Source organism: Devosia sp. Leaf64, from assembly GCF_001421945.1.
Classification (GTDB): Bacteria; Pseudomonadota; Alphaproteobacteria; order Rhizobiales; family Devosiaceae; genus Devosia.
Map to the genome: position 1 here is coordinate 55,332 of NZ_LMLO01000006.1, position 55,788 is coordinate 111,119.

At 61.1% G+C, this 55,788-nt stretch carries 56 protein-coding genes, 1 tRNA gene and 1 riboswitch (2 of these 58 running past the window's edge); of the genes, 38 read left to right on the plus strand and 19 right to left on the minus strand.

Features of this window, described 5'->3' with window-relative positions:
- From ASE94_RS04015 to ASE94_RS04050, 8 genes are all read left to right on the plus strand, one after another.
- Window positions 1-199 carry the 3' portion of a hypothetical protein gene (locus tag ASE94_RS04015; protein WP_062629306.1) on the plus strand. Its footprint begins 554 nt before the window's first position, so the window shows 199 of its 753 coding nt (coding positions 555-753); its start codon lies beyond the left edge, outside the window; its stop codon occupies window positions 197-199.
- A 70-nt stretch (window positions 200-269) separates the two neighbouring features.
- Window positions 270-923 carry an exopolysaccharide biosynthesis protein gene (locus tag ASE94_RS04020; protein ID WP_062629307.1) on the plus strand — a complete coding sequence of 218 codons (654 nt, stop codon included), beginning with the start codon at window positions 270-272 and terminating at the stop codon, window positions 921-923.
- Window positions 924-932: 9 nt separating this feature from the next.
- The gene (locus tag ASE94_RS04025) at window positions 933-2,294 is read left to right on the plus strand and encodes a hemolysin family protein (protein ID WP_062629308.1); all 1,362 of its coding nucleotides are present in this window, start codon (window positions 933-935) and stop codon (window positions 2,292-2,294) included.
- Window positions 2,295-2,298: 4 nt separating this feature from the next.
- Window positions 2,299-3,318: a hemolysin family protein gene (locus tag ASE94_RS04030; RefSeq protein ID WP_062629309.1), complete on the plus strand. Its 1,020-nt coding sequence runs from the start codon at window positions 2,299-2,301 to the stop codon at window positions 3,316-3,318.
- A gap of 488 nt (window positions 3,319-3,806) precedes the next feature.
- Window positions 3,807-4,100, plus strand: a complete 294-nt coding sequence (locus ASE94_RS04035; RefSeq protein ID WP_061907611.1) for a hypothetical protein — start codon at window positions 3,807-3,809, stop codon at window positions 4,098-4,100.
- Window positions 4,101-4,165: 65 nt separating this feature from the next.
- Entirely contained in the window at window positions 4,166-5,875 is a 1,710-nt protein-coding gene (locus ASE94_RS04040) for a type I secretion system permease/ATPase (RefSeq protein WP_082460880.1), read from the plus strand.
- Entirely contained in the window at window positions 5,872-7,185 is a 1,314-nt protein-coding gene (locus ASE94_RS04045) for an HlyD family type I secretion periplasmic adaptor subunit (protein WP_082460882.1), read from the plus strand. The genes ASE94_RS04040 and ASE94_RS04045 overlap by 4 nt, the downstream gene beginning before the upstream one ends.
- 10 nt (window positions 7,186-7,195) lie before the next feature.
- Window positions 7,196-8,104, plus strand: coding sequence for a hypothetical protein (locus tag ASE94_RS04050; RefSeq protein ID WP_061907613.1), 909 nt, complete (start codon window positions 7,196-7,198; stop codon window positions 8,102-8,104).
- Window positions 8,105-8,169: 65 nt separating this feature from the next.
- On the opposite strand, the gene ASE94_RS04055 is transcribed toward ASE94_RS04050, so the two are convergent.
- Window positions 8,170-8,243: transfer RNA gene (locus tag ASE94_RS04055), tRNA-Gly, on the minus strand.
- A 52-nt stretch (window positions 8,244-8,295) separates the two neighbouring features.
- Entirely contained in the window at window positions 8,296-9,399 is a 1,104-nt protein-coding gene (locus tag ASE94_RS04060; protein ID WP_082460884.1) for a 2'-deoxycytidine 5'-triphosphate deaminase, read from the minus strand.
- Window positions 9,400-9,477: 78 nt separating this feature from the next.
- A riboswitch (SAM riboswitch) is annotated at window positions 9,478-9,553 on the plus strand.
- A gap of 40 nt (window positions 9,554-9,593) precedes the next feature.
- Between ASE94_RS04060 and metZ the strand changes: the two genes are divergently transcribed.
- On the plus strand, window positions 9,594-10,802 hold the full coding sequence (gene metZ / locus ASE94_RS04065) for an O-succinylhomoserine sulfhydrylase (RefSeq protein WP_062629311.1): 1,209 nt from the start codon (window positions 9,594-9,596) through the stop codon (window positions 10,800-10,802).
- Between the two features lie 134 nt (window positions 10,803-10,936).
- The gene (locus ASE94_RS04070; RefSeq protein ID WP_061907615.1) at window positions 10,937-11,743 is read left to right on the plus strand and encodes a transporter substrate-binding domain-containing protein; all 807 of its coding nucleotides are present in this window, start codon (window positions 10,937-10,939) and stop codon (window positions 11,741-11,743) included.
- Here ASE94_RS04070 and ASE94_RS04075 read toward each other — a convergent pair.
- On the minus strand, window positions 11,737-12,153 hold the full coding sequence (locus ASE94_RS04075; RefSeq protein WP_062629312.1) for a tellurite resistance TerB family protein: 417 nt from the start codon (window positions 12,151-12,153) through the stop codon (window positions 11,737-11,739). The genes ASE94_RS04070 and ASE94_RS04075 overlap by 7 nt on opposite strands.
- Window positions 12,154-12,301: 148 nt before the next feature.
- Between ASE94_RS04075 and ASE94_RS04080 the strand changes: the two genes are divergently transcribed.
- Window positions 12,302-13,945, plus strand: a complete 1,644-nt coding sequence (locus tag ASE94_RS04080; RefSeq protein ID WP_061908066.1) for a lysine--tRNA ligase — start codon at window positions 12,302-12,304, stop codon at window positions 13,943-13,945.
- 65 nt (window positions 13,946-14,010) lie between these two features.
- On the opposite strand, the gene aac(6') is transcribed toward ASE94_RS04080, so the two are convergent.
- Together aac(6') and ASE94_RS04090 are read right to left on the minus strand one after the other, a co-directional pair.
- Window positions 14,011-14,487, minus strand: coding sequence for an aminoglycoside 6'-N-acetyltransferase (gene aac(6') / locus ASE94_RS04085; RefSeq protein ID WP_082460888.1), 477 nt, complete (start codon window positions 14,485-14,487; stop codon window positions 14,011-14,013).
- The gene (locus ASE94_RS04090; RefSeq protein WP_062629313.1) at window positions 14,454-15,089 is read right to left on the minus strand and encodes a helix-turn-helix transcriptional regulator; all 636 of its coding nucleotides are present in this window, start codon (window positions 15,087-15,089) and stop codon (window positions 14,454-14,456) included. The genes aac(6') and ASE94_RS04090 overlap by 34 nt, the downstream gene beginning before the upstream one ends.
- 125 nt (window positions 15,090-15,214) lie before the next feature.
- Between ASE94_RS04090 and ASE94_RS04095 the strand changes: the two genes are divergently transcribed.
- The gene (locus tag ASE94_RS04095; RefSeq protein ID WP_062629314.1) at window positions 15,215-15,571 is read left to right on the plus strand and encodes a DUF952 domain-containing protein; all 357 of its coding nucleotides are present in this window, start codon (window positions 15,215-15,217) and stop codon (window positions 15,569-15,571) included.
- Window positions 15,568-16,671, plus strand: coding sequence for a quinone-dependent dihydroorotate dehydrogenase (locus tag ASE94_RS04100; protein ID WP_082460890.1), 1,104 nt, complete (start codon window positions 15,568-15,570; stop codon window positions 16,669-16,671). The genes ASE94_RS04095 and ASE94_RS04100 overlap by 4 nt, the downstream gene beginning before the upstream one ends.
- Here the strand turns inward: ASE94_RS04100 and ASE94_RS04105 are convergent.
- From ASE94_RS04105 to ASE94_RS04115, 3 genes are read right to left on the minus strand one after another with little or no spacing between them, the layout of a single operon-like run.
- Window positions 16,668-16,868 (minus strand): hypothetical protein, encoded by a 201-nt coding sequence (locus ASE94_RS04105; RefSeq protein ID WP_062629315.1) that lies wholly within the window; start codon window positions 16,866-16,868, stop codon window positions 16,668-16,670. The genes ASE94_RS04100 and ASE94_RS04105 overlap by 4 nt on opposite strands.
- Window positions 16,865-17,539, minus strand: a complete 675-nt coding sequence (locus ASE94_RS04110) for a hypothetical protein (protein WP_082460892.1) — start codon at window positions 17,537-17,539, stop codon at window positions 16,865-16,867. Before ASE94_RS04110 ends, ASE94_RS04105 begins: the two co-directional genes overlap by 4 nt.
- Window positions 17,539-17,826, minus strand: a complete 288-nt coding sequence (locus ASE94_RS04115; RefSeq protein WP_156351836.1) for a DUF6460 domain-containing protein — start codon at window positions 17,824-17,826, stop codon at window positions 17,539-17,541. Before ASE94_RS04115 ends, ASE94_RS04110 begins: the two co-directional genes overlap by 1 nt.
- A 65-nt stretch (window positions 17,827-17,891) precedes the next feature.
- Here ASE94_RS04115 and ASE94_RS04120 point away from each other — a divergent pair, with 65 nt between their 5' ends.
- Both ASE94_RS04120 and pdeM read left to right on the plus strand, forming a co-directional pair.
- A complete protein-coding gene (locus ASE94_RS04120; protein ID WP_062629317.1) occupies window positions 17,892-20,393 on the plus strand; it encodes a ligase-associated DNA damage response DEXH box helicase in 2,502 nt (833 codons plus the stop codon).
- A gap of 53 nt (window positions 20,394-20,446) precedes the next feature.
- On the plus strand, window positions 20,447-21,154 hold the full coding sequence (gene pdeM, locus ASE94_RS04125) for a ligase-associated DNA damage response endonuclease PdeM (RefSeq protein WP_062629318.1): 708 nt from the start codon (window positions 20,447-20,449) through the stop codon (window positions 21,152-21,154).
- 149 nt (window positions 21,155-21,303) lie between these two features.
- Here the strand turns inward: pdeM and ASE94_RS04130 are convergent, their stop codons facing one another.
- The 4 genes from ASE94_RS04130 to ASE94_RS04145 form a co-directional block, all read right to left on the minus strand.
- A complete protein-coding gene (locus tag ASE94_RS04130) occupies window positions 21,304-22,065 on the minus strand; it encodes a TIGR02186 family protein (protein WP_062629319.1) in 762 nt (253 codons plus the stop codon).
- The gene (locus ASE94_RS04135; RefSeq protein WP_061907625.1) at window positions 22,062-22,979 is read right to left on the minus strand and encodes a sulfite exporter TauE/SafE family protein; all 918 of its coding nucleotides are present in this window, start codon (window positions 22,977-22,979) and stop codon (window positions 22,062-22,064) included. The genes ASE94_RS04130 and ASE94_RS04135 overlap by 4 nt, the downstream gene beginning before the upstream one ends.
- A 132-nt stretch (window positions 22,980-23,111) precedes the next feature.
- Window positions 23,112-23,510 carry a VOC family protein gene (locus tag ASE94_RS04140; protein WP_062629320.1) on the minus strand — a complete coding sequence of 133 codons (399 nt, stop codon included), beginning with the start codon at window positions 23,508-23,510 and terminating at the stop codon, window positions 23,112-23,114.
- Between the two features lie 29 nt (window positions 23,511-23,539).
- Window positions 23,540-24,211: a response regulator transcription factor gene (locus tag ASE94_RS04145; RefSeq protein WP_061907627.1), complete on the minus strand. Its 672-nt coding sequence runs from the start codon at window positions 24,209-24,211 to the stop codon at window positions 23,540-23,542.
- A gap of 174 nt (window positions 24,212-24,385) precedes the next feature.
- Here ASE94_RS04145 and ASE94_RS04150 point away from each other — a divergent pair, with 174 nt between their 5' ends.
- A complete protein-coding gene (locus tag ASE94_RS04150; protein WP_062629321.1) occupies window positions 24,386-27,874 on the plus strand; it encodes a peptidoglycan-binding protein in 3,489 nt (1,162 codons plus the stop codon).
- Between the two features lie 54 nt (window positions 27,875-27,928).
- Here the strand turns inward: ASE94_RS04150 and ASE94_RS04155 are convergent, their stop codons facing one another.
- Genes ASE94_RS04155 through ASE94_RS04165 form a run of 3 tightly spaced genes read right to left on the minus strand, consistent with a single transcriptional unit; the run spans window position 27,929 to window position 31,664 of the window.
- Window positions 27,929-29,473, minus strand: coding sequence for a hypothetical protein (locus tag ASE94_RS04155; RefSeq protein ID WP_156351839.1), 1,545 nt, complete (start codon window positions 29,471-29,473; stop codon window positions 27,929-27,931).
- 4 nt (window positions 29,474-29,477) lie between these two features.
- Entirely contained in the window at window positions 29,478-30,416 is a 939-nt protein-coding gene (locus tag ASE94_RS04160) for a DUF6384 family protein (RefSeq protein WP_061907630.1), read from the minus strand.
- Between the two features lie 30 nt (window positions 30,417-30,446).
- On the minus strand, window positions 30,447-31,664 hold the full coding sequence (locus ASE94_RS04165) for a hypothetical protein (protein ID WP_062629323.1): 1,218 nt from the start codon (window positions 31,662-31,664) through the stop codon (window positions 30,447-30,449).
- A gap of 246 nt (window positions 31,665-31,910) precedes the next feature.
- Between ASE94_RS04165 and ASE94_RS04170 the strand changes: the two genes are divergently transcribed.
- From ASE94_RS04170 to ASE94_RS04230, 14 genes are all read left to right on the plus strand, one after another.
- A complete protein-coding gene (locus ASE94_RS04170) occupies window positions 31,911-32,351 on the plus strand; it encodes a carbon monoxide dehydrogenase subunit G (protein ID WP_162236041.1) in 441 nt (146 codons plus the stop codon).
- Window positions 32,352-32,460: 109 nt separating this feature from the next.
- The gene (locus ASE94_RS21570; protein ID WP_280137162.1) at window positions 32,461-32,583 is read left to right on the plus strand and encodes a hypothetical protein; all 123 of its coding nucleotides are present in this window, start codon (window positions 32,461-32,463) and stop codon (window positions 32,581-32,583) included.
- 181 nt (window positions 32,584-32,764) lie between these two features.
- Entirely contained in the window at window positions 32,765-33,769 is a 1,005-nt protein-coding gene (locus ASE94_RS04175; protein WP_061907633.1) for a BMP family ABC transporter substrate-binding protein, read from the plus strand.
- Between the two features lie 24 nt (window positions 33,770-33,793).
- Window positions 33,794-35,401, plus strand: coding sequence for an ABC transporter ATP-binding protein (locus ASE94_RS04180; protein ID WP_061907634.1), 1,608 nt, complete (start codon window positions 33,794-33,796; stop codon window positions 35,399-35,401).
- Window positions 35,398-36,528 carry an ABC transporter permease gene (locus tag ASE94_RS04185; protein WP_062629325.1) on the plus strand — a complete coding sequence of 377 codons (1,131 nt, stop codon included), beginning with the start codon at window positions 35,398-35,400 and terminating at the stop codon, window positions 36,526-36,528. The genes ASE94_RS04180 and ASE94_RS04185 overlap by 4 nt, the downstream gene beginning before the upstream one ends.
- A 1-nt stretch (window position 36,529) precedes the next feature.
- Window positions 36,530-37,498, plus strand: coding sequence for an ABC transporter permease (locus ASE94_RS04190; RefSeq protein ID WP_062629326.1), 969 nt, complete (start codon window positions 36,530-36,532; stop codon window positions 37,496-37,498).
- Between the two features lie 170 nt (window positions 37,499-37,668).
- Complete coding sequence (locus tag ASE94_RS04195) at window positions 37,669-38,106, plus strand: cytidine deaminase (RefSeq protein ID WP_062629327.1); 438 nt, start codon at window positions 37,669-37,671, stop codon at window positions 38,104-38,106.
- Between the two features lie 82 nt (window positions 38,107-38,188).
- The gene (locus ASE94_RS04200) at window positions 38,189-38,983 is read left to right on the plus strand and encodes a purine-nucleoside phosphorylase (protein WP_062629328.1); all 795 of its coding nucleotides are present in this window, start codon (window positions 38,189-38,191) and stop codon (window positions 38,981-38,983) included.
- On the plus strand, window positions 38,980-39,975 hold the full coding sequence (deoC, locus tag ASE94_RS04205; RefSeq protein WP_062629329.1) for a deoxyribose-phosphate aldolase: 996 nt from the start codon (window positions 38,980-38,982) through the stop codon (window positions 39,973-39,975). The genes ASE94_RS04200 and deoC overlap by 4 nt, the downstream gene beginning before the upstream one ends.
- A gap of 8 nt (window positions 39,976-39,983) precedes the next feature.
- The gene (locus ASE94_RS04210; protein WP_062629330.1) at window positions 39,984-42,350 is read left to right on the plus strand and encodes an aldehyde dehydrogenase family protein; all 2,367 of its coding nucleotides are present in this window, start codon (window positions 39,984-39,986) and stop codon (window positions 42,348-42,350) included.
- A gap of 146 nt (window positions 42,351-42,496) precedes the next feature.
- Window positions 42,497-43,819 (plus strand): thymidine phosphorylase, encoded by a 1,323-nt coding sequence (gene deoA, locus ASE94_RS04215; RefSeq protein WP_062629331.1) that lies wholly within the window; start codon window positions 42,497-42,499, stop codon window positions 43,817-43,819.
- A 4-nt stretch (window positions 43,820-43,823) separates the two neighbouring features.
- Window positions 43,824-45,041 carry a phosphopentomutase gene (locus ASE94_RS04220; protein WP_061907642.1) on the plus strand — a complete coding sequence of 406 codons (1,218 nt, stop codon included), beginning with the start codon at window positions 43,824-43,826 and terminating at the stop codon, window positions 45,039-45,041.
- 18 nt (window positions 45,042-45,059) lie between these two features.
- Complete coding sequence (gene upp, locus ASE94_RS04225) at window positions 45,060-45,701, plus strand: uracil phosphoribosyltransferase (RefSeq protein ID WP_061908069.1); 642 nt, start codon at window positions 45,060-45,062, stop codon at window positions 45,699-45,701.
- A 3-nt stretch (window positions 45,702-45,704) separates the two neighbouring features.
- Complete coding sequence (locus ASE94_RS04230) at window positions 45,705-46,100, plus strand: VOC family protein (protein WP_062629332.1); 396 nt, start codon at window positions 45,705-45,707, stop codon at window positions 46,098-46,100.
- A gap of 42 nt (window positions 46,101-46,142) precedes the next feature.
- Here ASE94_RS04230 and ASE94_RS04235 read toward each other — a convergent pair whose 3' ends face one another.
- The 4 genes from ASE94_RS04235 to ASE94_RS04250 all read right to left on the minus strand — a co-directional run bounded on the left by ASE94_RS04235 (window position 46,143) and on the right by ASE94_RS04250 (window position 48,510).
- The gene (locus ASE94_RS04235) at window positions 46,143-46,763 is read right to left on the minus strand and encodes an HAD family phosphatase (RefSeq protein WP_062629333.1); all 621 of its coding nucleotides are present in this window, start codon (window positions 46,761-46,763) and stop codon (window positions 46,143-46,145) included.
- An 81-nt stretch (window positions 46,764-46,844) separates the two neighbouring features.
- A complete protein-coding gene (locus tag ASE94_RS04240; RefSeq protein ID WP_062629334.1) occupies window positions 46,845-47,411 on the minus strand; it encodes a TadE/TadG family type IV pilus assembly protein in 567 nt (188 codons plus the stop codon).
- Window positions 47,411-47,938, minus strand: coding sequence for a TadE/TadG family type IV pilus assembly protein (locus ASE94_RS04245; RefSeq protein WP_062629335.1), 528 nt, complete (start codon window positions 47,936-47,938; stop codon window positions 47,411-47,413). Before ASE94_RS04245 ends, ASE94_RS04240 begins: the two co-directional genes overlap by 1 nt.
- A gap of 128 nt (window positions 47,939-48,066) precedes the next feature.
- Window positions 48,067-48,510 carry a pilus assembly protein N-terminal domain-containing protein gene (locus ASE94_RS04250; RefSeq protein WP_062629336.1) on the minus strand — a complete coding sequence of 148 codons (444 nt, stop codon included), beginning with the start codon at window positions 48,508-48,510 and terminating at the stop codon, window positions 48,067-48,069.
- 337 nt (window positions 48,511-48,847) lie between these two features.
- Between ASE94_RS04250 and ASE94_RS04255 the strand changes: the two genes are divergently transcribed.
- From ASE94_RS04255 to ASE94_RS04290, 8 genes are all read left to right on the plus strand, one after another.
- Window positions 48,848-49,027 carry a Flp family type IVb pilin gene (locus tag ASE94_RS04255; protein ID WP_062629337.1) on the plus strand — a complete coding sequence of 60 codons (180 nt, stop codon included), beginning with the start codon at window positions 48,848-48,850 and terminating at the stop codon, window positions 49,025-49,027.
- A 98-nt stretch (window positions 49,028-49,125) separates the two neighbouring features.
- Window positions 49,126-49,314 carry a Flp family type IVb pilin gene (locus tag ASE94_RS04260; protein ID WP_156351842.1) on the plus strand — a complete coding sequence of 63 codons (189 nt, stop codon included), beginning with the start codon at window positions 49,126-49,128 and terminating at the stop codon, window positions 49,312-49,314.
- 7 nt (window positions 49,315-49,321) lie between these two features.
- On the plus strand, window positions 49,322-49,822 hold the full coding sequence (locus ASE94_RS04265; RefSeq protein WP_062629339.1) for a prepilin peptidase: 501 nt from the start codon (window positions 49,322-49,324) through the stop codon (window positions 49,820-49,822).
- Window positions 49,823-49,987: 165 nt separating this feature from the next.
- Window positions 49,988-50,923, plus strand: a complete 936-nt coding sequence (gene cpaB, locus ASE94_RS04270) for a Flp pilus assembly protein CpaB (RefSeq protein ID WP_062629340.1) — start codon at window positions 49,988-49,990, stop codon at window positions 50,921-50,923.
- A 13-nt stretch (window positions 50,924-50,936) separates the two neighbouring features.
- A complete protein-coding gene (locus tag ASE94_RS04275; protein WP_162236042.1) occupies window positions 50,937-52,331 on the plus strand; it encodes a type II and III secretion system protein family protein in 1,395 nt (464 codons plus the stop codon).
- A 22-nt stretch (window positions 52,332-52,353) separates the two neighbouring features.
- Window positions 52,354-53,631, plus strand: a complete 1,278-nt coding sequence (locus tag ASE94_RS04280) for an AAA family ATPase (RefSeq protein ID WP_062629342.1) — start codon at window positions 52,354-52,356, stop codon at window positions 53,629-53,631.
- Between the two features lie 38 nt (window positions 53,632-53,669).
- Window positions 53,670-55,163 (plus strand): CpaF family protein, encoded by a 1,494-nt coding sequence (locus tag ASE94_RS04285; RefSeq protein ID WP_062629343.1) that lies wholly within the window; start codon window positions 53,670-53,672, stop codon window positions 55,161-55,163.
- Window positions 55,164-55,165: 2 nt separating this feature from the next.
- Window positions 55,166-55,788: the 5' portion of a type II secretion system F family protein gene (locus tag ASE94_RS04290; protein WP_062629344.1), read on the plus strand. 355 nt of this gene lie beyond the right edge of the window; only the first 623 of its 978 coding nucleotides appear in the window; its start codon is at window positions 55,166-55,168; its stop codon lies beyond the right edge, outside the window.

The window sequence follows — 55,788 nt, forward strand, 5'->3', positions numbered from 1 at the left end:
TGCCGGTGGGCTCGGGCGGGCGTCGATCTTTGCCGCGCGACCGGGCGATTTCGTCACGATCGAGCCAACGACAGCCCCAAACGGCGATGCGACCCTGGCGCATTGGCAGATCGACGAGGTGGCCTATGTCCTCGTCAGCAAGGCCAAGCCGGACGCCATTATTGCGGCAGCAAACGGGCTTGCCGCGACCCTTGATTGAACGGAGACGATCCATGACGTGTTGTTTCGGTCGGCGCGGCGGCTGCGCCGCCATGGAGTTTTAGGCGAACATGCCCGACCCCAGTCGAAGTCTCGCCGAGGGTGATGTGCCGTCTCAAGACGATCATCGCCTCTCGGCCACCCTGCTGCGCATCGCCTCCGAACCGGGCCGCGAGCGCATCTTCATTCGCGATCTCCTTAGGGAACTGGACCATCGCGCCCTTGCGGCGCTGCTGTTCATTTTCGCGGTGCCCAACACCATCCCAGTGCCGCCGGGCGTTTCAGGTGTCCTTGGGGCGCCGCTGATTTTCCTTGGCGCCCAACTGATGCTTGGGCGGTCGCCATGGTTGCCGCGTATCATCGCCGATCGCTCTTTTGCCCGCACCGATTTCGAAAAGGTGGTGATCAAGGTCGGGCCCTGGCTGGGCAAGGCGGAAAAGCTGATGCGCCCGCGGCTCGAGATATTGGCGCGGCCGCCAGCCGAATATCTCGTCGGCGCCATGGTGCTGCTGCTCGCCATCATCCTCTTCCTGCCCATACCGCTCGGCAACATGCTGCCGGCGATCGCGATCTCCATTCTCGCGCTGGGGCTGATCGAGCGGGACGGGATCTGGATTCTCGTCGGGACGCTGACCGCCATCGTCTCGGTCATCATCGTATCCGGCGTCGTCGCAGCCTTTGCCTATGCCGCCTGGCTCGCCACAGCCGCCATCTTCTCCTTGTAAGAAACAGTCATGCTCGAGCCCATTCTGACGCTTCTGCTGGGAATCCTCGTGATCCTCGCCATCATCGCGGCCAATGGCTATTTCGTCGCCCAGGAATTCGCCTATATGGCGGTCGATCGCACCCGCCTGGCGGCGCAGGCGGCAAAGGGCGATGTCTCGGCCAAGCGCGCCCTGTCGGTTACGAGCCGCACGAGCTTCATGCTTTCCGGAGCGCAGCTCGGGATCACCTTGACGGGTCTTCTGGTCGGCTATGTCGCTGAGCCACTCGTCGGGTCGTCCCTCGGCACGCTGCTGGGCGGCGTCGGTGTGCCGACCGAAGTCGGTATCGCCACCGGCACCGTGCTGGCTCTGGTGTTCGCGACAGTCGTCCAGATGATCTTTGGCGAACTTTATCCAAAGAACCTCGCTATCGCGAGCCCAGAGCCGCTGGCCCGGGCCCTCGCGGGATCGACCCTTATTTATCTCGGCGTCATGGGCTGGCTGATCAGCTTTTTCGACAAGGCGGCAAATCTCTTTTTGCGCCTCTTGCGCATTGAGCCGGTGCACGATCTCGACGTCTCGGCCTCCATCGAAGATCTGCCGCGCATCATCGCGGATTCGCGTGACAGCGGCGATCTGCCGGTCGAACTCTCGCACATGATGGAGCGCATCATCGACTTCCAGGAGCAAGATGTTGCCCATGCCATGGTGCCGCGCTCGCAGGTCGACTGGATCGGACCGGACGCGACGATCGGTGAGGTTCGTCAACTGATGGCGCATGGCCATACGCGCTATCCCGTCATCGACGATGAGGAAGCGCCATTGGGCGTCGTTCACCTTGCCGACCTGCTGACCCAACTCGACGAGGCTTCGGGCGATAAGCTCGTCAGCTCCGTCATGCGGCCGGCCGAAGTGCTATCGAGCCTCATGAGCCTTCCCGCGGCGCTGCAGCAGCTTCTCGAACGCGGCGAACAATTGGCCTGTGTGGTCGATGAATATGGTGGCTTTGCCGGCATGCTGACCCTTGAAGATATCGCCATGGAGATCGTGGGCGAGATCAAGGACGAACATGACGCCGAGATCGATGCCGTCGTCAGGCAAGAGGCCGACGGCGTGTGGGTCATGGATGGGGACGCGCCACTTGACGAAGTCGAGCGCCTGCTGGACCGGACATTGCCGCGCGGCGAGGTCGAAACCCTCGCGGGCCTCCTGATCGTCGGAGCCGGGGCCTTACCCGTTGTCGGCGACACGGTGTCGATCGTGCTGCCCAGCGATCCCGAAGAGATTGTCGATGATCATCCGATCGAGCGACGTCTGGAGCTCGAGGTTCTTGAGATCGAGCGGCATGTGCCGACGCGGGTGCGCGTCAAGCTGATCGAGAGTGCGGAGTAAGATCATGAGCGGCACATTGTTCGTAACACTCATCACGACGCTCCTGATCGTTCTGAGCGCCTTCTTCGTCATCATCGAATTTGCCCTGCTCGGCGCGCGCCGGCATCGGCTGGAAGAGCAGGCGGGCCATAGTGCTTCGGCGCGTGCCGCCCTGCGCGGCATGAACGATTTGACACTCATGCTCGCCGGCGCCCAGCTTGGCATTACGGTCTGTACCTTTGCGCTTGGCGCCATCACCAAGCCCGCGGTCGATCACTGGCTTGGGCCTAATCTTGCCGCGCTCGGCCTGCCCACTATCGTTGCGGACAGCGCTTCTTTCGCGCTCTCCATGTTCTTCGTCACCTTTCTCCATCTCGTCGTGGGCGAAATGGCGCCCAAATCCTGGGCCATCGCGCATCCCGAGCGATCCGCGATGTCGATTGGTTTGTTGGCACGCGCCTACATCTGGCCGCTGCGGCCCATTCTTGGCTGGATCAATTTCGTCGCCAATCGCCTGGTCGCTGCGAGCGGTGTCACCCCGGTCGAAAGCGCAGCGGTGGGCGGCCGGGATATGGCAACGATCCGGCAACTGGTGGAGCATTCCGCCAAAGTCGGAACGCTCGAGCCGCAGATCCAGCGGCAGATCTCAGGGCTTGTCGAGCTTGGTACCATGCCGGTGCGCGAGATCGTCCCAATCGCCCATCGCCTCGCCGCGGTGTCACCGCAGGCAACGATAGGCGAGGTTCGGCGCGTCGCGCGCGAGTCAGGCCATATGCGCATCATCATGCTGACGGAAGACCCGGCGCAGTTAAAGGTCGTCCACGTGCGCGACACCCTTTTGCGCGGTGACGACGAGCCGGCGCTCGATACAGCAAGGCCAGCGGTGACGCTCGAAGCAAAGACGCCCGTCTATGAGGCCCTGGCGAAAATGCGCGAAAACAGCGTCCAACTCGCCGTCGTTCTCGCCGAAGGCAAGGTTGGGGGGCTTGTCACTTTGGCCGACATCACTAAGCGCCTGCTGCCGGCTGGCGACGTCAGCGTATAGCAAAGTCGCTTCCGTCGCGGTTGCTCAGCCAAGATGCCGTCAGGGATCGGGGATGGCGAGAGCTATTGTCGAGATCAATGGCCCTTTGCCACCTGACCATCGCGGTAAGGCAAGTTGGGATTGAAAACAGCAGATAGCGCGGAAAAGAGAGCGTCGTAGACCGATGTGCCGCTCCAAAAAAGCGAGCAGCCTCAGTGCTATCCAACCTCTGAACGGCACCCGTTCAATGCCTATTCCCGTCGGCTGTCACGTTTCAATTGTGGCCCTGAGCGGGCAGTTTCGCGCACAGAAACGTGAATCTGCATTTTAACTATAGATATCCAAGGCTTTGAAACCGATCACTTTTTTCGCGCCGAAATTGCCGGAACAGCGAAGACAGAAAGCGGTTATCCTCCCCGACGCCGCAACTGCGGGTCACTTACGAGCGACACTCTCAAGGGTGTAACTCCTCGCCCGACGAACGGGCAAACAGAAGAAGGAACAATCAAATGTCGATTCTTGATCAGCTTCTTGGTGGTGGTGATAACGCTTCCGTCTCGAACAATTCGGACACCTCCAGCAATGAAGTCGGGGCTAGCCCAGTGCTTGGGTTCAGCCTTGATGACGTGCTCCACTCTTCGAGCACCGATGATGACGGCGACTCCTCTTCATTCACCGGTATTGGTGGCCTGAGCCTTGGCCTGGGCGCCCCGATCTATCTCGGTTCGAGCTCGTCGAGCGAAAGCTCCGACCAGCAGGTTTCGGACAGCGATAGCGGTGGTCTGCTTGGTGGCCTGCTCTAATCCAGCAACCATCACGAATTGGCGGGGTTCTTCGGAACCCCGCCTTTTCTTACCCGGAACACCTCATGGCAGCAGAAAACAAGACAAATAATGAGCTGAGCCAGGCGGTTCGCTCCCAACTGCCGCATTTTGCGGTGGCGGGCGTCTTCAGCGGCGTCATCAATCTGCTGTACCTGAGCTCGCCGCTTTATCTGATGCAGATTTATAATCGCGTCCTGGTGTCCGAAAACGTCACGACACTGATCCTGCTTACCCTGATCCTCGTCTGCGCCCTTCTGACCATGGGCGCGCTTGACGCCTTGCGCGCGCAATTGCTGGTGCGTGCGGGCATGCGGCTCGATCGCTCGCTCGCGGGGCGCGTCTTTGATGCTCTGGTGCGCAAGTCGGCGCGGCTTGGCTTTTCCAAAGGCAGCCAGACATTGCGGCAACTGGACCAGTTCCGCACCTTCATTACCGGCCCGGGCATCTATTTCGCGTTCGATCTACCCTGGATCCCGCTCTATCTGCTGCTGCTGTTTTTCATCCATCCCGTCTTGGGCGTGGTGTCGACAGTTGGCGCTGTCATCCTCTTGCTTCTGGCTCTCGTCAACGAGCGCACGACCCGGCCCTCCTTGCGCGTCGCGGAGACCGAGGGCAACCGGGCCTATGCCTTTAGCGAAAATATTCTTCGCCATTCCGATGTCGTCGTGGCCATGGGCATGCAGCCAGCCATCGAAGGCCATTGGCAGCGCAGTCGCGACACGATGTTGGCGAGCCAAGGCATGGCCAGTGATCGCAACGCTGTCGTGTCGTCCGGCATCCGCTTTGCGCGGCTCTTGCTCCAGGCCTTGATGCTGGGCGCAGGCGCGTGGCTTGCCATCGGACAATATATCCAGCCGGCAACGATCTTCGCCGCTTCCATCATCATGGGCCGCGCTTTGGTTCCCGTTGAGCAGGGCGTTGCGACGTGGAAGCAGTTTACTGAAGCGCGGACGGCCTATCGCGAAGTTTCAAAACTGCTCGATGAGGTTCCGGGCCGGGAAGACAAGACCATCGTGCCTGCCAATCAGAACGGACTGACCGCCGAGCGCGTGTCCTTTGCTATTCCGACGCGGCCCGAACCCATCCTGCGCGATATCAGTTTTGCGATTAAGCCGGGCGAAGCAGTCGGCATTGTCGGCCCGAGCGGCTCGGGAAAATCCACCCTCGCGCGCCTCCTGATCGGCGCCATTCCAACGACGGCAGGGACGCTCTCCTTCGGCGATCTCAGCTATCGGAGCTGGGACCCGACGGTGTTCGGGCGTCAGATCGGCTACCTGCCGCAAGATGTCGGTCTTTTTGCCGGCACTGTGCGGGAAAACATCGCGCGCTTCGGCGATGCAGAGATCGAAGATATCGTCATTGCCGCCGAGAAGGCCGGCATTCATGACATGATCTTGGGGCTGCCCAAGCAATATGACACCGAACTCGGGCCCGAGGGCGTCGGCCTTTCGGGCGGTCAGCGGCAGCGGCTGGGTCTCGCGCGGGCGCTCCTCGGCCAACCCGCTTTGCTGGTGCTCGACGAGCCCAATGCCAATCTCGACACGGCGGGCGAAACCGGCCTTCGCCATGCGCTCGAGGCTTTGAAAGCGGCAGGGACCACCATCGTCCTCGTGACCCATCGCACGACCGTGCTCGAAATGGTCGATCGCATGATGTTCGTGCGCAATGGCAGGCTCGAGGTTTTTGCCAAGCCCGACGACGTTTACCGGCACATCAAGGAGAACGTCGTCCCTGAAATGCAGGCGGCAGAATGATGAACCCTGGCGAAACCCTCAACAGCAAATTCCTTAATCCCGGCACGCCGGCCCGCTTGGGCTTTCTCGTCATCGTGGTCTTCGCCATGGTGATGATCGGCTGGGGTGCGCTGGCGCCGCTCTCGGGAGCAGTGGTAGCCAATGGGGTTTTGCAGGCAGAAGGCGGCCGCCAGGCGGTCCAGCACCCCTATGGCGGGGTTGTCACCGAACTGCTTGTCGCCGAAGGCGATAGCGTGCGCGAAGGCGAGGTGCTGATGCGGCTTTCCGATGCCGAACCGCGCGCGCAAGTCGATGTGCTCTCGGCAGAGCGAGATACCTTGCTCGCGGCAGAGGGACGGCTAGAGGCAGAACTGGCCGGCGCGACAGAGCCGGCTTTCCCCGATGATCTCCTGTCGCGCCGGACCGAACCAACTGTCCAGCAGGCAATGAACAACGAAATCGCGCTTATGGGGGCGCGGGCCGAACAATTCGAGACGCGAAAAAATGTGCTTTTGCAGCAAAAGGCGCAACTCGACGAACGCGTCAACTCCGCTCAAGCCCAGATTGCCGGGCTCGATCAAAGGCGGGCCTCCATCGCGGGCGAGCTTGAGGACGCGCAGGCCTTGTTGGCCCAGCAATTGATCGAACGCAGCCGGGTTTTGGAGCTTGAGCGCTCGCTCAACGACATCGATGCCCAGGCGTCCGTGCTCCGCGCCGATATCGCGACGGCCAACAAGGCGATGGCCGAGGCGGATTTTGAGATTTCTGGTCTCGACCGCGAACGCCAATCGGCCGCGAGCGAGGACCTGCGCGCCAATCAGGCGGCGCTTGCCGCTCTCAACCCAAAACTTGCGGCGGCAGAGGACGCACTGATGCGGACGGACGTGACGGCAACGGCCAGCGGCCGGGTTGTCGGCCTCTCCGTCATCACGGTGGGCGGTGTCGTCTCGCCCGGCCAGGAACTGCTCTCGATCATCGCTTCGGATGGGCCGATGATTGTCGAAGCACAGATGCGGCTCGCCGATGTGACGGATGTAACCCCCGGCGAGGTGGCCGATATCCGACTTCTCGCGGTGCCTGCCTCGATAAGGCCATCCCTGAGCGGTACGGTCGAGACTGTTTCGGCCGACCGCGTGATCGACGATCGGAGCGGCCAGTCGTTTTATGCGCTGCGGGTTTCGCTCGATGCGCAGCAAGTCGCCGATGCCGGGATCGACATGACGGCCGGCATGCCCGTTCAGGTGGTCATTCCCACCAAGGGACGCACGTTGATCGATTACCTCACCAGCCCGCTCCTCGATGAGGTGAGCGGCGCCTTCCGGGAACGCTAGGAGATTTGAAATGACCACTCCGCAAAAGCAACGGCGTCAGGACGACAACCGCCAGCCCGCCCAAACCCCGCTCGCCGACGCGATCGTCCTGGGAACGGCAGCCGGCGGCCTGGTCCTGGGCACGATGCAGGCGCAAGCGGCGACGGCAGAGGCGTCGGACGTGCATACGCCGGTGCCCGGTTTGGATGTCGGCGACCACCCGGCGACAACAGGACCGGCAGCGGAATTGGACAGCGCGCAGCAGGCCGATCAGGAGCCGGCTTTGGCCCCAACCGGCATGGATGATCCAGCGCAACTAGCAGTGATGCCGGTTGAGGCAGCGCTTCCAAGCCCGATGGTCACATCGGTGGAAGATCAATTGGTCCATGAGCTGTCGCAACAGATGGCGGGTACCATCTCCAAGGTGATGGAAGGCGCAGAGCCTGGGATGAGTGCGGAAGCGTTCAGCCAGGCGATCTCCAGCGACATCGTCCAATCTGCCCAGGAAATTGTCGCGCGCCTCGATATAGGCTCGCTGCTGACCAGTAGTGATAACCTCGGCGAGACCACTCTCGCTGAGATCGATCCTGTTTCGATGGTGGACGGCATCTTGGGTGCCACCGCAAACCTGGCCGATACGATATTGACCGATGTCGGCGCCCTGCCATCCGAAATTTTGGGCGGGACCATTGGCGATCTCGCCGACCTGCCATCGGCCCTTTTGGGCAATGAGGGCCCAGACGGCTCGGATGGATTGCTCTCGGACTTGTTCTATGCCGATGGAGGCAGCGATAGCTTGGCTATACCTGACCTCAGTGATGCAGCGTCGTCGCTCGTGGCAGACGTCGGCAGTTCGGTGGGCGGACTTTTGGGCTTGAGCTACACCGATGTTCCGGACCTCGCCGGCTCCCACGGCTTGAACGCCCTGAGCCTTCTTTAAGGCTGGATTTCAATGCGAGACGGCAAACCCGAGCGATATTCCGACATCGGGTAAGGCCTGAGGACTGGAGCGGGTGAAGGGAATCGAACCCTCGTCATCAGCTTGGGAAGCTGCTTCTCTACCATTGAGATACACCCGCATTCCGGTGTTGACCCTAGATGCTGGAAATCGGGGTCAGCGTCAAGACGGTCTCAGGGGAACGGTTTGAAGTGTTTTGAAAGCTTGAGTGTCTGGGCTTGATAGTTCGAGCCGAGCGCCGAGCCATAGAGACGGTCGGGCGTTTCCGCGAGGCTCTCGTAGATCAGGCGGCCGATGATCTGCTTGTGGCCGAGAAGAAACGGCACTTCACGGCTGCGCACTTCGAGGACGGCGCGGCTGCCTGTGCCGCCGGCGAGGGAATGGCCAAAGCCGGGATCGAAAAAGCCGGCATAATGCACGCGAAATTCGCCGACGAGCGGGTCGAACGGAACCATTTCGGCGGCATGGCTCGGCGGCACATGCACCGCTTCATGGCTGACGAGGATATAGAATTCATCAGGATCGAGCGTCAGCTCCGGGCGGCCGCGGCTATAAAGCGGCTCCCAGAAATCGAGGACGTCGAGCGCGCTTTTCCTGTCGACATCGATCACGGCGGTATGGCGCTTGGAGCGGAAGCCGATGAGGCCATCGCGGCCTTCGCCCAAAAGATCGATCGAAAGCGCAACGCCGCCATCGACCGGCAGATCGCCGCCGATAACCAGCGTGTCGCTGGCATGCAGCGCCTGATGCTCGGATGACGAGAGACGCGTATCGCCGGAGCGGAACCGCATCTGGCTCAGGCGAGACCCTGTCCGCACCAGGACGGGAAAGGTGCGCGGGCTGACTTCGAGATAGAGCGGCCCGTTATAGCCTTTTGGCATCTGATCGAAGCCACGCGCGCGATCGCCGATGACGCGGGTAAAGACATCGAGCCGGCCTGTCGAGCTCTTGGGATTGGCCGAGGCGCTGACGTCAGGCGGAAGAGCGAGACTTTCCTGCAGCGGCACAAGATAGACGCAGCCGCGCTCGAGCACCGCGCCTCTGGTCAGGTCGATCTCGTGGAGCGTCAGCGCTTCGATGCGCTCGGCCATCGAGTGGGCTGGGCCGGGCAAAAAGCTCGAGCGCACGCGATAGGCGACATCGCCGAGCCTAAGATCAAGGCTTGCCGGCTGCACCTGGTCGGCGTCGAATTCGCGTGTCGCTGTGATCGCGCCTTGCGCGTGAAGCTTTTCGATCAGGCGCGCGGGAAAGACGCCTTGGGGCCAAGCCTCTTGCATGCTGCGCGCTCCGTCAAATCAGGGGTCGCTCTCCCTAGCAAAGCGCGGAGATTGACGCCACCGGCCAATTGCGGTTTAGTCCCAAGCAGTGGTGATTTGGCCGGTCGCTTGCAGCCACTTTAAATAAGTCGCTAAAGACCGTTATTGGAACCGGCCGCCATTCGCGCGCCGGTTTTTTGTTTGAAGGCAGAGCCATGTCCAAAGAGAAAAATCCCCTCCTTGATCCAGCCAAGCATTCTGCGGCGACGCAAATGGTGCATGGCGGGGGGATGCGCTCGCCGTTCAACGAGACCAGCGAAGCCATTTTCCTTAATTCGGGCTATTCCTACCCCAGTTCGGAACATGCTGAATTGCTGTTCCAGGGCAAAATCCCGGGCGGCCACAACTATTCCCGCTTTGCCAACCCGACCGTCGACATGTTTCAAGAGCGCATGGCGCTGCTCGAAGGCGCGGAAGCCAGCCGGGCTTTTGCCTCGGGCATGGCCGCGGTCACCAATGCGGTGATGAGCCAGGTGCGCGCGGGCGATCATATTGTTGCCGCGCAAGCGCTGTTCGGCGGCTGCCGCTATGTCGTCGAGGATTATGCACCGCGCTTTGGCGTCGAATCGACGCTTGTCGATGGCCGCGACCCCGCCAATTTTGAAGCGGCTATGCGCCCCAATACCAAGGTCGTCTTTATCGAGACCCCGACCAATCCGACGCTGGAACTGGTCGATATCGCTGCCGTCGCCAAAATCGCGCATGCCCATGGCGCCAAGCTGATCGTCGATAATGTCTTTTCCACCGCGCTCTATCAAAAGCCGCTCCAGCTCGGAGCCGATCTCGTCACCTATTCGGCGACGAAACATATCGACGGGCAGGGCAGGGTGCTCGGCGGCGTAGTGCTCGGCTCGAAAGCGCTGATCGAGGGCGATGTCCACACCTTCCTCCGCCAGACCGGCGCGACGCTGAGCGCCTTCAATGCCTGGGTGCTGCTCAAGGGCCTTGAAACCTATACGCTGCGCGTCGAGCAGATGACCAATAGCGCCGAAAAGGTCGCCGAGGCGCTGGGCTCGCATCCCAAAATCGCGCGCGTCATCTACCCGCACCACAAGAGCCACCCGCAATATGAACTGGCCAAACGCCAGATGACGCGGGGGTCGACGCTGCTGGCGCTCGAGGCCAGGGGTGGTCAGGAGGCTGCGTTCGCCTTATCCGACGCGCTCGCGGTGATCCTGATTTCCAACAATCTCGGTGACGCCAAGTCGCTGATCACTCATCCACGCACGACGACGCATGCGCGGTTGACCGAAGAGGTCCGGCTCGAAACGGGCGTGACGCCGGGTCTGCTGAGATTGTCGGTTGGTCTCGAAGATCCAAATGATCTGATTGCCGACCTGATGTATGCGCTGGATCAGGTGTGATGACCTCTACGTCCGGTCACCCCCACCTAGCCTCCCCCTCGAAGGGGGAGGGACAGTTTCGTGGTCGGGACACGATCAAGCTACACGCGCAGAAGTATTCCTCCCCCTTGCAGGGGGAGGCTAGGTGGGGGTCTTTGCGCGCATTCCTCGCGCTGGCGTTCTTCGCCCTCAGTGCCCCCGCCGTCGCCCAACCCCTCCCCAATCACGCCGATCCCGATGCCCGCGAAATCCTGCCGATGCAGGGCGCCGTGCCGGCCATTCGGTTCCTGACCACGGCGGATTTCCCGCCGTTCAATTTTCGCGACAGCACCGGGGAACTGATTGGCTTCAATGTCGATCTCGCCAAGCGCATCTGTGCCGAGGTCAATATCGCTTGCACGCTCCAGGCCTGGCCGTGGGATCAAGCCGCTAATGCACTGGGCGATAACCAGGGCGATGCACTGATTGCCGGTCTGGCAGTCAGCGCTGAAAACGGCGAACGCTTCGATTTTTCATCGACCTATCTGGCCTTGCCGGGACGCTTCGTCACGCGCACCGACGACGCCGCGAGCTTTTCGGTAGCGGGTCTTAAAGGCAAGACCGTTGCCCTGCGCGAAGGCAGCGCCCATGCCCAATTCATGGCGCGCTATATGCCGGACGTGACGGTTGCGCCCTTCGCAACCGAGATCGACGCGCTTTCCGCGCTTCGTGATGGCAAGGCGGATGCCTATTTCGGCGATGCCATGCGCACCGCGTTCTGGCTCAATGAAAATCCCGACTGCTGCAGCTTTGCCGGCGAACCCTATTTCCGGCCGGAGCTCTTTGGGGAGGGGCTCACCATCGCCGTTCCCGCTGGAAACGACGCCATCCGGCACACCATCGATTGGGCACTCGTCCGCCTCAAGCAGAACGGCGCCCTCGATGAACTCTATCTGCGCTGGTTCCCTGTCGGCTTTTATTGAGCCGGCAGACGACGGTGGCGGGCGCGGGCCGCGACTTCGATTGCGGCCGTCGTCAACCGATCGATGCTGAGCTTGTCGCGGAGCATTTCGAGAAAGCGCAGCTCTTCCTGTTCGAGATGGAGGTCAACGGCCGTCACCTCGACCGCGAGGGCATAGGCGGTATCTTCGAGCTTCTTGGGCAAGGCGGCCAAGGCATTGTCGAGCACGCGATCGAGGCCATCGGGCTCGTTCAGCATATCCGCGCAATCATTGGCGACCGCCATCAGCCTCGATTTATCAAAGCCTTCGAACACCGGCAGGCGGTCGATCAGGGCCTGGATGCGAAACAATTCGCGCTCCGTCATGGTGCTGTCCGAGGACGCAGCGACAAGCATCACGTGGATCAGAGCGTCATGGGCAGTGGTCGTCATGGTGCTTTCCGGCAAAGAGTAAACAGGCACAAGAACTAGGTCTCCGGCTGCACTTTCGCAACCACCTGCGACATTGACGTCAAAGCGAGGGAATGCGACACCGCATGCCTTGCCTGTTTTCTCGTATTTTCCGAAAGGCCGCCAGCCCGTGTCGTCCGCTGCTTTGCCCGAACTTGACCCCTCCTTCTTTGAGCCTGCGCAGACCGCTCGCGCCTGGCCGTTTGAAGAAGCGCGCAAGATCGTCAAACGGCTCGAAAAGTCGGGCAAGGGCGAAGCCCTGTTTGAAACCGGCTATGGTCCTTCGGGCCTGCCCCATATCGGCACGTTTGGCGAAGTGGCGCGCACCACCATGGTCCGCACGGCCTTCCGCCTGTTGACGCGTGACCAGATCCCGACGCGGCTTCTGTGCTTTTCCGACGATCTCGACGGCATGCGCAAGATCCCGGACACCGTCCCTTCCAAGGAAGCGATGGAGCCGCATCTGCAAAAGCCGTTGACCTCGGTGCCGGACCCGTGGACCAACGAATATGAGAGCTTTGGCCACCACAACAACGCCATGCTGCGCCGCTTCCTCGATACCTTTGGGTTCGATTACGAATTTGCGAGCGCGACGGACTATTACCGCTCCGGCCAGTTCGACCCCGTATTGCGCCTCGCGGCTGAGCGCTATCAGGCCATTATGGACGTCATGCTGCCGACGCTTGGCGCCGAGCGTCAGGCGACCTATTCGCCATTCCTGCCGATCTCGCCGATTTCGGGCCGCGTGCTTTACGTGCCGATGAAGGAAGTGAACGCCAAGGACGGCACGGTGACCTTCGCGGACGAAGACGGCCGCGACACCACGGTTCCGGTCACAGGCGGCCACGTCAAGCTGCAGTGGAAGCCTGACTTCGGCATGCGCTGGGCCGCGCTCGGCGTCGACTTTGAAATGTTCGGCAAGGATCACCAGACAAATCAGCATATCTACGACAAGATCTGCGCGATCCTCGGCGGCACTCCGCCCGAGCACTATGTTTACGAGTTGTTTTTGGATGCCGAAGGGCAAAAGATTTCAAAATCGAAGGGCAATGGCCTGACGATCGACGAATGGCTGACCTATGCGCCGACGGAGAGCCTTGGGCTCTACATGTTCCAGAAGCCGCGCGTCGCCAAGCGTCTGCATTTCGATGTCATCCCGCGCGCGGTCGACGAATATTTCGCCCATGTCGCCTCTTATGAGAAGCAGGAAGCGGCAGCACGGCTCGAAAACCCGGCCTTCCATGTCCACTACGGCAATGTGCCCAAGGTCGACATGCCGATCACCTTCGCGCTGCTGCTTAATCTGGCGACCGCGTCGAACCCGGAAACCCCGGAAGTGATGTGGGGCTATATTTCGGCCTATGCGCCGGGGATTTCGGCCAAGACCCACCCGCATCTCGATGCGTTGGTCGGCTACGCCATGCGCTACTTCCGCGATTTCGTGAAAAAGACCTATCGGGCACCGGACGATGTCGAACGCGCCGCGCTCGAAGGGCTTTCCGCTGCGTTCGCGGCGCTGCCCGCCGATGCTGATAACGAAACGATCCAGAATGCGGCGCTCGATGTCGCGCGCAATATCGAACGCTATCAGGATCACACCAAGAAGGGTCCGACCGGCGGCCCCGGCGTGTCCGGCGAGTTCTTCCAGATGCTCTATCAGGTGCTGATCGGGCAGGAACGCGGCCCGCGCTTCGGGTCCTTTGCTGCGCTTTACGGGATCGAGAACACGCGAAAGCTGATCGACAAAGCGCTGGCCGGCGAGCTGCTGAACTAGCGCGCCATCCCCTCCCTTCCTCCCCCGCGATGGGGAGGGAGTGGGCATGCCTCACAACCCAGCCGCTACCCCAAAACTTTCCTGAAAAACACCACGCGCTGCGTTTCGGCAAAGCCCAGCGCGGCATGCATCGCAAGGCTTGCTGCATTCTCGGGCGCTGCATCTGAAGCAAATTCAGTGCAGCCTTGGGCGCGGCTCCAGCCTTCGACGGCGGCAATGAGCGCCCGCGCCACGCCTTGGCCGCGCGCCTCCGGCACAACGAAAATCCCTTCAAGAAACGCTACCGGCGAAGTCTTGCAGCCGTTGACGTAGTCGCGCCGCAGCGCGGCTTCGGCAAAACCCAGCGCCGCGCCATCCGCACCTCGTGCGATCAGGTTGATCGTCTCGCCAGGATCGTCAAGCAGTTCAGCAATCTCGGCCGCATGCTCGCCATTGCCACCGCTGGGCCACAGCGCCGTGCGCATGGATGTCCAGTCCCCGGCGTCACTCGGGACGGCGGGAGCGATCGTTACTGGCTGGCCCAGATGATCCGCGCGATCCATTCGATATCCTTCATGTTCAATATCCGCGGCCCATAGGCAGGGTTCAGCGAATGAAGTTCGATCTGGTTGGCCGTCTGGCGATAGAGGATTTTGGCCATGACCTCGCCCTCGCGCGTCTTGACGACGACGCGATCGCCGCGCCGCACCTGTTCGGTGGGCGAAACCACGACCCGGTCCCCCTCGCGATAAAGCGGCTCCATGCTGTCGCCCTGGATTTCGAGCGCGTAAATCCCGGGATCGCCCGGCGTGGGCAGGCTGACCTCGTCCCAACCCTGTCCGGCGGGAAAACCCGCGCTATCGAAGAAGCCGCCGGCCCCCGCCTGGGCCAGACCGAGCAGCGGCACCGTGCGATAGCGGGGGGCATCCATATGCAGAAAGGTGCCGCCCGCGAGAAACGAATCCATCGTCTCTCCCGTCGCTTCGAGCACTTTGGCGATGCTTTCCGTCGACGGCCAACGCTCCCGCCCGTCCTTGCTTACGCGCTTCGAGACATTGAATGCCGTGGCGTCGAGCCCCGCCAATTTGGCGAGCGCCGACACCGATAGGCCATTTCTTTGCGCCACAGCGTCGATACCGTCCCAGAGGGCCCGATGTGAAAGCATGTCACAGCCGTAAAAGGAGTTTGATCATAGATAAGGAAATTAGTCCTAAATTAGCCCTCTCAACTGGCCCTGTAAAGAGCCGAAGCGCGCTTGCCGATCCGCTGCGCCTTGTCTAGTTTCGCGCCATGTCGACACCCGAACTGATCTACAAAATCACCACGACCGCTGTTTTTGCCCCGGCCCACGCATCCGGCCATTTCACCGGAATGCCGATCGATGCTGCAGACGGCTACATGCATTTTTCGACGGCGAGCCAACTCTCGGAAACGCTGCGGCTGCATTTTGCCGGCCAGTCGGGTTTGCTGCTCCTTGCGGTCAAAACGGTGGATCTGGGCGATAAGCTCGTCTGGGAGCCCTCGCGCGGTGGCGAACTCTTTCCCCACCTTTATGGCGGACCGCTCGATATCGCCGATATTCTTTGGGAAGAGCAGATCAGCGTTGCTGCGGACGGTTCGTGTCATTTACCGGCCGGTGTGAAATGATCTTCTCCGCCTTCTCGCCACTGCTGCGCAATGCCGGTTTGGCCAATCTGACGCGCGACGCGCTTTTGCGCATGGACCCGGAAACCGCGCATGGCGCGACGATCACGGCTCTTCGCATGGGTCTTGCGCCGACGCAGGAGCGGCCCGATCCGGCAGAGCTCGCGACCAGCCTCTGCGGTCTCGACCTCAAAAACCCGATCGGCATGGCAGCTGGCTTTGACAAGAATGCCGAAGTGCCGCGCCCATTGGCGCTGATGGGTTTCGGCATGGTCGAAATCGGCACGGTCACCCCGCGCCCGCAGGCCGGCAATCCAAAACCGCGCCTGTTCCGCATTCCGGAGGCTGAAGGCGTCGTCAATCGTATGGGCTTTAACAATGAGGGCCATGAAGCCGCGTTCGAGCGCCTGAAAGGCCTTCGTGTTCCGGCAGCGCTCGGGGTCAATATCGGCGCCAACAAGGACAGCGAGGATTTCGTCGCCGACTATGTCGCGGGCGTCAAACGCTTTGCCGATCTCGCCGATTATCTGACGGTCAATATATCCTCGCCCAACACGCCGGGTCTGCGCAATCTCCAGGCCGATGAGGCCCTGACGCGGCTGCTCGATGCCGTGCTCAATGCGCGCGCCAAGGCCAAGACCCGCGTACCCACGCTTCTCAAGATCGCGCCCGACCTCGACGAAGCGGCGATGGATGCCATTGCGCGCGTCATCGGCGCGACCGATCTCGATGGCCTGATCGTCTCCAACACCACCATTTCGCGCGATCCGGTCGCCGGCCTCGAAAATGCCGATGAAATGGGCGGCCTCTCGGGCAAACCGCTCTTCACCCTCTCGACCCAGCGCCTTGCGCAAATGCGCCAGCGCGTGGGGGCGCTACCGATTGTCGGCGTAGGCGGCATCCATTCGCCGCAGACCGCGCTCGCCAAGTTCGAAGCTGGCGCCAATGCCATCCAGCTCTATTCCGCGCTGGTCTTTGGTGGTCTCGATCTCCTGGAGCGCATCAAGGCAGGTCTTGTCACGAGCGTGCGCGCCTCGGGCAAGAAAAACATCACTGATCTTGTTGGCACCAAGACCGATGCCTGGGCCCGCGGCGAGGCTTAAGAACTGACGCCAGAGCAGATCCGCGCCGCTTGTGCTTCCACATCGCGCGGATCGAGCGTCACCGTCAGGTCCTGCCGGAAAATGTCCTCCGAGATGATCCGCACGCATTCGCGAAAGGGGCTCGGCTTGAGCACCACGGCGCTTGCAACGATTGCCGCTCCCGCGACGACGGCGAGCGCAATCGGCCAGGTCTTCACTGCGCCACGTCGAGCGTGATGATCACATCGGCTCGTCCCTGCGTGTCCATGACGCGATCGTAATTGGGCAAGTCGTTCCGCTCGATATGGGCGCGGTTGCGCTCCTCGGTAAACAGCCCTTCTTCGCCGTGCCGCTTCATCAACCGGGCCCGGACGAGATCGCGCTGCACGGAGATGAACGCTGCATAATCAAGCAGCGGCCGCACCGCGGCCCAATCGCCGTCATCGAGAAGCAGATAATTGCCCTCGACCACCAGCACCTTCACCTCCGGGGGAACGGTAAAGGCATCGTCGACTGTATCCTCGATCTTTCGCGAATAACCCGGACCGCTCATGGCCTCCGTCGCCACCTTGAGCCGGCTGAGGAACTGCGCGAAGTCGCTTGCTTCGAAGGTGTGCGGCGCCCCTTTGAAATCCGTCTGGCCCATGGTTTCGAGCTTGGCGTGCTTCATATGGAAGCCATCCATGGGCACCAGCGCCGCAAGCCCCGGCTGCGCCGCATTAAGCGCTCCAACCAGATCCGCCGCCAGCGTCGATTTGCCGACGCCCGGGCCACCCGCGAGACCCAGCACTATGCGCCGGCCTTCTGCCTTATCGGCCGATTGCTGCGCAATGACCGTCAATTCGGTCAGCGCATCGATCGGGGTCAGCGTCAGCTTGCCGGAGAGCATCAGCGTGCCCGCAACAGACGCAGGACAATCCAGACCGGGATCACGATCGCGGCACCCGTTACGATATAGGCGCCAAGCTGACGGAAAACGCCGCCGCCATCGCGCAGCACATCGCGGATTGCATCGGTCGCGCCACGCACGAGATCGGCGGCATCGAAGCCGAAAACGGTCATGAGAAAGCCGACGAAAAGCGAGATCAGCAGCAGTCTGATGGCTAGCGCCATCGGCCGGTCGCCCAAAAACCGGTCGAGCCCGGAACGCGGGTCGGGGCGTAGGTCTTCTGTCATCGGTTCGCTCCGTTTGGCAGGTTCAAGCCCATCATATAGGCTTTAGCCCGATTTGCAGTAGGTGCTTGTTGTCAACTTTCGTGCCCCCGAGCCTTCCACCTGTCATTGCCAACTGGTTTGCCAAGCGCGGTTGGTCGCCGCGTCAGCACCAGCTCGATGTGCTAGGGAGCTATCAATCGGGCGCGAGCCAGTTGCTGATCGCGCCGACCGGCGCGGGCAAGACCATGGCCGGGTTTCTCCCGAGCCTCACCGATCTCGTCGACGGCAAGTTCGAGGGTCTTCACACCCTCTATATCTCCCCGCTTAAGGCTCTCGCCGTCGACGTCCATCGCAACCTCTCCAACCCCATTATCGAAATGGGCCTGCCTATCCGGGTCGAAGCGCGCACCGGCGACACCTCGGCGAGCAAGCGCGCCCGGCAGCGGCTGAAGCCGCCGCACATCCTGCTCACCACGCCCGAGCAATTGGCGCTGCTCATTTCCCATCCCCATGCCGAATTGATGTTTGGCACACTCCGCCGCGTCGTTCTCGACGAACTCCATGCGCTCGTGACCAATAAGCGCGGCGATCTCCTGTCGCTCGGCCTAGCCCGGCTTGCCCGCCTCGCGCCCGAGATGCGGGTAACAGCCCTTTCGGCCACCATTGCCCGCCCCGATCTCCTCCGCGATTGGATCGCCGAACCGGTCCCCAACCGACACACCGATCTCCTCCGCATGACCGGTGGCGCGCCGCCCGAACTCGCCATTCTCGAAACCGAGCAGCGCCTCCCCTGGGCCGGGCATTCGGCGGGCTATGCCCACCACGATCTCTACGAAACCATCAAGGCCCACAAGACGACGCTCCTCTTCGTCAACACGCGCTCCCAGGCCGAGATGCTGTTCCAAGGTCTTTGGGACATCAACGAAGACATGCTGCCCATCGCGCTGCACCACGGTTCGCTCTCGGTCGAGCAGCGCCGCAAAGTCGAAGCGGCCATGTCCGATGGCAAGCTCAAGGCCGTCGTCTGTACCTCGACGCTCGATCTCGGCATCGATTGGGGCGATGTCGATCTCGTCATCCAGATCGGCGCGCCAAAAGGCTCCTCGCGCATGCTGCAACGCATCGGCCGTGCCAATCACCGGCTCGACGATCCCTCGCGCGCGCTTCTCGTGCCGTCCAACCGCTTCGAGGTGCTTGAATGTGAAGCGGCCGTCGAAGCGGTTTCGGAGGGCCATCAGGACAGCGAGGACCCGCATCCCGGCGCCTATGACGTCCTCGCCCAGCACGTTCTCGGCATGGCCTGCGCCGAGCCCTTCTTTGCCGATGATCTCTATGCCGAAGTGATCCGCGCCTGGCCCTATCGCGATCTCGAGCGCAAAAAGTTCGATCGCATCCTCGATTTCGTCGCGACCGGCGGCTATGCCCTCCGCGCCTATGAGCGCTACGCCCGGCTGCGGCAAAACGAGGATGGGCGCTGGCGTCTGTCGCATCCTTCCGTCGCCCAGCAATACCGGCTCAATATCGGTACCATCATCGAAGAGCCCATGGTCCGCGTGCGCCTCATTCGCTCCAAGGAGCAAAAGCGCGGGCGGACGACGGGCCCGATCGGTTCAGGCGGTCGCGTGCTCGGGGAAATGGAAGAGTACTTTTTCGGCCAGCTTGTCCCCGGCGACACTTTCGTCTTCGGCGGCGAGATCGTCGCCTTCGAGGGCATCAAGGACAATGAGGCCTTCGTTTCGCGCGCCTTTGCCAAGGACCCCAAGGTGCCGTCCTATTCCGGCGGCCGCTTCCCGCTCTCGACCTATCTCGCGGAGCGCGTTCGCCGCATCATGGATACGCCAGACGAGTGGCATAAACTCCCCAACCAGGTGAGCGACTGGCTGCACCTGCAGCGCGATTTCTCGGTCTTGCCGCGGCGCGATAGCCTCCTCGTCGAAACCTTTCCGCGCGGCTCCAATCATTTCCTCGTCTGCTATCCCTTCGAGGGACGTTTGGCGCACCAGACGCTCGGCATGCTGCTGACCCGGCGGCTCGAACGCATGCGTGCCCGCCCGCTCGGCTTCGTCGCTTCCGAATACTCTTTGGGGATCTGGGGGCTGGGCGATCTTTCGGCGCTGATCCGCACCGATCGTCTCTCGCTCGACGAACTTTTCGACGAGGACATGCTCGGCGACGATCTCGAATCCTGGCTCGATGAATCGGCGCTGATGAAGCGCACGTTCCGCAACTGCGCCATCATTTCCGGCCTCATCGAGCGCCGGCATCCGGGCAAGGAAAAGTCCGGCCGCCAGATCACGATGAGCTCGGACATCATCTACGACGTGCTCTATCAGCACGAGCCCGACCATATCCTGATCGAAGCCACCCGCCGCGACGCTGCCCGCGGCCTTCTCGATATCGAGCGCCTGGGCCAGATGCTGGCGCGCATCAAATCCCATATCGTTCATAAGCCGCTCACGCAGATTTCACCGCTCGCGGTGCCCATCATGCTCGATATCGGCAAGGAACCCATTTTCGGAGAAGCCCGCGAATCGGCTATGGCAGACGCAGCAGAAGAACTCCTGCGCGAGGCCGTCGGCGAGATTTGAGGATCGCCCCAGCGGGTCCGCCAGACCTTCCGATCGGGTGACGAAGAAACCATATGCTCAGCGCTGCCTCCGATATTTCTCCGCTGGAGTCCCCTGTGCTGCGCTTTGCCGGCCACAATTTCGAGCCTCTCCCCTCTGGCGGCCTTTACTGGCACGCGCGGCAGACCCTGCTCGTGGCCGACCTCCATTTTGAAAAAATGGCGAGCTTTGCGCGCCGCGGCCAGATGCTGCCGCCGTACGATACGGGAATGACGCTGGCGCGGCTCGAAGCCGATCTTCGCCGCACCGGCGCAAAAAAGTTGGTGGCTCTCGGCGACACCTTCCATCGCTCTGATGCGAGCACTCTTCTTGGCGCCGCCGAACGGCTGCGGCTCGACACGATCGTCGAAACCATCGAGTGCACCTGGCTTTCGGGCAATCATGATCCAGTGCCCCATGTCATCGGCGGCATGTGCTGCGCCGAGCTCGAACTGGACGGGCTTTCGCTGACCCATGAACCGAAGCGGGGTAAAGCTGGTCTCGTCGCCGGCCATCTTCATCCCGCGGCGCGCATCGCTGTGTCCGGCCGCACCGCCCGCAGCGCCTGCTTTGTCCACGACAATCGCCTGATGATCCTGCCTGCCTATGGCAGCTCGACCGGCGCGCTCAATATCCTGTCGCCGGCCTTTGTCGGGCTCTTGCACTGGCCTTCGGTGGAAGTGACGATGCTCGGGCGCGATCGGACCTATCCGGTTTCGCCCAAGCGGCTGGTGCGGGGCTAGGATCGGATATTCCCCCTCACCGACCCGGCTCTGCCGGGCCACCTCTCCCCGAGAGGGAGAGGAATAAAGGGGGCAGCAGTATATTCTTCTCCCTCTCGGGGAGAAGGTGGCGCGCAGCGCCGGATGAGGGGGGAAGTTGTCGAGGGCGGCTACCGCCGGAACAGCACCCCACCGAGCCAACCGGTAAACAGCGCCAGCACGACGCAGGCAATGCCATAGAGCAACGGCGACTGCGTTGCCGATTGTGCGAGAAACCGCTCGAAATCAATCTTGCGTACCGCAAAGCCTTCGGACTTGCGCGCGATGATCTGGCCGTTCTTGAACACATAGGTCTGGGCGATATAGGGCCCGGGGGGCGCGCTGCTCGGCAGGGTCAACTGCGCTGAATAGAACGTGTCGGACATGAACTGGACGCCGTTTTCCTGCACGCCGAATAAGCCATCCTGCGACATCAGCCGGATCAGTTCGCGCCCAAATTGCAGCGTCTTCATGAAGCCGGCCGGGTTGGGCGCCATGGCATGGGCTTCGGGCAGGATGTAATTCTCGTTGAGGAGGTTGATGTCGGCGATCTCGATCAGCCGCTTGCTCGAAAGCACGTGGAAATAGCTCGGAAAGCGCTTGAACTCGACCTGCTCGGTATTGAGCCAGATGCCAAAATTATGCGTCATCTCGCGCGCGACGCGGTTCTGCGTCGGGCCAAGGATCACGACGACCACGTCGAACGGTCCCTGAACGACGCGCTCCGTCGATCCAGCATCGGGCGCGATCGTGCCGTAAAAAGTCAGCCGCTCGCCGTCAAAGCTCGAGGTGATCTGGATCGTGTCATTGGAAATGCCTGAAACCAGCCGTTCGGCTTGGACGGGCAGGACGGGAAGCAGCAGCGCCAGGATAAAAAGCCAAAGCCGTTTCATCGCGCCACTGCCATCGAGAACACATCGCTCGGGGTCAAGACCAGCGATAGCCCGAAGCGAATAGCGACGGCGAGGACGAGGAGGGCGAGAAGCCCGCGCAATTGTTCGCCGCGCAGGTGCTGGCCTGCCGCAGCGCCAAATTGTGCGCCGGCCGTGCCGCCCACCATCAGGCAGAAGGCGAGGAGAATATCGACGCTCTGGCTTTGCACCGCATGCATGATTGTCGTTGCCGCCATCATGGCGACGACTTGGGCCAGCGACGTACCGATGACGACATTGCCGGGAACGCGCAAGAGATAAACGAGCGCTGGCACCATGACGAAGCCGCCGCCAATGCCGAGGAGCGAGCCGACGAAGCCGATGAAGAGCCCGATCAAGAGGACCGGCAGGACGCTGATATAGAGCCGGCTTTTCTTGAAGCGCACGCGCCAGGGCAGGCCATGGATCCAGCTGTGTTGGTTTGGCTGACGGTCGCGCACGACGACGCCCTTGCGCTGCTTGAGGAGCGCACGCACTGACTCCTGCAGCATCAAGGTGCCGACAAAGCCGAGCAACACAACGAAGCCGACCGCGATGACGAGATCGAGCTGGCCATTGGCGCGTAGGATCGAGAAGGTCGCGACGCCCCCGAAAGCGCCGAGAATGCCCGACAGGATGAGGTACATCGCCAGATGCAGGTCGATGCCGCCGCGTCGATAGTGGCTGAGCGCCCCTGAGGTCGAGGCAGCGACGACCTGGCCGGTCACCGAGGCAACGGCGACCGAAGTCGGGACGCCGGAAAAAATCAACAGCGGGGTTAGAAGAAAGCCACCACCGACGCCGAACAGTCCCGACAAGAAGCCGACTGCCCCTCCGATCCCCACGAGGAAAAAGAGGTTCACGGAAAGCTCGGCGATCGGCAGATAGATCTGCAAGACCCTGGGTCCCGTCTGGTCTGGTGTTTGAGCCTTAAGCTAACGGTTAGACCGTCAACAAGTGGTCAAGGTTCCAGAAAAACAGGTCAAAATTTTATCGATCCGTAGGATTTTTTGTGCACCGCCGTCTGGCTAGTTCGCCACAGGCGTCGCCATCAGCTCCCACACATTGCCCTCGGTGTCCTCGAAATAGGCCGAATAGCCCCATTCTGATTCCGTGCCCGGGGTGATGATGAGGCCGCCACCGATCAGCACGCGCTCAAGGATCGCATCGACTTCCTCGGCGCTGTCAGCGCGGTGGCTAAGCACGAAGCCGGGGGTGCCTTCGAGCGCCTCGGGCTTGCCGGCAGTCAGGGCAATCTGCTCACGCGGGAAGAGGACGAAGGAGAAATTGTCATCGAAAAAGAAGGCGATGTGATCTTCACCCGCGCCGATCTGCTCATCGGGAATGTCGAACAATTCGCGATAAAACATAAAGGCGCGTTCGAGCTCGTCCACCCCGATGGTGATGATGTTGATTTTCGGCTTCATGGCGCACTCCGGTTTCGCGGTGGCCTCGTCTAGGCTTTTTCTGCCCCGGTGGCAAAGAGCGCTTCGAATTGCCCTTCTTCGATGCGGGCAGCCGCGATGACAGCCTGGGTACGGCTATCGACATCGAGCTTTTGGAGGATGGCGGAGACGTGGGCCTTCACCGTCGCTTCGGAAATGGACAGTTCATAGGCGATCTGCTTGTTCATCAGCCCATCGCTGAGCATCATCAGAACACGGACCTGCTGCGGGGTGAGGGCCGCAAGCCGCTTCATCAGCGCAGATTGTTCGTCCTCGCCGGTCAGGGTCGTGCCCTTAGGTATGAATACTTCCCCCGCGAGCACTGTCTCGATCGCACGCCGGATCTCCGTCGGACCTTCGGACTTGTGAAGATAACCCGAGGCGCCAAGCTCGAAGGCGCGGCGCACGACGGTCGCATCTTCGACCGCGGAAATGATCATTACCGGAATATCGGGATATTGCGCCCGCACCAGCAAAAGACCCGAAAAACCCCGCACGCCCGGCATGTTGAGGTCGAGCAGCACTAGGTCGCAATCGCGGTCGGCATCGAGCGATTTGCTCAACGCGTTGAGGTCGCCTGACTCCTCGACATGCACGGTCGCATCCCCTCCCGCAAGCGTCTGGCGCAGGGCTGCGCGGAACAGCGGATGGTCGTCGACGATGATGATACGGCGGCGAGTCATGGGCGTTTGGAACTCCAGAAGCGATCAAATGACGAGAAAACCATCGTTTCAGGCCTTCAGCATTCGCATAATGCAGCGATGCTTAACGGGTTCTTTACCATGTTTTCCCAAAAGTAACCTTTAGACCTTCGNTGCTGCTTCGGCTTGGCACCAGCGAGTTGACAGGGACTGCCCATGGCCCGCGCCTATCCACAATCGGACTACGCAGACGCCGCCCACGAACCGGGAGCTGGCGACTGGCAGGCATTGCGTGGCGAACTGGTCGCCTTGCTCGATCAAGTCGAAAGCCGGTTTGGCGCGAGCGCGTCGCCAGCCAATGGTCTCTCGACCCGCGTCAAGCACTTACGCGATCAGGTCGGCACCCCGGACACATCCAATCGCCGTCGCGAAGCGCTGAAAAGCGTCAAGCGCGCCGTTGATCGCTTCAATCATCAGGATGACGATGCCGATGATCTGACAGCGGCCATCAATGAAATCCGCTCCCGCCAGGGGCCAGCAGGCGTTTCGCTCCTCGATCGTCGCCCGGCCGACATGCCGGACTATCGCGATCTCTCCGTGCTCGTCTCGGGCATCGGCGATCGCATCGGCAATCTCGAAGGCCAATTGCGCACCGTCCGCAACGGTTCGGAAGAGGTGCGCGAAGTCGCAAGCCAGGTCGAGCAACTGACCCAGGTCGTTGAACTGCTCGCCGGTGCCGTCGGCGAAACCGGCCAGGTCAAGCGCTTGGAAAAGCAGATCGCGGCGCTCGGCGCCATGATCGAGCAGGGTCCGCGCGTCGATCTCAGCGCCGTCAATGCCCGTCTCGACGACGTGTCCAATACCGTCGCCAAGCTTGCCGAACTCCAGGCCCAGCAGATGGAACGTGAAATCGTGCGCGAAGAACGCGCCGAGGCCGCGCCCAAGGGCAAGTCCATGGCCAAACTCGAACCGGCCATGGCCTCGATCGAAGCCAATGTCCGCAGCGTCTATGATCGCATCGATGCGATCGAGCGCAATATGAGCATTTCATCCGGCGATTTCGAACGCCTGACCGGCGAAATGGCCGCGGTCACCCAGGCTCTGCGCGATCACTCCATCAACCCCGACCTCATCGTCTCCCGCGTCGATGCACTTGCCGATCGTCTCGAACAGAGCGGCAGTGGGTCGGGCGACGTGCTTGCCCTCAAGGATGATATCGCCGCTCTCAAGCAGGCCGTCATCAACGGCATGGAACCGCGCTTTGCGAGAATCGAAAGCCAGATCGAAGCGCTGAGCACCAAGGTCGTGCCGGTCGATACCGGCGCGGTCGAAAGCCAGCTCAAGCGCCTGATGGTCCGGATGGACGAAGCCGGCGCCCAGCTCGATGGCCTTGCCCGGCTCTATCACGATGCCGGCGACAAGCCCGATTTTGAGCAGCTCGCCACACTCGTCGCCGAACGCACCAGCGACGCCATGAGCCGCAAGGCGCCTGCGCCGGTCGCCATGTTCGGCCCGGAAAGCCTTAAGACCATCGAAGATCGCATTTCGAGCCTCGTGCGTTCGGTGTCGAAGACCCCAGACGCCGACACTCTCGCGCAGCTCATCGCCGAAAAGGCTTCGGCTGCCGTCGCCAAGTCCGGCACCACCGCGCCCGCGTTCAATCCCGAAGGGTTCGAAGCGCTCGAAAAGCGCATGACCGCCGTCTTCAACACCGCAGGCAAAGATACCGCCGAACGTCTCGCGCGCCTCGAAGCGGCCCTCGCCGCGCGCAATGCTGCGCCGACCGCCGCACCGCGCGCCGAAGCGCCCGCTGCTGCACCGGCCCCAAAGGCACCGGCCTATGTCGAGGACGACGATCTCGACGTCCAGTCCTCGCGGCTTGACCAACTCCTCTCGCGCCTCGATGCCCGTCAACGCGACGATGCCATGCCGGCCAATCCGGCGGACGAAGCGCCGCTGGTCGATCGTGGTTTCAAGGAAGCGCCCAAAGCCAAGGCTGCGCCTGCCGCTGCACCACGCCCCGCCGCCAAGCCAGCGCCCAAGGCCGAAGTGCGCCCCGAAGTTCCTGCCTTCGATCCCGAAAAGGTCGAGCGTCCGCCGCGCCCGCAATCGAGCTTTGCAGCCGAAAAGGAAAGCTTTGGCGCGCCACGCGTCGATGCCGCTCCCGCTGTCGAAGCGCCGCAGACCAATACCAGCACCTTCGTTGCCGCCGCGCGCCGTGCTCAGCGCGCCCGCCAGGAATTGCCCGCTGCGCCCTCGGGGTCGGATTCGATCATCGGCCGTGCCCTGGCGCGCGTAAAGCCGCAGCCCAAGGCCGAAGCCGCTGCCGTCGAAACGCCCGTGGCGCCCAAGCCGGAAAAGCGCCGTCCGCGCCAGCCTGCGCCAGAAGTCGCCGCGCAAAGCGCCGAAGACACCGATGAGGCTCAGCCAAGCTTTCTCGTTCGCTATCGTCGCCCGCTTCTGCTAGCGGCGGCCGTCGTGGCCGTGTCCATGCTGACGCTCAATCTCGTCATGCAGCGCATGCGCGAGGATACGGCGGCTCCTGCGGCGGTCGAATCGACCGCGCCCGACGCCACGCCGGAAGTGAGCTCGCTCACTATTCCGGTTGATCCTGCACCCTCGACCCAAACCTCCGAACTGATCGCGCCGCGCGTCATCGACATGGTCGATGCCACTTCGGTCGGCGCCATCAATCCGGGCGAGCGCATGTCGTTCTCGCGCGCCCCGGAAGTCACGCCTATGCCGCCGGCGCTTTTCGCCGAACAGGCCAAGCCGCTGTCGACGACGGCTGAATCCGTCATCGAGGAAAACCCGGTCATCGGCGCGCTCAATCCTGCTGTTCAGGAAACCTTCGATCTGCCGCCCGAAGCCGTTGGCCCCGAGGCCATGCGCCAGGCCGCAGCCGATGGTGACGCCCGCGCCCAGTTCGAAATCGCTGCCATCTATACCGAAGGCCGCGCCGTCCCGGCCGACCCCAAGGAAGCGGCCGTCTGGTACGAACGCTCCGCGGCCCAAGGCTTTGCCCCGGCGCAGTACCGTCTCGGCAGTCTCTATGAAGCGGGTACGGGGGTCGACAAGGACCTCGATATGGCTCGCCTGTGGTATCAGCGCTCCGCCGATGCCGGCAATCGCATGGCCATGCACAATCTTGCCGCGCTCTATGCCAGCGGTCAGCTTGGCGATCAGCAGTTCAACCAGGCTGCGGAATGGTTCGAGCGCGCCGCACAGCGCGGCATGACCGATAGCCAGTTCAATCTCGGCATGCTCTATGCCCGCGGCCTTGGCGTCGAACAGGATTTCGAAAAGTCCTATAAGTGGTTCTCGCTCGCCGCCAAGCGCGGCGACGCGGATTCGGCCAAGGCCCGCGACGATATCGCCAAATCCCTGACTGCGGATGCCGTCAGCCGCATCACTGCCGAAGTCGATGCCTGGAAGGCCGAGCCGATCGAGCTCGAAGCCAACTTTGCACCCATCGGCACCTGGATGAAGGATTTCAATCCCGGCGATGCGATCACGAGCAAAGAGGTGATCGCCCGCGTCCAGGAAGTGCTGACGCGCCTCGGCTACGATATCGGCAGCCCGGACGGCGTCGCCGGCCCCAAGACTGCCGAAGCGATCAAGACTTTTGAACGCGGCACCGGCATGAACGAAACCGGCAAGATCAATCCGCGGCTTCTGGCCGTGCTCGGCAGTCAACCTGTCTGAGGCGCAGCCAACAAAAAGCCCCGCGCAAGCGGGGCTTTTTGTATTGGCACGATGCTAAAATCCGCCGCCGGTCTTGAAGCCACCGTGTTTTCGCGTGCCTGCGCTGCCCGTGCGCGGTCGCGAAAATCCGCCACCACTGCTCGAGCCCCCGCCGCTCCAGCCGCCACCGAACCCACCGGGCGCCCGTGGCTTGCGATTGCCCGACGATCCACCGCCGCCGCCAAAGCTGTTGTCGGGCCAGTTGAAGCCGCCGCCGCCTTCCCAGGGCGAGCCGCCTTGCCGTGACGAAGAATTGCCCGCGCCCCATTCGCTCCCCGGCGTCCAGTTCTGGCTCTTGCGCCACTGGTCCCAATAGCTTGCCGCCGAAATGCCGCCGCGCAGGAAATCGTTGAGCAGATCGCCCACGAGCCTATCCTCGCGAAAGGTCGAGCGCGGATCGTCGAACCGCTGCTTCTTGAATTCCCACTGGATGTCTTCGAGCTCACGCCGCCGCGCCGCAAGCGTCCGGGCGCGATCGCGAAGGTCGCGGCTTTCTTCTTCTTCTTCGCGCATGCGTGTGCGCGCATCATCGATCTGGGCAACGATCGTATCGTCCTGACCAGTGCGCGTGCGGCGCGCTTCGGCGAGAAGCGTCTGGATATCTTCTTGTCCCAAGGCAGCGGCGAGCGCGGCCGCGGCCGAACTCAGCACGGGATTGTCGCTGCCATTGAGGTCCTGCAGCGACTGGGCCGCGGCATCGCGCTTGTCTTCGGCTTCGACGATTGCGGCATCGATCGCATCGACATCGGCCTGCGCCTTTGCCCGCGCTTCGCGCAGCGGTTTGCCGCCGGCCGCATCCGCCGCGGCATCGGCAAAAGCGGCGAGCTCGCCTTCTGCTGCTTCCGCGCCCGCCGCTTGCCGCTCGGCATGTTCGCGAAGGCGAAGCGGGATATCGTTGAGCATGGCATAGTTTGGCCGTGCCTTGGCAAAGCCGACAAGCCCCGCAACGAGGCCATCGAGATAGCGCGTGAGATTGCCGCCACGATAGGCGCTGGTCCCAAAGCCATTGTCCCAGAGATAGATGAAGAGCGGATCGTCGCGATAGGGTTTGCCCTTTTCCTCGCGATCGGCTTCCGCCTGCTTGGTCTTGTCGAGCGATTGATCGGCAATTTCGGCTAGTGCCGCTGCGGCCGTGCGTTTCTCGATATAGGCCGGATCAGCCTCGAGCCGCACTGCGACCTCTTTGAGAAGCGCGTCGAGCGCCTGCTGTTTTTCAGCCAGCACGGCGACGGCATTGGCGCGCCGCTCGATCAGCGACACGCGCCCGGCCTCAAAGCCGTCGAGCGTCTTCTGTGCGCCTTCGATAGCCTTACCATGCGTTTTCAGCGTCTCGCGGGCGCGCACTTCGGCACTCGAAATCCGTCCGTCCAGTTCGCGCTGGATCGATGGGTCGAGCCGCAATTGCGCAAGCTGGCGGAACAGCTCCGCCTCGCTTTCCTTGACCTTGGCGATGACTTCGGAGGAGCGCGCCAGCCGGCGGGAGATTTCATCTTCTTCGCGGCGAATATCGCGCATTGCCTCTTCAAGGCTGGCGAGAGCCTGTGGACCGCCTATGCTCATGCCATCACCACTGCGTCACGGTGCCCTTGAGCACCGGCATCTGATATTCCACCTCGAGGAAACCGTCCGATTTCCGGCCCACTTCATTGGCCTGGATGATGCCATCGTCGCGCTTGTCGGCGGCGACAGCATTATAGACGCCTTCCGAGACGCGCTGGCCCCATTGCGCAACGACCTCGGTCTTGCCAGTTTCCTCGTTGAGAATGGGCAGGCTCAAAACCTTGCCATCGGGATCGATGGCTTCGACGACGAGATAATAATTGGTCGCGTCGGTGTTAATTTCCGGAAAGGTCCAAAAGCCCGATTGAACGTCGGAGCGATTGACGACCTGCACCACGTATTCCTGGCGGAGTTGATCGCGTAGTGCCGTAAGCCGCGCGACGATATCTTCGGCGCCAGTGCGATTGCCTTCGGCCGCAAAAGCCTTGCCGCGGCTGACGAGGCTATCGGCCTGCACGACGGCCTGCTGCACCTTGGTCTCATCGAATATGGTCTTGTAGAGAGCATCCATCTGGGCCGGTAGGCCCTCGCTCAGTTCCACCTGATCCTGATGAGCGCGACCTTCCGCGAAGGGTCGCACGACCCCGAAATAGCCAATGGCAAGGACTACAATCACGCCCACGACGATAAGGGCAGGGCGCCCCCAGCGCTTGCGGCTGACATAGAGGCGCGCCAGCGTCGTCTTGAAGCTTGGCGATGGCGGGTCATAGGCAAAGCGGCTTTCGGCCAGCGCCTCGACGCCTTGCTTGAGGATGTGATCGGGCACTTCGATCCCCTGCTGGCGATAGATCTCGCGCAGGCGTTCGATTAGCTGCGCTTCGCGCGCCGCGCCGTCGAGTTCGCGCACAGCCAGATCCTGTCGATGGCGCAGTGTGTCCACCACGTCCATCGCCAGCATGACTTCATCGAGAGGGGCAGCCGTCTTGGCCGTCGCGTCACTCATCCTCTGGGCCTATGTCTCCACCGGGCCCGATCAGTTCTTGGTTTCAAGCAGCAGGGCATTGCCCTCGGCCGCTAGCGTTGCGAGTCGGCGCTTGCCATCCTCGACGGCATCGCGGATTTCGGCCGAATTCTTGGTCGAAGCCACGCGCATCTCGTTGATGATCGTGCGGCTCTTTTCTTGGAAATTGACGACGCTATCGACGAGCTTTTTCACCGCATCGGCGCGCACCGTCGGACCATAGCCAGCCCTGACTGCTTCTTCCTGCACCTTGTCGCCGATCTCGGAGAGCGTTTCCAAGCTCTTGGACATCCCTTCCTTCATCGCGTTCAGCGTCGCGGTCGATTCATGGAGGCCGAACATGCCGGTGAACGAGGCGGAGAGTGCGGTGAGCACCGTCTCATTGGTCGAAAAGAACGAGATCGACTGCTGATAGACGCGCTCCTTGGCATTGGTCGTCTGCATCAGCCGCGCCATCACCACTTCCGAGGTGTTGTAGGAAATGGTCAGGTTGTCCGAGAGGTCCTTGGCAATCTGATAGCGCTTTTCTTCATTCTGCATGTCGCGCAGTTTTTCGTCGCGCGCCATTTCAAGACGGGCGCGATCAGCCGGCGCCGTACCGGCAAACCCCGTCACTTCGTTAGAAGCGGCCTGGAGGATGTTCTTCTTTTCCTCTAGGCGCTTTTCAGCGACCGCCAGCACTTCAAGCGCCATGACTTCCGATTGCTTAAGCGCCCCGCGGAAATCGCGATAGGCTTCCAAAATCGTCTGTTCGCGATCGATCTGATCCTTGGTGTCCTTGGTGACATCGAGATAGGTGTCGCGGATCTTATTGAAGCGCGTCGCGATATCGCCGCGGCTCACCTTCATCCAGACGTTCGATGCGCGCTCGAGCAGGTCGAGCTTATTGTCTTCCAACTGGTCGACCATGCTCTTGGCATCGTCGCGAATGGAATCAAAGCCCTTGGTGATCTCTTCGTAGCGCTCGCCGATCTTCATGGCGGCGACCTGTTCGCGCACCACTTCGTTGAAGGCGCTCGCCTGGGAGAGCGTGCGGCCGATCAGGATGACGCGCGTTTCGTCGAGTTCGGTAATCTGTTGCAAGAGGCCCGTGATTGGCTGCTCGCCCTGGTTTTCCGGCCAGATGCCGAGGTCGCGGATGGCGTTGACGGCCTTGTCCAGATATTGCAGCGGCCGTTCCGTCACGGCACTGGTCGTGGTCTGCGGCGCGGTGGTCACTTGGTCGGTCATCGATCGCTCCCTGTGCATTTGGCGGCCCATCGAGGCCGTGGGGTGCCCATGCACCCTAGATTGCGCGGGAAGCCTCCGCTGACAATTGCATCGCCTCGCTCCCGCAACTATTTAGTCCATATTGGTGCGAAAAAGCCGCACGTAAAGACTGGGGTCTGCGACGATGATTTTGCCCAATTTTGCCAATCCACAAAAACGTCTTCGCGACGCGGTTTCCGCCTGATGGAGTTCGGTGGCCGCTATCTCATGTCCGCTCCGCGCACCCGCATCTGGGAGGCGCTGAACGACCCCGCCATGCTCAAGGCTGCTATCCCCGGCTGCAGCCATATCGGCTGGTCCGGCGAAAACGCGCTCGACCTTGAGATCAAGGTCAATCTCGGCGTCATGCACCCAACCTTTAAAGGCGAGCTGACGCTGTCCAATATCGTCCCGGCCGAGAGCTACACATTGTCTGGTCGTGGCAAGGGCGGCTTCATGGGTCTCGCCGAAGGCAGCGCCGATGTCACGCTCGCCGATGACGGCCCCAACACCATCCTCACCTTCACCGCCAATGGCGGCGCGTCGGGCCAGATCATGAAGCTCGGCAAGGCGCTGATTGGCAATTCGGCCCAGCGCATTATCGATGGCTTCTTCGAGCGGTTCGGTGCTGCGGCCGGTGTCGAGGTCACCCCGCTGCCGCGCGCTTAACCCGGCATTTACCCTAAGATTTGATTGCCGCGGCGCAGCCACATTCCAGCCCCGGCCCGTGCGTTAGAGACACGCCCATCAACCATTTGCAATTTGTCTCAAAATGAATATGACCAGCCAAACGCGTGACGGCATCGCGCTTTATCTCATTGCCGCAGTGGCCGTTCTCTGCGTGCTTTATGCCGATGTCGATCTCGGCACGCTGTTCCACGCGATCCTTGCGCGGTGGTAGTCATTTCCTCGTCGCGCTCGGGTGACAGAATATGTCCCCGAGAATTTTGACCATCCGGAAAAATAATAGCCGATCCCTCTTGCGGGGCGGGTCATTCAACGATTTTATTCTTTGTTAGGACATTGGGACTGGCCCCGAGGGGGTGCCAGGCCACACGATGTCAGACAGGGAGACTAAATCCATGAATTTCTCGACCCTCACCAAGGCTCTGTCCGGTGGTCTTGCTCTCAGCGCGATCCTGACCGGTGTGGCCTTGGCCGATCCGGCCGTGATCTATGACCTCGGCGGTAAGTTCGACAAGTCGTTCAACGAAGCGGCCTATAACGGCGCCGAAGCATGGAAGGCCGCCACCGGTGGTAGCTTCCTCGATCTCGAACTGCAGAACGACGCGCAGCGCGAACAGGCCCTTCGCCGCTTTGCCGGCCAGGGTGCAAACCCGATCGTGATGGCCGGCTTCTCCTGGACTGCCGCGCTCACCGCCGTGGCGCCGGAATTCCCCGATACCAATTTCGTCGTGATCGACACCGTCGTCGACGCGCCCAACGTGCAGTCGATCCTTTTTGACGAGCACACCGGCTCGTTCCTCGTCGGCGTTCTCGCAGCCATGAAGTCCGAAACCGGCACCGTCGGCTTTGTCGGCGGCATGGACGTTCCGCTGATCCACAAGTTCTATTGCGGCTATGCCCAGGGCGCCAAGGCTGCGAACCCGGACATCAAGCTGATCGAAAACTACACCGGCACCACGCCTGCCGCCTGGAATGACCCGGTCACCGCCGGCGAACTCGCCAAGGCTGCCGTCGATGCCGGCGCTGACGTCGTCTACGCAGCCGCCGGTGGTTCGGGCCTCGGTGTTCTCCAGGCCATGAAGGATGCTGGCAAGTTCTCGATCGGTGTCGATAGCAACCAGAACTACCTCCAGCCCGGTTCGGTCCTGACCTCGATGCTCAAGCGCGTCGATGTTGCCGTCCAGAACGCACTGACCGAAGCTGCTGACGACGCGACCTTCAAGCCAGGCCTCACGGTTCTCGGCCTTGCCAATGATGGCGTCGGCTATGCGGTCGACGATAACAACAAGGACCTGCTCACGCCCGAAATGATTGCGGCGGCCGAAGACTACAAGGCGAAGATCATCGCCGGTGAAGTCACCGTCCACGACTACACCACCGACTCGGCTTGCCCGCTCTAAGCGCTCGGCATGAGTGAGAACACCATGAACACGCAGCGGCCGGAAACGGCCGCTGTACCTCAACCGGCCAATGGCTGGGCGATCGAGCTTGAAAAGATCAACAAGCGGTTCGGCGCGGTTCACGCCAACAAGGACATCGATCTGAAAATTGCACGCGGCACCATCCACGGCATCGTGGGTGAGAATGGCGCGGGCAAATCCACGCTCATGTCCATCCTCTATGGCTTCTACACGGCCGACAGCGGCACGATCCGTGTCAATGGCGCCGAAGCCAATATCGCCGACAGCCGGCAGGCGCTCGCGCTCGGCATCGGCATGGTGCACCAGCATTTCATGCTGGTCGATAATTTCTCGGTCCTCGAAAACATCGTGCTCGGCGCCGAAGATTCCGGCTTCCTCAAGCCCAGCCTCAATCGTGCCCGCAAGGAACTCGATCGGCTCGAAAAGGAATATGCGCTCGAAGTCGATCCCGATGCCATTATCGAGGATATTTCCGTCGGCCAGCAGCAGCGCGTCGAAATCCTGAAGGCGCTCTATCGCGGCGCCGAAACCCTCATTCTCGACGAGCCCACCGGCGTCCTTACCCCCAAGGAAGCCGACGACCTCTTCCGCGTTCTCGAAACGCTCCGCGCCCAGGGCAAGACGGTGATCCTCATCACCCATAAGCTGCGCGAGATCATGGCCATCACCGATAATGTCTCGGTCATGCGCCAGGGCCAGATGGTCGCAACCGTCAAGACCAGCGAAACCAGCCCAGAAGAACTGGCCGAACTCATGGTCGGCCGCCGCGTGCTCCTCCGCGTCGACAAGACCGCCGCCAATCCGGGCAAGACCCTCCTCGAAGTCCAGAATCTCGTCGTCGCCGACGATATGGGCGTCCCCCGCGTCAAGGATGTTAGCTTTGCCATTCGTGCCGGCGAAATCGTCGGCATTGCGGGCGTCTCCGGCAATGGCCAGTCAGAACTCCTCGAATCCATCACCGGCATGCGCGATCAGAAATCGGGCACGGTCATCCTCAACGGCAAGCCACTCTCGCTCGAAGGCGATGATGGCGCAGCCCGCGCCCGCCAGGCCGGCCTCGCCCACGTGCCTGAAGACCGCCAGCGCATGGGCCTCGTCACGACTTTCCAGGAATGGGAAAACGCCATTCTCGGCTATCACGACAAGCCCGCCTATGGCTCCGGCGCCTTCCTCGATATCGCCGCCGCCAAGAAAGCCGCCGCCGATCAGGTCAAGCTTTTCGACGTCCGTCCGGCCAATATCAATCTGAAATCATCGCTCTTTTCCGGCGGCAATCAGCAAAAGATCGTCCTTGCCCGCGAAATGGAGCAGGACCCCGATGTGCTGATCATCGGCCAGCCGACCCGCGGCGTCGATATCGGGGCCATCGAATTCATCCACAATGAAATCATCAAGATGCGCGACGAGGGCAAGGCGATCCTCCTCGTCTCTGTCGAGCTCGATGAAATCCGCTCCCTCGCCGATCGCATCCTCGTCATGTTCGATGGCGTCATCGTCGGCGAAGCCGATCCAGCCACGGCCACCGAAGGCGAACTCGGCCTGATGATGGCCGGCATCAACAAGACCGCGCCCCGCACCATCGGCATAGCCGAACAGGGACCTCTTCCATGAGCGCAAGCAGACCTCTTCCGCGCTGGGCTGATATTGCCCTCCTGCCGGCCCTAAATCTTCTTCTCGCCTTCCTTGTCTCGGGCCTTGTCGTGCTGCTCGTGGGCGAAAATCCGTTCCACGCCATTCAGGTCATCCTTTATGGCGCCTTCGGCTATGGCGATGGTTTTGGCTACACGCTCTATTATGCCACCAATTTCATCTTCACCGGGCTTGCGGTGGCTGTCGCCGCCCATGCCGGGCTCTTCAATATCGGCGGCGATGGCCAGGCCTATGTGGCGGGCCTCGGCGCCGTCGTCGTTGCGCTGGCGCTCGACCAGACCCATTGGCTCATCGCCATGCCGCTCGCCGTCATCGCGGCCGGCGCCGTCGGGGGCTTCTGGGCTTTCGTGCCCGGCTGGCTCCAGGCCAAGCGCGGCAGCCACGTCGTCATAACCACCATCATGTTCAATTTCATCGCCTCGGCGCTGATGGTCTACATGGTCAATCGCGTGCTCAAACCCGCTTCGACCATGGCCCCGGAGTCCGAAACCATCGAAGTCGCCGGCCGCGTGCCGCAGCTTCGCCAGTTCTTCTCCTTCTTTGGCTATTCGCCGGTCAATCTCTCGATCGTCATCGCCATTGCGGCTCTGATCGGGGTCTATATCCTGATCTGGCACACCAAGTTCGGCTATGCCATGCGCGTCCTCGGCGCCAATCCGACGGCCTCGCGCTATGCCGGTATTTCAAATTCGAAGATGATCATGATCACCATGACCATTTCCGGCGCCCTCGCCGGCATGGTGGCGATCAATGAAGTCATGGGCGTGCAAAATCGTCTCGTGCTCGATTTCGTCGCCGGTGCAGGCTTTGTCGGTATCGCCGTCGCGCTTATGGGCCGCAATCACCCGATCGGCATTGCGCTCGCCGCCATTCTTTTTGGCGCGCTTTATCAGGGCGGGCAGGAATTGCAGTTCGTCATTCCCGGCATTACCCGCGAAATGATCGTCGTGATCCAGGCCTTGGTCATTCTCTTTACCGGCGCCATGGAAGGGCTTTTCCGCACCTCGCTCGAGCGCGCCTTCATGCTGCTCTCGCCCGAGCAGAAATCCGAAGCCATTGCGGTCTCGACCGCCAAGCCGGAGAGCTGAGATGGATCTCGCCGTCATTCTCTCCGTCCTCGATGCCACGATCCGTCTCTCGACGCCGCTCCTCCTCGCCTGCTTGGCGGGGCTCTATTCGGAACGAGCCGGCATTTTCGATATTGGCCTCGAAGGCAAGATGCTCGCCGCGGCCTTTGCGGCCGGCGCCGTCGCCGCCATTTCCGGCTCCGCTTGGCTCGGCCTCATGGCCGGCATGGCCGTTTCGCTAGCAACGACGCTCTTGCAGGGTGCAGCCGCCATCACGCTCAAGGGCAATCAGTTGATTGCGGGCGTCGCCATTAACATGCTCGCGGCCGGCATGACGACCTTCCTCGGTCAGACATGGTTCAGCCAGGGCGGCCGCACGCCAGCACTCTCCGAAGGCGGCCGCTTCTCGCCCATCACGTTGCCCTTCGCCAATGAACTCGCGGGCGTGCCCATTCTCGGCCCGATCTATTCCGAGCTGATTTCGGGCCATTACCTTCTGGTCTATATCGCCTTTATAATGGTGGCAGTGACGGCCTTCGTGCTCTACCGTACCCGCTTCGGCCTACGCCTCCGCGCAGTCGGCGAAAATCCCAAGGCCGTCGACACCGCTGGCATTTCGGTGGTCAAGCAGCGCTATCAGGCCATCATCATCACCGGCCTTCTCTGCGGCCTCGCCGGGGCTTATTTCTCGATCGCCCAGGGCTCGGGCTTTGGCAATAACATGACCGCCGGCAAGGGCTATATCGCCTTGGCCGCGCTGATCTTTGCCAAGTGGAAGCCGGTGCCCGCCATGTTCACCTGCCTCCTCTTCGGCTTCCTCGATGCGCTGCAAATCCGCCTGCAGAATTTCGAGCTGCCAGTCATCGGCGTCGTCCCCGTCCAGGCCATCCAGGCTTTGCCCTATGTTCTTACAGTCGTGCTCCTCGCCGGCTTCATCGGCAAGGCAGTCGGCCCCAAGGCAGGCGGCGTGCCCTATACGAAGGAGCGCTGAGGGAGGCTGGGACGTGCTTCACCTCTCCCTTTGGGGAGAGGTCGCCGCAAAGCGGCGGGTGAGGGGGGCCTTCGGCACCCACATCGAAAGGCCCCCTCACCCGGTTTGCTTCGCAACCCGACCTATCCCCCAAAGGGAGAGGTGAAGAAGCAGCAGAGGAGAACAAACAAATGACCACCACCAACGAATCCCTCTTCGCCGCCGCCGAAGCCATCCGCGCCAAGGCCTATGCGCCTTATTCCAATTTCCATGTTGGCGCCGCCATCCTCGCCGATGACGGCAAGATCTATTCCGGCTGTAACATCGAAAACGCCGCCTATCCGCAGGGCAATTGCGCTGAGACCTCAGCCATCGCCGCCATGATCGCCGGCGGCGCCCGCCGCATTACCCGCATCTATGTCACCGGCCCCGGCCAAAGCCCCGTCACCCCCTGCGGCGGCTGCCGCCAACGCATCCGCGAATTCGCCGATCTCGATGTGGAAGTGATCTCGCACGGCGTGGATGGATCGCCGCTGGTGCAGACGCTGGGGCAGCTCTTGCCGCACAGCTTTGGGCCGGAGTTTTTGGGCTTAGAGCCGGCCGCAGGCAAATTCACTCCGGTGGAGTGAATTTAGGCGAGAAGGCCGCGAGCGCTATGCGCGAGTGGCGGGGTAAACAAGCTATGCCAAAGAAGAAAGCCGAGAGGCAAAAATGACCAAAGCCGCCAAAACCATTCGCAAGATCGCCGGTGAAGAACCCATTGTCGCCGCGCTGACCCTTGGCTCTGGCCTCTCGGCCATTGGTGATCTGCTCGAAGACAAGGTCACCATTCCCTATTCCGAGCTCAAGGATTTCCCGGGTGCCGGCGTCTCCGGCCACGGCCGCGATCTGCTGATAGGCACGATGAGCGGCAAGCGCATCGCCATCCTCACCGGCCGCGAACACTATTATGAGCATGGCAATGCCGCCGCCATGCGTCCCGCGCTCGAAACCATGGCCGAGCTTGGCGCCAAGACGCTGCTCCTCACCAATTCCGCCGGTTCGCTCGACGAAAATCTCCGTCCCGGCGATCTCATGCTGATCTCCGATCACATCAACTATGCCGGCATGAACCCGCTGATCGGCGAGCCGACCGACCGCCGTTTTGTGAACATGGTCGATTGCTACAATTCCGCTCTGCGCGCCAAGGCCAAGGCGGCGGGCGAAAGGCTCGGTATCAAGGTCGGGGAGGGGATCTACCTCTGGTATTCCGGCCCGAGCTTTGAAACCATCGCCGAAATCCAGATGGCCATCCGCCTCGGCGCCAATGCCGTTGGCATGTCGACTGCTCCGGAAGTGATCCTCGGGCGCTTCTTGGGGCTAAAAGTCTGGGCTTGCTCGTCCATCACCAATATGGGCGCCGGCCTTTCGAACGAGAACATCAGCCATGAGCATACCAAGACCATGGCGGTGCAAGGGGCGGCCAAGCTGCAAAAGCTGATCCCGGCCCTGGTGGAGGAGCTATGAGTCTCAAGGTCGTCGACAATAGCGGGAGCAGCCAGGCGCCCGCGCACAAGCGCAATCCCGGTTATCCGCTCGATCTCGATTGGGTAGAGCGCGTTCGCATGAACCGCTCGGCTCTCGAACGCCGCGCCGGCTCCATCGGCGCGCGCCGCACGGTCAAGAAGGACTATCAGCTCGCCTGGCTCCTCAAAGCCATCACGCTGATCGACCTGACGACGCTCAATGCCGACGACACGCCCGGCCGCGTCGAGCGCCTCTGCGCCAAGGCGCGCAATCCGCTCCGTGCTGAAATCGTCGACAAGCTCGGGGTCAGGGATCTGCGCATCCTCCCCGGCGCCGTCTGCGTCTACCACACCTTCGTCAAGACCGCGGTCGACGCGTTGGAGGGCAGTGGCATTCCCGTCGCCGCCGTCTCTACTGCCTTCCCCCATGGCCTCGCCCCCGTCGACAACAAGATTGCCGAGATCGAAGCCTCGGTTAAAGACGGCGCCAAGGAAATCGACATCGTCATCGAACGCGGCATGGTTCTGCGCGGCGATTGGCAGGCGCTTTACGACCAGGTCCGCGCCTTCCGCAAAGCCTGCGGCGACGCTCACATCAAGACCATTTTGGGCACAGGGGAACTCGCGACCCAGACCAATATCGCCAAAGCCTCGCTCGTTTGCATGCTGGCCGGCGCCGATTTCATCAAGACCTCGACCGGCAAGGAAAAGGTCAACGCCAATCTCGTCACCTCGCTGACCATGATCCGCATGATCCGCTGGTTCAATGAAGAGACCGGCATCGAGATCGGCTACAAACCAGCCGGCGGCATTGCGACCGCGGGCGACGCGCTCAAATATATGGCGCTTATGAAAGAGGAACTGGGGACCCATTACCTAAATCCCCATTTATTCCGTTTCGGCGCTAGCGGATTGTTAACGGATATAGAACGTCAGCTTGAGCACGGGTTAACCGGCCACTACGCCGCCGACTACCGCCAGCCGATGGTGTGAGGCCACAAATGAACAAGATCGCACAAATCTTCGAAACCCTCGAATACGGCCCCGCACCCGAAACTGCCGACCAGGCAAATGCCTGGCTCGACAGCAAAAATCGGAATTTTGGCCACTTTATCGATGGCGCATGGACCGCTCCCGGCAAGACCCTTGCCTCGACCAATCCGGCAACAGGCGAAAAACTCGCTGAAATCACCGACGGCACCTCTGCCGACGTCGATTTAGCCGTCGCCGCCGCCCGCGCCGCCTTCCCACTATGGAGTGGGCTAAGTGGCTATGAGCGCGGGAAATTTTTGTATTCCATCGCCCGCATGATCCAGAAGCACAGCCGGCTCTTTGCCGTGCTCGAAACCATGGACAACGGCAAGCCAATCCGCGAAAGCCGCGACGCCGATATCCCCTTGGTAGCACGGCATTTTTATCACCACGCCGGCTGGGCCACGCACCTCGAACGCGAATTCCCAGACCATGTCCCCTACGGCGTTTGCGGCCAAATCATCCCGTGGAATTTCCCGCTGCTGATGCTGGCCTGGAAGATCGCACCGGCTCTCGCCGCCGGCAACACGGTGGTGCTGAAGCCCGCCGAGTTCACCTCGCTCACCGCACTGCTTTTCGCTGAAATCTGCGAACGCGTCGGCCTTCCCAAGGGCGTCGTCAACGTCGTCACGGGCGAAGGCGATACTGGCGCGGCGCTGGTAAACCATTCTGATGTCGACAAAATCGCCTTCACCGGCTCGACCGAAGTGGGAAAAATCATCCGCGCCGCTACGGCCGGGACCGGCAAGGGTCTCTCGCTCGAACTTGGCGGCAAATCGCCCTACATCGTCTTCGAAGATGCCGATCTCGACTCGGCGGTTGAAGGTTTGGTGGAAGCGATATGGTTCAACCAGGGCCAGGTGTGCTGCGCCGGCTCGCGCCTTCTGGTCCAAGAATCCATCGAGGAACGCTTCATCGCCAAGGTGAAGAAGCGCATGGTAAATCTCCGCGTCGGTGATCCCCTTGATAAATCAGTCGATATCGGCGCGCTGGTTGCCCCGGTGCAGGTCGACCGCATCCGCGACCTGATGAAAAAGGGCGTTGCCGAAGGCGCGGTGGTCTACGAGCCCGATGGCACAGTACCGGCCAATGGCTGCTTCCTGAAACCGGCCCTCGTCACCAATGTCTCCCCCGCTAACACTCTTGTGGCAGAAGAGATTTTTGGCCCCGTTCTGGTCGCCATGAGCTTCCGCACGCCCGAGGAAGCCGTGGCTCTCGCGAACAATACGCGCTATGGCCTCGCCGCGACGCTCTGGAGCGAGAACATCAATCTCGCGCTCGATATCGCACCCAAGCTCAAGGCCGGCGTCGTCTGGATCAACGGCACCAACCAGTTCGATGCAGCCGTCGGTTTCGGCGGATATAAAGAATCCGGTTTCGGTCGCGAAGGTGGCCGCGAGGGGATGGGCGCTTACTTGAAACCCAAGTTGGAAAAGGCGCTCCACCCGGCTCCTGCGGCGACGTCGGTTCCTGCCAAGGCGGCAAACCCGCTCGATGCCGAACATCTCGACCAGACAGCCAAGATGTATATCGGCGGCAAGCAGGCACGGCCCGATAGCGGCTATAATCGGCCGGTCCATGGCACTGACGGCGCGCTCGTCGGCGAAGTCGGCGATGGCAATCGCAAGGATATTCGCAATGCCGTCGAAGCGGCTCGCGCCGCGCTTGGCTGGGGCACGACTGCAGCGCATTCCCGCGCGCAGATCCTCTATTTCCTTGCCGAAAATCTCGACTATCGCCGGGACGAATTCGCGGCGCGCATCAAGGTGCAGACCGGCGATGACGGCTCCAAGGAAGTCGCTCAGTCCGTCGAGCGCCTGTTCGCCTTTGCTGGCTGGGCCGACAAATATGATGGGGCGGTGCACAACCCGCCCATGCGCGCCGTTGCCGCCGCCATGGTCGAGCCGCTTGGCGTGATCGGCGTGGTTGCTCCAACCTCGCGCCCGCTGCTCGGCTCGATCGCGCTGATCGCTCCAGCGCTCGCCATGGGGAATACCGTCGTGCTAGTGCCTTCGGAGGGCTCGCCGCTGTCGATGACCGATTTTTACCAGGTGCTCGAAACCTCCGACATGCCTTCTGGCGTCGTCAACATCGTCACCGGTGAAAGTGTCAGCCTTGCCAAGACCTTGGCTGAGCACGATGGTGTCGATGGGCTCTGGTTCGCCGGTTCTGCCGAAGGCTCTGCCATGGTCGAAAAGGCGTCGGTGAGCAATCTCAAGCAGACCTGGACGAGCCGCGGGCTCTACTATGATCTTGCCGATCAGCGCTTTGCCGGGGACTATTTCCTCGGTAAGGCGACGCAGGTGAAGAACGTCTGGATTCCATACGGGGCGTGAGCCCAAGTCACCCCCTCCCAGCCTCCCCCTGATAGGGGGAGGGGCGCGTCGGTTCTTGCCGAACCATCGAGACGACCTCTAGGCTATTCCTCCCCTAGTAGGGGGAGGTTAGGTGGGGGTAATTCTTCAGAGCTGAAAGCCATCCAATGGTCTTCCTCCCCCAAGAAGTGATCCTGAAAAAGCGCAATGGCGAGAAACTTCCCAAGGAAGACATCGCCCGCTTCATCGTCGGCTTTGCCGAAGGGACGGTGTCCCATGCGCAGGCGGCCGCTTTTGCCATGGCGGTCTATTTTCGGGATATGAGCATGGATGAGCGCGTCGCGCTGACGCTCGCCATGCGCGATTCCGGAAGCGTGCTCGATTGGTCCGATCTCGATGGTCCGGTCGCGGACAAGCATTCGACCGGCGGCGTGGGCGACAATGTTTCGCTGATGCTTGCGCCGATCCTTGCCGCCATCGGCATCTATGTGCCGATGATTTCCGGCCGCGGCCTGGGCCACACGGGCGGTACGCTCGATAAATTCGATTCCATTCCCGGCTATCAGACCCAGCCCGACAATACGCTCTTCCGCAACGCGGTGCAGCAGGCCGGCTGCGCCATTATCGGCCAGACCGCCGATCTCGCGCCAGCCGACAAGACGCTTTACGCCATTCGCGACGTGACCGGAACGGTCGAATCCATCTCCCTGATCACCGCATCGATCCTGTCGAAGAAACTGGCTGCAGGCCTTGGAGCATTGGTGCTCGACGTCAAGACGGGTTCTGGCGCCTTCATGCCGACCCTCGAAGCATCCCGCGATCTCGCCAAAAGCCTGGTGGATGTGGCCAATGGTGCCGGCCTCAAGACCGGCGCTTTGATTACCGATATGAACCAGCCTCTGGCGAGTGCTGCGGGCAATGGCCTCGAGATGCGCAATGCCGTCGAATTTCTGACGGGTAAGCACCAGGACCGGCGCCTTCGCGAAGTGACACTTGCCTTGTCGGCGGAAATTTCCCTGATGACCGGAATGGCGGAAACGTCTGCCGCCGCTCGCAAAAAAGTGGAAGTCGCCCTCGATAGCGGCAAGGCGACGGAGCACTTTTCGAAAATGGTTTCTGTGCTGGGTGGCCCGGCCGATTTCGTCGAGCGCATGGATGAGCATCTGCAGCCGGCGCCGATCGTTCGCGACGTTCTCGCGGGAGGCCGCGGCACGATCGCCGAGATCAATACGCGCGGCGTCGGCATGGCGGTTGTCGCCCTTGGTGGCGGTCGGGCAACGCCGACGGACGCCATCGATCATCGGGTGGGGTTCGATCGCCTGCTTGGTCTTGGCGCGGAAGTCGAACCAACTACCCCGATCGCCCGCATCCACGCCGCCGATGAAGCTTCGGCAGCCGATGCCGAAGCGCGTCTGCGCTCTGCCTATTTCGTCGGCTCCGGCGCGCCAAAATTCGCATTGATCGCCGACCGCATCACCGCCACGGAGTAAGCCCATGCCACGCGCAATTGTCTGCCTTCTCGACAGTGTCGGCATTGGCGGCTCGCCTGATGCCAATCAATATGGCGACCAGGGCGCCAATACGGTCGGCCATATCGCCGAATGGGCCGCCGAGGGCAGGGCGGACAGAGCCGGCCTCCGTTCCGGTTCGCTCAATGTGCCGAACATGGACGCCATGGGCCTTGGGGCAGCGATCAAACTGTCCACGGGCAGCCTGCCACCCAATCTCAGCGATGTGCCAAAGGGCGGCCGGTTCGGCGTTGGTCGTGAGATCTCGCGCGGCAAGGATACGCCATCGGGGCATTGGGAAATCGCCGGCGTGCCGGTGCCTTTCGATTGGGGCTATTTTCCACAATCCGAACCAACCTTTCCGCCGCACCTGATCGAAGAATTTGTTCGACGCGCTGAGCTCCCCGGCATTTTGGGCGACAAGCATGCTTCGGGTACGGACATCATCGCTGCGCTCGGCGAAGAGCATATCCGCACCGGCAAGCCGATCTGCTACACCTCGATCGATAGCGTCTTCCAGATAGCGGCGCATGAAAGCCACTTTGGGCTCGAGCGGCTCTACGAGATCTGCAGACAAGCCTTCGAACTGACGGCGCCGCTCAATATCGGTCGCGTCATCGCTCGGCCGTTCGTTGGCGACACCCCGGACACGTTCAAGCGCACCGGCAATCGTCGTGATTTCGCCATTCCGCCACCAGAACCAACATTGCTTGATCGCAATCAGGCGGCCGGCAATCAGGTCTATGCGGTTGGGAAAATTTCGGACATTTATGCCGGTTCCGGCGTGACCCACAAGATCAAGGGGACCGGGATTCCGCAGTTGTTCGACAAGACGCTCGACGCCATGGAAATGGCCGCAGACCGCGCTTTCATAATGACCAATTTCGTCGATTTCGATTCTGAGTATGGTCATCGCCGGGATGTGCCGGGTTATGCCGCGGCACTCGAATTGTTCGATGCGCGGCTGCCCGAACTGATCGCCAAGATGCGTTACGACGATCTGCTCGTCCTGACGGCTGACCACGGCAATGATCCGACGTGGCCGGGCACCGATCACACGCGCGAACAGGTGCCGATCCTCGTCTTTTCCCCAGCCCTCCCCAAAGGAGAGATTGGCATTCGCTCCACCTTCGCAGATATTGGGGAAAGCATAGCCGCATGGCTCGGGCTGGCGCCCGGCCGCCACGGCAGGTCCTTCCTGTAACCGAGAGAGATGATCGATATGAGCAAAGTCGTGGGCAATGTCACAGTCATCGATCACCCGCTGATCCAGCACAAGCTGACGATCATGCGCAACAAGGAGACCTCCATCGCCGGTTTCCGGCGGCTGCTGCGCGAGATTGCTCACCTGATGTGCTATGAAGTGACGCGCGATCTGGAGCTTGAAATGATTCCGATCGACACGCCCATGGCGACGATGGATTCGCCTGCCATCAAGGGCAAGAAGCTGGTTTTCGCCTCAATCCTGCGCGCCGGTAACGGTCTTCTCGATGGCATGCTCGATCTCGTCCCAGCCGCGCGCGTCGCCCATATCGGCATCTATCGCGACCACGAGACGCTCGAGCCGGTCGAATACTACTTCAAGGCGCCATCCAACCTTGAAGACCGCCTGATCATCGTCGTCGATCCCATGCTGGCGACCGGCAATTCGGCCACGGCCGCGATCGAAAAGCTCAAGGAGCGCGGCGCCAACAATATCCGCTTTCTTTGCCTGCTCGCTGCGCCCGAAGGCATCGTCAATTTTGAGAAGGCACATCCGGATGTGCCGGTTTATACAGCCTCGATCGACAGCCATCTCAACGAGAAGGGCTATATCATTCCTGGTCTTGGCGACGCCGGCGACCGCATGTACGGCACGCGATAAGCTATGGCAAAACTCGCACATTCGATGATCCGCGTGCTCGATGAAGCGCGGTCTGTGGATTTTTATCGCCGCGCCTTTGGGCTCGAAATCGTCAACCGGATCGAATTTGCCGAATTCACGCTGGTCTATATGGCCCATGAACTCGATGGCTTCGAGCTGGAACTGACCATCAATCACGGCCGCGCCGAGCCCTATAATCTCGGCGACGGCTATGGGCATCTCGCAGTCGTCGTGGACAATCTGCAGGCCGAGCACGAGCGGTTCACGGCCGAAGGATTTACTGTCGGCAAGGTGGTGGATTTCAAGAACGGCAATGTGCCCGTCGCGCGCTTCTTCTTCGCGACCGACCCCGACGGCTACAAGATTGAAGTGATCCAGAAGGGTGGTCGCTTCCAATAAACGCCACAGATGAAAAACCCCGGATCGCTCCGGGGTTTCTTGTTATTTGGCCTTGAGCGGCAAGCCGAGGGCGATTAGCTCGGCGCGGAGGGCGACGGGATCCTTGAAGTGGATGCCGTGCATGCCGAACTTGCGGGCGGCGACGATATTGGGCTCGCTATCGTCGATGAAGACGCAGGAATCTGGCGCAAAGCCGTAGCGTTCGCAGAATACGCGATAGATGCGCGGATCGGGTTTAACGAGGCCTTCGAGGCCCGAAACGATGACGCCGTCGAATTTTTCGAGGAACGGCCATTCGCCAAGGCAGCTCACCCATTTTTCCCAGGAGAAATTGGTGATGGCGAAGGTTGGGACATCCTGCTCGATCAGCTCGTTGTGGATGTCGATCGTGCCGTGGATAAAGTCGCCGAGCGTTTCTTTCCAGCGGAGATCAAAGGCCTGGATTTCGCGCCAATATTTCGGAAACCGCGTGATCAGCTTGGCGACGCCTTCGGCGTAGATTTCGCCAGCGTCGAATTCGAGATTCCAATCGCCGGTGCAAATATTCTGGTGAAACCACAGCGCATCCTCCTCGCTCTCGAAGAGCTTGCGGAACAGATACATAGGGTTCCAGTCGACGAAAACGCCGCCCAGGTCGAAGACGGGGATAATTGTGTCGTTCATGCTCTTGATCGGTTCGAGGTGAAGCTCACCGCTTCTGGCATGTCGCGCTTGGGTCGGCAACCGCAGCCTGTCGGATCGAGCCTAGCTCAGATCGATCTTGCCGCCGAAGCGGGGCATGAAGAGGGCCGAGCGATTGAGATCGAAGGTGTCTTTGAAGACGATGCCGAGCAAGGGCTTATAGGCATAGCGCGCTTCAGAAGCGATCACCGTCTGACCCTTGGCAATGGCGACGGTTTCCGCCGGCAGCGTATAGGGCTGTCCCTTGGGGTGCTCGGCCACTGTCCCCGAATACTTGCCGTCGGCAAAACGAACCGACCAGAGGACCGTCGTCTGTCCGGTTGAAGAGACGGAAACCGCCGTTACCGTCTGCGTCAGGCCACTTATAACATAGGGCGACATGATGCTGGTCGCAGCGTCGAAATAGTCCTTCAACTGGTCGCTTGTGATCGTCTTATTGGCGCGCGCAACGAGGTCGCCCATGGCGCCAGACACCGTCTGGACCTTGCGATCGGCCGTAAGAAGGGACGCTGCCTCCGAGCAACCGACATAAAGCGTCAGCATAAGTGGCACGACCAGCGCAAATTCCACCGCCGCCGTGCCGGTCTCTTTGCGCCAGAAGTGCTGCAAATATCGGGTTAGCTTACCCATCAGAACGGCTCATTTCTGAAAACCGTCGCAGCGCCCATCAGCAGCCGGCCATCACCCAGCCGGTTATTGGCAAGCGGTGTCTGTAGGATAGAGGGGTAGCGATAGTAGACCTGAACCATGACGACGCCCGAAGCGCCCCCAGGCTGCCATTCGTCCGATTTGCTCCACTTGCAATTGGTTTTGCAATTGCGGTCGAGCGGCACCTCGTAATCAGCGGATTGGAAGGTATCGATCTGCCGGACGCTGACATACATGTCCGAACAATTGCCAAAGAGCCCGAACAATCGGCCGCATACATCTTTCTTGTAATCGGCAACGGTCCAGTTGCGGCGCTGCGCTTCGCCGGTGCGGATCAATCGGCTCGTATCCTGGACGCCGCTTTCGAGCACTTGTGCTGCAAGATAAGCGACCGAGGTTTCGAGAGTCGCTCCCAACAAGGCAAAGAAGATCGGCGCGAGCAGGGCGAATTCAACCGCGGTTGCGCCGCGCGAATCGCCAAAGAAGGATTTGCGTCGAAGACGTGTCATGCCTTTTCCACCCGGGCAAGCGGACATTTTCCGCTATGCGCTCTAAGTGAACCGGTTATGGCTAAAGCGTCGTTAGGATTGGTGAACCCAAACGCCGAATTCAGCTTCAGGGTTAAGCAGGGCTAAATCTAATTGCCAGTTGTCTGGATCAATTGCGACGACGCGAGCGCCTGGGTTGTGAAGGCATTGTCATCGCCGAGCATGATCGTCGGCTGGCAGACGGGGGCGCAGCTCAGAGTAGTGCGCGACTGCCCCTGATAGACCGTGGTCACACCGGCCTGCATCTGCACCACATCGATGAGTGTGTCGGCGATTGGTTCGCCATAAGCATCAAGAACGATGAGATTGGTCTGGCCATAGCTCTTGCCGGTCAGGATCAAGGTCTGCGGATCCTGGATGGTGACGTCGGCAATCCCAGGATTTCCAACGATCACCGTGGCGGCCGGTGCGCTCATGCGCAAAACCCGCGCCATGTTCACCTTCACGTCGATCGGCGCATTATCCATTGCCAAGGTCGGCGCAACTGTCGCGAGCAGAATGCAGAAGCCCGATAGGGCGATTTTGCGGAACATGGCACTCATCCGGCTCAAACTATCCACACCACCATCGGACGGAATGGTAAATACTTGGCAAACATCGGCCATTTCCCTGAGCGGGCGTCTCCGGTGCGTTCCGCTCAAGTTGTTGATAGGCGTAGCAAATGATGCCAAGTAGTTCCTGGCGGATATGGTTGTCTAAAATGCGATGCAATTCTTCAACATGTTGAAAACCATCACTTATTTTACGCCAAAAGCTCGCGTTCTGAGCCGCTCGATTAACGCAATGGCAATGAGTGGGGGCTAGTTTTGCCATATCTTCGCTGTGACCGGCCGTGAGGCGTCACGAGGACGTGTAAAAGGAGCCTGGGACATGAATATTTTGGCACGCTTCGCGCAGGACGAGTCCGGCGCAACTGCAATCGAGTACGGCCTCATCGCCGCACTGATCTCGGTCGTCATCATCGGCGCTGTCAGCGCTCTTGGCGGTCAATTGTTTACCGTTTTCAATAGCATCACGACCGAACTCGGCGGTACCGCTGCTACCCGCTAGAAAGCGACTCGCGCTTTGAATTAGGAAGGGGCTCTACGAGCCCCTTTTTTATTTTTAAACAATTCTAGTATCTCATGCGTCGATCGGGGGCGGTTGGTATGAAAATCTTCATCTTGGCACAGAGGCTATCGGTCGATCAGTCGGGCGCCACTGCTATTGAGTATAGTCTCATCGGCGCGCTTGTTTCAGTGGCGATTGTGGGCGCAGTGACTGCCCTCAACGGTACTATGGTCGATATGTACGAATATATCCGGAGCTTCCTCGTCCCTGTCCTGTCAGGCTCATGAGGACCCCATGGTGACCCTCGCACTCTTCTTGTTTCCGGCTTTTATGGCCTTTGCCGCATCGTCAGATCTGCTGGCGATGAAAATATCGAATAGGCTGGTGATCGCACTCACCGTGACCTTCTTTATCGTCGCTATCGCGGTTAATTTGCCTCTCGAGCAGATCGGCATGCATCTCTTGTGCGCGGCCGTTGTGCTGCTTTGTGCCTTCGTAATGTTCGCCTTTGGCTGGATAGGAGGCGGAGATGCCAAACTCGCTGCCGCCACGACCTTGTGGCTTGGTTTTGGCGTTACCTTGCCTTATCTGCTTTTCGCCGGGATGCTGGGCGGCCTTCTGACATTGCTTATTCTGAGCTTCCGGCGCCTTCCGCTGACTCCGCTCATTGCCCGCTGGGAATGGATTGCTCGTCTGCACGACAAGAAATCAGGCGTGCCCTATGGCATCGCCATGGCGGTTGCCGCGATCATGGTCTATTCCAACACAGTAATTTTCGAACGGCTTATTGCCTGAGCTAGCAGTGGTCTGATTACGCCTGCGAGAACAAAGCTAATGGCGGCAGGCAATTAAGATCTTGTTTACCTTGTGTTATAAGGCTCGATTAACCAAACTTTGACCCTTTGATCGCATAGTTACCCGGTGGAATTGGGCATTTGCCCAGCGTAACCGGAGTGGGTCATGAGACCAGCACGTATCATCCTGGTGGTAGTGGCCCTGGTCGCTGGCGGGCTCGCCGCTATTCTAGTTCTGCGTGGCGGACAGGCACCGTCGACGACCGAAGTCGTCACGCAGGTGGTCGAGGAAGCCAAGACCCAGATCCTCGTTGCCAAGGCACCGATCGGCGTGGGCGAAAGGCTCAAGCCGGAAAATGTCGAGTGGCAGGATTGGCCCGAAGGCGCCATTCGTCCCGAATATGTAACCGTCTCATCGATGCCGGATGCGCCCGCGACGCTAACTGGCGCCGTGGCGCGCTTTGAATTCTTTCCCGGCGAACCTATTCGCGAGCAGAAGCTCGTCAAATCCGATCAGGGTTATCTCTCGGCTGTTCTCGCTTCCGGCATGCGCGGCGTTTCGGTCGGCGTAACCGCAGTCTCGAGTGCCGGCGGGTTCGTCGTGCCAAACGATCATGTCGACGTTGTCCTGACGACCGCGACCAATGGCGGGCAGCAGTCGGAAGTCGTCCTCTCCAATGTCCGCGTGCTCGCGATCGGCAAACGCCTCGGCGAACTTGGTATGAGCGGCGGCGACGAAACGGGCGAGGCTGAAAGTCCAGCGCCGGAGCCGTTCGACAATAGCACGATCGCGACCCTCGAACTGACCCCGCCCCAGGCTGAAACCCTGATCAACGCCTCCATGCGCGGCCAATTGAGCCTCAGCCTTCGCTCGATCGTCGATTTCGGCAAGACCGCCGACGCCAAGCGGCCGGCGAGCGCCAGCCAATCTGTGCGGGTTATTCGTGCCGGTAAGGAACAAAGCGTGCTCGCAGGGTCGCTGTCGAACAGTGCGCCAATCGAAACGCAGCCGCCCGATCAGTTCGTGGCGACGGAGACGACTGCGCCCGCACTGCCTGAAATTCAGGTTGAAACCGCCCAGCCGCAGCTGATGCCGCAGTGAGGGAGAGATGGAAATGATCGCCAAATCAACGAGACTATCTCGATCCCTGCGCCATTGGCTCGTTGCCAGCGCCATCGGCAGCTTGTCACTTGCAGTTGCGGCTCCTGCCGTGGCCCAGGCACAGATCAATGTTTCTTCGACGGCCTATGGCGGGCAGCGCGATATCGATCTTGAATTGAACAAGTCGATGATCGTCGATCTCCCTGCTGGCGTTGCCGAGGTGATCGTCTCCCAGCCATCGGTGGCCGCCGCGATCATGCGCACGCGCACCCGTGCCATCGTTCAGGGCATTGGCGGTGGCGATACCAATATCTTCTTCATCGATGATGCCGGCCGCACCATTCAGGTGCTCGATCTGCGCGTGATCAAGGAGCCATCCCAGGTCGGTAATGCCCTCGAAGAGGCGCTGGCCCGCGTCATCCCCGGTTCGCATATCCGCGTCGAATCCGTCACTCTTAACGACTCGACGAACCGGGTCGTCTTGACCGGTACCGTGCTCTCTTCCGACGACAAGGATCGTGCTGCTCAGGTGGCCATCCAGTTCGCGGGCGACCCGGAAAATGTTGCCAATATCATTGAGGTTGCCGGTGGACAGCAGGTCATGCTGCAGGTCACCGTTTCTGAGATCCGTCGCACCGTCGCGCAGCAGCTCGGCATCAATCTATCGGGCACCGTCACCATCGGCTCAGCCAGCCTTGGCCTGAACAATTCAGTGACGCCAAGCACCTCGACCAATGGCTTTTCGGGCAATTTCCCGATCGGCAACACCCAGATCAACGCCTCGCTGCGGGCGCTCGAACAGCGCGGCGCGCTGCGTCTCCTCGCCCAGCCGACCCTTACGGCCGTCTCGGGCCAGGCCGCGGAATTTCTCGTCGGTGGTGAATTCCCGGTCCCGACGACCAATAGCAATGGCAGCACGTCGGTCGAGTACAAGCCCTATGGCGTCGAACTGCAGTTCACGCCCACGGTCCGCTCCAATGGCGTGATCGCGCTGACGGTCAAAACCGGCGTGTCGGAGGTGCAGACCGGCAGCTATGCGTTGACGCGGCGTGACGTGAATACCAGTGTCGAGCTTGGTGTCGGGTCGACGCTCGCCATCGGCGGGCTGCTCTCGGAGAACACCACGCAGAATATCGATCAGCTTCCGGGCCTGGGCAATATCCCGATCCTTGGCGCCCTGTTCCGCAGCCGCGAATTCCGCAGCGAGGAAACCGAGCTGGTCGTTCTGGTGACGCCTTACCTGGTCAATCCTGCGCCGGTGAACACCATTCCCGTGCCGACCGACTATTCTGTACCAGCGAGCGATGCCGAGGGCATTTTCCTCGGCAAGCTCGAAAAGCAATACGGCGTCGGCCCCGGTGGCATGCGCGGCAGTTTTAACGGCTCTGTCGGCTTCGCGCTCGATTGATGATGGCGGCAGGAGAAAAGTAATGAAGAGTTTCCTCAACCCCGAAGAGCCAGCCAAGCAGGAAGAGGCCGCAGCCGATATCTCGCCCGGCGCGCGTCTTGTTCCGCGCATCACCATCCAGGCATTCTGTGAGCATTCTCAGACCGCGCAACTGGTCGAAAGCGCCGTGCATGATCGGCGTATGTCCAAGGTTGCGCTGACGACGCATAACGGCGGTATCGACGGTGCGGTCGAAACCTATAAGACCAACCCGACGCCGAACCTGATCATCGTCGAAACCTCGCTGCCACCTGAAGAGGTGCCGCAGGCGCTGGGGCGTCTCGCAGATGTGTGCGACGCGACCACGCGCGTGATTGTCCTCGGCCACGTCAATGACGTCCTGCTCTACCGTGAGCTGATCCGCTCGGGGATTTCCGAATATATCGTCCTGCCCGCCACCGCGCAGATCATCGTCAATTCCATCACCGACCTCTTTGCAGGTGAAGGTGCTGCGGCCATCGGGCGCACGATCGGCTTTGTGTCAGCCAAAGGCGGGGCAGGTGGCTCGACTGTCGCCCACAATGTTGCCTGGGCGATCGCGACCGGCCTCCGGCAGGATTGTCTGATCCTAGATATGGATCTCGGATTTGGCACCGCTGGGTTGAATTTCAATCAGGACCCGCCGCATGGCATCGCGGATGCTCTGCTCGCCAACCAGAAGGTCGATCAGACCATGCTGGACCGGCTGATGAGCAAGGCGGCAAACCACATCAACCTGCTGACGGCCCCGGCAACGCTCGATCGCACCTGGGATTTTGAAGAGCGCGAATTTGAGCAGATCGTTGAGATTTGCCAAAAATCCATGCCGGTCATCATTCTCGATATTCCCCATTCGTGGAATGCCTGGGTGCGGCACACGCTCTCGACCATCGATGAAGTGGTGATCGTCGCCGAGCCCGATCTGGCCAATCTGCGCAATGCCAAGAACCTGGCTGACACGATCAAGGCACTGCGGCCGACGGAAAAAGCGCCGAGTCTTGTGATCAACAAGCAGGGTATCGCCCGCCGCCCCGAGATCAGCGCGGCCGAATTCGCCGCATCGGTCGAATGCACCCTGATTGGGCAGATCGGCTTTGACGCAGCGCTCTTCGGCACAGCCGCGAACAATGGCCAGATGATCGCCGAGGTTTCGGCGAGCAATAAGGTCAACGACGTCTATCGCAATATCGGCATGCAGGTCACCGGCCGCCAGGTCGCGCATGGCGCAGGCAAGGCGGCGGGGCTGATGAAGCTGCCCTCCTTCCTCAAGAAGCGGGCTTAGCTCCAAGAGGAGCTAGGCGCGAAAAATAAGAGAAGAACATGTTTGGCAAGCGGACGACATTTGGCGGCAATACACCGGGCGTGGCAGAGATCGCTCGCCCTGTGCCGAGCCCAACCCGCCCCGAGCCAGCCGCCGCACCGCAACGCCGCGCTTCGGACACGGACAGCATGGCCACGCGTCAGCGGACGACGGACGAAGTGCTCGATGTGCGCAATCCTGTCGATGCGCAGCGTGACCGCGAATATTTCCAGACCAAGTCCGCGATTTTTAACGCGCTGATTGATTCCATCGATCTCAGCCAGCTCGCGACAATGGAAAGCCAGGCTGCGCGCGAGGAAATTCGCGACATCGTCGGCGAAATCATCGCGCTCAAATCGATCGTCATGTCGATTTCCGAGCAGGAAGATCTGCTTGAAGATATCTGCAACGACGTCCTCGGTTATGGGCCGCTCGAGCCGCTGCTGGCGCGTGACGACATTGCCGATATCATGGTGAACGGCAGCCAGAAGTGCTACATCGAAGTCGGTGGCAAGGTGCGCCTGACCAATGTGCGCTTCCGCGACGATGCGCATTTGATGAATGTCTGCCAGCGCATCGTGTCCCAAGTTGGCCGCCGCGTCGACGAAGGCTCACCTATCTGCGACGCACGTCTCCCCGATGGCTCGCGCGTCAACGTCATCGCTCCGCCGCTCGCCATCGATGGCGCTGCGCTCACCATCCGTAAGTTCAAGAAGGACAAGCTGACCCTGCAGCAGCTTGTCAAATACGGTTCGATTTCGCCTGAAGGGGCTGAAGTTCTCCGCATTCTCGGCCGCGTCCGGGCCAATGTGCTCATCTCGGGTGGTACCGGCTCGGGCAAGACGACGCTGCTCAATTGCCTGACGGCCTTCATCGAAAAGGATGAGCGCGTCATCACCTGCGAAGACTCTGCCGAACTTCAGCTTCAGCAGCCCCATGTGGTGCGTTTGGAAACCCGCCCGCCCAACCTTGAGGGCGAAGGCGAGATCACCATGCGCGATCTCATCAAGAATTGCCTTCGTATGCGCCCCGAACGCATCATCGTCGGCGAAGTCCGCGGCCCGGAGAGTTTCGACCTTCTCCAGGCTATGAATACCGGTCACGACGGCTCCATGGGCACGCTCCACGCCAATAGCCCGCGTGAAGCCCTGTCGCGTCTAGAATCCATGATCACCATGGGCGGCTATTCCCTGCCGAGCCGCACCATCCGCGAAATGATCGTGTCTTCGATCGACGTTATCGTCCAGGCCGCGCGTCTCCGCGATGGTTCGCGCCGCATCACCCACATTTCCGAAGTGCTTGGGATGGAAGGCGATGTCATCGTGACCCAGGATATTTTCGTCTATGACATCATGGGCGAAGACGCCAATGGCATGCTGATGGGCAAACACCGTTCGACCGGCATCACCAAGCCGCAATTCACCGAGCGCGCCCGCTACTTCAACGAAGAAGCCAACCTCGTCGAGGCGCTCGAAAAGTCCAATACCGAGCAGCACGAACTGATGGGACGCTGACCATGCTCATGCCTATCCTGCTTGTGGTTTTGGCGGTTGTGGCGGTTGGCGCAGCCGGCTTTGCGCTCGTGCCATCCGCTCTTGGCAGCAGCCGCGCGCAGAAGCGTTTGAAAACCTATCGCGGCGACATTCGCGCCAATCGCCGGGAGCTCGATGCCAATCGTACGCGCGATGCGCGCCGCAAGACGGTGCAATCGGCGCTCAAGGCCCAGTCCGATGAGCTCAATGCCAAGAAGCGCTTGACCGTATCGGACATGATCTTCCAGGCCGGTATGACGATCACGCCAGCCGCTTTTATCCGCAATAGCGTCATCTTTGGCGTCGTGCTCTTCCTCATTCTGCTCATCACGCAGGTGCCATATTATTTCGCGGCGATTTTTGCCGTCGCGGGAGGATATCTGCTGCCGCGCATGTATGTGATGCGCAAGCGCAAGCAGTATCAGAACAAGTTTCTCGACGAGCTGCCGAACGCCGTCGAAGCCATTGTGCGCGGCGTCAAGACGGGGCTTCCGCTCAACGATTCCATGCGCGTCGTTGCCAAGGATACCAAGGAGCCGGTGAAGTCAGAATTCCAGCGCGTGCTCGATCAGCAGGCGTTCGGTTTTTCGATGACGGAAGCCGTGCA

Bases quoted from the DNA above. Each gene is read 5' to 3' on its own strand.
- ASE94_RS04025 (WP_062629308.1), top strand. From the start codon at position 933: ATGCTCGAGCCCATTCTGACGCTTCTGCTGGGAATCCTCGTGATCCTC.
- ASE94_RS04100 (WP_082460890.1), top strand. From the start codon at position 15,568: ATGATCTTCTCCGCCTTCTCGCCACTGCTGCGCAATGCCGGTTTGGCC.
- ASE94_RS04165 (WP_062629323.1), bottom strand. From the start codon at position 31,664: ATGACCGACCAAGTGACCACCGCGCCGCAGACCACGACCAGTGCCGTG.
- ASE94_RS04155 (WP_156351839.1), bottom strand. From the start codon at position 29,473: ATGAGCATAGGCGGTCCACAGGCTCTCGCCAGCCTTGAAGAGGCAATG.
- ASE94_RS04255 (WP_062629337.1), top strand. From the start codon at position 48,848: ATGAATATTTTGGCACGCTTCGCGCAGGACGAGTCCGGCGCAACTGCA.
- ASE94_RS04245 (WP_062629335.1), bottom strand. From the start codon at position 47,938: ATGACACGTCTTCGACGCAAATCCTTCTTTGGCGATTCGCGCGGCGCA.
- ASE94_RS04200 (WP_062629328.1), top strand. From the start codon at position 38,189: ATGACCAAAGCCGCCAAAACCATTCGCAAGATCGCCGGTGAAGAACCC.
- ASE94_RS04180 (WP_061907634.1), top strand. From the start codon at position 33,794: ATGAACACGCAGCGGCCGGAAACGGCCGCTGTACCTCAACCGGCCAAT.
- ASE94_RS04185 (WP_062629325.1), top strand. From the start codon at position 35,398: ATGAGCGCAAGCAGACCTCTTCCGCGCTGGGCTGATATTGCCCTCCTG.
- ASE94_RS04060 (WP_082460884.1), bottom strand. From the start codon at position 9,399: ATGCAAGAGGCTTGGCCCCAAGGCGTCTTTCCCGCGCGCCTGATCGAA.
- ASE94_RS04190 (WP_062629326.1), top strand. From the start codon at position 36,530: ATGGATCTCGCCGTCATTCTCTCCGTCCTCGATGCCACGATCCGTCTC.
- ASE94_RS04020 (WP_062629307.1), top strand. From the start codon at position 270: ATGCCCGACCCCAGTCGAAGTCTCGCCGAGGGTGATGTGCCGTCTCAA.
- deoC (WP_062629329.1), top strand. From the start codon at position 38,980: ATGAGTCTCAAGGTCGTCGACAATAGCGGGAGCAGCCAGGCGCCCGCG.
- metZ (WP_062629311.1), top strand. From the start codon at position 9,594: ATGTCCAAAGAGAAAAATCCCCTCCTTGATCCAGCCAAGCATTCTGCG.
- ASE94_RS04050 (WP_061907613.1), top strand. From the start codon at position 7,196: ATGACCACTCCGCAAAAGCAACGGCGTCAGGACGACAACCGCCAGCCC.
- ASE94_RS04090 (WP_062629313.1), bottom strand. From the start codon at position 15,089: ATGCTTTCACATCGGGCCCTCTGGGACGGTATCGACGCTGTGGCGCAA.
- ASE94_RS04040 (WP_082460880.1), top strand. From the start codon at position 4,166: ATGGCAGCAGAAAACAAGACAAATAATGAGCTGAGCCAGGCGGTTCGC.
- ASE94_RS04110 (WP_082460892.1), bottom strand. From the start codon at position 17,539: ATGCTCTCCGGCAAGCTGACGCTGACCCCGATCGATGCGCTGACCGAA.
- ASE94_RS04265 (WP_062629339.1), top strand. From the start codon at position 49,322: ATGGTGACCCTCGCACTCTTCTTGTTTCCGGCTTTTATGGCCTTTGCC.
- ASE94_RS04045 (WP_082460882.1), top strand. From the start codon at position 5,872: ATGATGAACCCTGGCGAAACCCTCAACAGCAAATTCCTTAATCCCGGC.
- deoA (WP_062629331.1), top strand. From the start codon at position 42,497: ATGGTCTTCCTCCCCCAAGAAGTGATCCTGAAAAAGCGCAATGGCGAG.
- ASE94_RS21570 (WP_280137162.1), top strand. From the start codon at position 32,461: ATGACCAGCCAAACGCGTGACGGCATCGCGCTTTATCTCATTGCCGCA.
- ASE94_RS04175 (WP_061907633.1), top strand. From the start codon at position 32,765: ATGAATTTCTCGACCCTCACCAAGGCTCTGTCCGGTGGTCTTGCTCTC.
- ASE94_RS04035 (WP_061907611.1), top strand. From the start codon at position 3,807: ATGTCGATTCTTGATCAGCTTCTTGGTGGTGGTGATAACGCTTCCGTC.
- pdeM (WP_062629318.1), top strand. From the start codon at position 20,447: ATGCTCAGCGCTGCCTCCGATATTTCTCCGCTGGAGTCCCCTGTGCTG.
- ASE94_RS04285 (WP_062629343.1), top strand. From the start codon at position 53,670: ATGTTTGGCAAGCGGACGACATTTGGCGGCAATACACCGGGCGTGGCA.
- ASE94_RS04030 (WP_062629309.1), top strand. From the start codon at position 2,299: ATGAGCGGCACATTGTTCGTAACACTCATCACGACGCTCCTGATCGTT.
- ASE94_RS04240 (WP_062629334.1), bottom strand. From the start codon at position 47,411: ATGGGTAAGCTAACCCGATATTTGCAGCACTTCTGGCGCAAAGAGACC.
- ASE94_RS04275 (WP_162236042.1), top strand. From the start codon at position 50,937: ATGATCGCCAAATCAACGAGACTATCTCGATCCCTGCGCCATTGGCTC.
- ASE94_RS04260 (WP_156351842.1), top strand. From the start codon at position 49,126: ATGAAAATCTTCATCTTGGCACAGAGGCTATCGGTCGATCAGTCGGGC.
- ASE94_RS04220 (WP_061907642.1), top strand. From the start codon at position 43,824: ATGCCACGCGCAATTGTCTGCCTTCTCGACAGTGTCGGCATTGGCGGC.
- ASE94_RS04145 (WP_061907627.1), bottom strand. From the start codon at position 24,211: ATGACTCGCCGCCGTATCATCATCGTCGACGACCATCCGCTGTTCCGC.
- ASE94_RS04160 (WP_061907630.1), bottom strand. From the start codon at position 30,416: ATGAGTGACGCGACGGCCAAGACGGCTGCCCCTCTCGATGAAGTCATG.
- ASE94_RS04130 (WP_062629319.1), bottom strand. From the start codon at position 22,065: ATGAAACGGCTTTGGCTTTTTATCCTGGCGCTGCTGCTTCCCGTCCTG.
- ASE94_RS04115 (WP_156351836.1), bottom strand. From the start codon at position 17,826: ATGACAGAAGACCTACGCCCCGACCCGCGTTCCGGGCTCGACCGGTTT.
- cpaB (WP_062629340.1), top strand. From the start codon at position 49,988: ATGAGACCAGCACGTATCATCCTGGTGGTAGTGGCCCTGGTCGCTGGC.
- ASE94_RS04230 (WP_062629332.1), top strand. From the start codon at position 45,705: ATGGCAAAACTCGCACATTCGATGATCCGCGTGCTCGATGAAGCGCGG.
- ASE94_RS04170 (WP_162236041.1), top strand. From the start codon at position 31,911: ATGTCCGCTCCGCGCACCCGCATCTGGGAGGCGCTGAACGACCCCGCC.
- ASE94_RS04195 (WP_062629327.1), top strand. From the start codon at position 37,669: ATGACCACCACCAACGAATCCCTCTTCGCCGCCGCCGAAGCCATCCGC.
- ASE94_RS04095 (WP_062629314.1), top strand. From the start codon at position 15,215: ATGTCGACACCCGAACTGATCTACAAAATCACCACGACCGCTGTTTTT.
- upp (WP_061908069.1), top strand. From the start codon at position 45,060: ATGAGCAAAGTCGTGGGCAATGTCACAGTCATCGATCACCCGCTGATC.
- ASE94_RS04150 (WP_062629321.1), top strand. From the start codon at position 24,386: ATGGCCCGCGCCTATCCACAATCGGACTACGCAGACGCCGCCCACGAA.
- ASE94_RS04280 (WP_062629342.1), top strand. From the start codon at position 52,354: ATGAAGAGTTTCCTCAACCCCGAAGAGCCAGCCAAGCAGGAAGAGGCC.
- ASE94_RS04075 (WP_062629312.1), bottom strand. From the start codon at position 12,153: ATGACGACCACTGCCCATGACGCTCTGATCCACGTGATGCTTGTCGCT.
- ASE94_RS04235 (WP_062629333.1), bottom strand. From the start codon at position 46,763: ATGAACGACACAATTATCCCCGTCTTCGACCTGGGCGGCGTTTTCGTC.
- ASE94_RS04210 (WP_062629330.1), top strand. From the start codon at position 39,984: ATGAACAAGATCGCACAAATCTTCGAAACCCTCGAATACGGCCCCGCA.
- ASE94_RS04140 (WP_062629320.1), bottom strand. From the start codon at position 23,510: ATGAAGCCGAAAATCAACATCATCACCATCGGGGTGGACGAGCTCGAA.
- ASE94_RS04250 (WP_062629336.1), bottom strand. From the start codon at position 48,510: ATGTTCCGCAAAATCGCCCTATCGGGCTTCTGCATTCTGCTCGCGACA.